Below are 57,071 nucleotides of genomic sequence, written 5' to 3'. Positions count from 1 at the left end.
CTTAAAGTTTTGATTACTCTCATATGACTTGGAGCATTTCTTGCCGTAACAATTGCAATTCGTAATGGAGTCAATTCAATAGTCATTGGAAGTTTTTCTTGAATTTTAGACAACTTTTTAAGTAATTCAGCAAAAGGACCACCGTTTAAAGGAACATCTTCATTTTCCTCTTCGTGTTTATGGAACGCTTGTAAATCTTGAGTTTTATAAATTAGTTCGGATTCTTCTGAAAAAACAACCGCATCAGCGTCAAATGCAAACTTGACACGTTCTGTTTCAGGATTGTAGTCCAAAGGAGCATCGTAAATTAAAGCTGTCGCACAATTCGAATTATCAATTACTTTTTGAACTTCTTTTTCATCTTTAGAAAGAAATAAGTCAACATCAAAAGCATCTAAAAAAGGTGATAAAGGTTCACCTCCAGAAAAAGCCCATCTTGTCAAAGGTAAATTATAGTGTTTAATAGCTTTTAATACTCTTACTCCCGTTTCAGGACTATTCCTTGACATTACAACAACTTCCACTATTGGTTTTTTCGGGTCAACGTAGTCATTTAATTTTAATAATGCTTGAATTAATGGAAAAGCTGTACCTTTTTCAAGTAATTCATCCTCGTGTTCTAATTGATATTTTCTAAAGCCTACAATATTTTCTTTTTTGAAAATTTCATTCTCTTTTTCAAGATTAAATAAGGCTCTTGAAGACACACCTACTACTAATATTTCTGAAAAGTCTAATGCCATAATTTTTACTTAATTTGTTAAGAGTATTTCTGTTTTGCAATGTCGCACAACGTTCCGGCGCTTGGCGAGGTTGCGAACTTCGGAACTGATTATTTTCTATCAAAGATAAAATTTCTTGCGAGAAATAAACGTGTATTTACTACAAAATTCGCAATCTTGCCAAACGCCTGTTAGCTGTGGTTTTTTTCTATTTCTGAAGGGTTTATTCCAAATTCTGCTTTGAAACTTCTTGAAAAATGAGAGAAATTTATAAAACCTACATCGTCATAAATTTCATTGGGCTTTTTGCCTTGTTTTGATATTAAAAAGTGGGCTAAATCTAATCGCTTTTTGATAAGCCATTTGTTAGGGGTTTGATTGAAAATTTCTTGGAAATCTCTTTTAAATGTTGAAATACTCCTACCTGTGAGTTTTGCAAATTGCGCCAACGGAATATTGTGCATATAATTTTTGTTCATATACGCTTCCAAGTCAATTTTAAAATCGTCTTCAAAATTGAAAAGTAAATTTTGAATTGTGGTATACCGAAGCAAAAGTTCAATAATCTCAAAAGTTTTAATAGTCGCTAAATTATTGGTGAGTGCCTCTTGATTTTCAAAATAAGGAAGCATAGAATCGAAAAACCCTTTTAAAAATGGGTCGGGTTGAAATATAAAATTAGGTTTTCCTAAATAATTTCCTTTTGGTAAAATATGGTGTTCTTTTGAATAATTATACAACGTTTCTTTGGGTAAAAAAATGCTGATACTCATAAAGGGTTTATTGTCTTGAGGGATTTTTTGGGTTTTTACTAATTGATTTTTTGATACAAAACCAATATCGCCTTTGTTATACTGAAAGGTTTCTATGCCGTCGTTAATTATCATTTTTCCATTTAGAACACAGACCAAAGCGTGGTCTTGAACAAAAGGTTCAAAATTTTTTTTCTCTTGCGATGTGCAAGAAAACAAAATATTAATTAGAGTTCTATCTTCAATCATTATTTCAGAATTATGATTTTAATTGTTCGTAATAAATTGTCGCTCTTTCTTTTGAAAAATAATCGATTACGGCAAAAGCCATTCCGAATAATATTAATGAAATGGCGATTGCTTTTAAATGGACATTTTGTGTAAGATAAAGCAGGGCAATGGCTATGAGAAAACAAGCCAAACTAATAGCGATAGACATTGGGTATAAATATTGAAAATCATCTACACGTTTAATTTCGGCATTTATAAATTCTTTTGGGTTTTGCTCATATTTTTTCGCAATTTCTTGCTTTTGTTTTCCGTTGGAACGAATCATATTTGCACCTGTTATAGAAAAAAATATACCTATAACCAACATTGGAATCAGCAATGCTTTTGCGGTTGGCGTATTCCCTAAAAAGTAAAATAGTAAAGCCGCTAAGATTAAGAAAAATCCAAATCCGAGGATAAATTTTCCCTCAAATATTTCTCCGTTATACCAATTTATAGTGTTTTGCATTATATCCATTTTTATTAATTTTTTAAATAGAAAAGGCTGTCTCTTTTTAGACAGCCAATTTAGGGATTTATTTATTTTGTTTATTTTGCATTATAGCCACCGTCAATACTCAATACAGTTCCCGTCATAAAAGGATTTTCGTCTGAAGCCAAAAAGAAAATTCCTTTTGCAATATCTTCCGGTTCACCTAAACGTTTCATTGGGTGCAATGCTTCAATTCCCGAAACATCATAAGTTCCCGAAGCAATTGCATTTTTCAAAATATCGGTTTTAATTGCTCCTGGTGCAACTGCATTTATACGAATATTTTTGGTAGCGTAATCCAATGCACCACCTTTGGTTAAACCAACAACGGCGTGTTTAGAAGCGTTGTATTGAGCCGTGCTTACTAATCCATTCAAACCTGCTATGGAAGCAAGGTTTACGATAGTTCCGCCACCTGTTTTCAACATTGCATTAATGGCGTGTTTCATTCCGTAATAAACACCCATTACATTAGTTTCCAGCATTTGTTTCAGTTCGTCCGATTCTGTATCAGCCAATAAAGCATTTCCTAAAGAAACTCCTGAATTGTTAACGATAGAATCTAATTTTCCAAATTTTTCAACCGTTTTGTCAATTACGTTTTTAACTTGTTCTTCACGCGTTACATCTAAAGGAAAGAAAGTTACCTCTGCACCTTCTTTTTTAAATTCTTCCAAAACTTCCGTTTCTTTGTTCGCATTTCTACTTGTAATAACAACATTGTATCCATTTTTTGCAAAATGTAGAGCTGTTGCTTTGCCAATACCTGTTGTTCCACCTGTGATAATTACTGTCTTTGCCATTTTTATTTTATTTTAAAGTTATTTGACAAAATTAAAACAGTTTTAATGATAATGTTTTTCTGTAAAGTTCAAATTGTTTTTCTGTGAGGTTTGGAACAGTGTTTCGGTAAAATCACAGCTAACTTATTTATATGCTCATTTTTATACTATTTAGTTGAACATAGCTAGCTGTTTTGGGGTAGATATGCTCAACTATTGTTGCGTATTATTTTTTATAAATCATTAAAATGGCTTTTAATCTGCTGAATATTTTTGCTACTCTATATGCTAAGTCAATTTACATCTTATTTTGTATCGCACTATAGCTAACAAACAACTACTTATCTTTTTCATCTCGAAAGATTTGTTCTGGATTCCGATTAATCATTGTCATAAAAAACTTACTTCCAAACATAAGAAAAAAAAAGGTGCTAAACAACCCGTAAAAATACCTGATTTTCAAACCAGGTATTTTTACGGGGGTACCTTCGGTAGCTAAAGTAAATAAAGGGTTTCAATAAATTTTACGGAAAACCGTAAACCATATTAATAAAAATAAATATTTTCAAAAATTAATTATTGAGCCAAATCAACAGACAACCAATAACTAAACTATCTATTTTTTGATCATTTATAGAATCAATTTACTTCATCTTTTTTTAAATAGCAAAATATATTCGTTTACAATTATGAGTGGATTATAAATAATTATTTACAAAACAACTTATTAACAATAATTACCATTAAATTGTTGATTACTATTTATTCAAACAAGACTAAAAAGTCTTTTTAATATCTAAATTTGCTCCATACCACAATAAAATTCTGCAATATGGACAAATTTGTAATCAAACGAAATGGCACGTATTTACCCTTTGAACCTTTCAAAATAGAAGAAGCCATTAGAAAAGCTTTTGCCAGTGTAAGCGAAACTTTAAACCTAAAAGTTATTGAAACGGTGTTCCAATTGTTGTCTCATCAAGACACTTGGGCAGTAGAAGACATTCAAGATAAAATTGAAAAAACACTTTACGAATATGGACATTATGAAGTAATGCGTTCTTTCATGTTGTTTCGTCATACTCGAAAACTTCAACGCGAACACGTATTAGGCTTGAATGATGACACCACTTATGTTGACAGTACCCAAACCATAGAAGAATACACCAACCAAACCGATTGGCGCATCAATGCCAACGCTAATACTTCGTATTCCAACGCAGGTTTAGTGAATAATGTCGCAGGAAAAATCATTGCGAATTATTGGTTAGACAAAGTCTATTCTAAAGAAGAAGGCTACGCACATCGTAATGGCGATATTCACATTCACGACTTAGATTGCTTAACGGGTTATTGTGCGGGTTGGAGTTTACGTGTTTTATTAAATGAAGGTTTTAATGGTGTTCGAGGCAGAGTGGAAAGCAGACCACCTAATCATTTTAGAGAAGCATTAGGGCAAATGGCCAATTTTTTAGGAATATTACAAAGCGAATGGGCAGGTGCTCAAGCGTTTAGTTCGTTTGACACCTATTTAGCTCCTTATGTTTTCAAAGATAATTTATCGTATGAAGATGTTTTAAAAGCGATTCGAAGTTTCGTCTACAACTTGAATGTTCCAGCACGTTGGGGACAATCGCCGTTCACGAATATTACTTTAGATTGGGTAGTTCCGGATGATTTGAAAGAGCAAATCCCAACACGAAACGAACAACACCTTTTCAAAGGAATCACTTCAGAAGATTTCATAAAAAGAGCCCAAGAAAGAGGCGCTTCAGACATAACCGAAATGCGTTACGAACATTTCCAAAAAGAAATGAATCTCATCAACAAAGCCTATTATACCGTTATGACCGAAGGCGATGCTCATGGACAACCGTTCACCTTCCCTATTCCAACGGTTAATATTACCGAAGAGTTTGATTGGTACGGAGAAAACACCGATATTCTTTTTGAAAATACCGCAAAAATTGGTTCGTCTTACTTCCAAAATTTCATTGGTAGTCAATATACATATGATGAAAACGGCAATAAAGTTGAAAATCCAAATGCCTACAAACCGAATGCCGTACGAAGTATGTGCTGCCGTTTACAACTCGATTTACGCGAATTATTAAAAAGAGGAAATGGCTTATTCGGAAGTGCGGAAATGACCGGAAGTATCGGTGTCGTAACTATTAATATGGCGCGATTAGGTTATTTGAACAAAGGCAATAAAGCCAAATTATATTCCGATTTAGATCGTTTGTTAGAAATTTCGAAAGCAACTTTAGAGAAAAAACGCGTTTTCATTCAGGAAATGTATGATAGAGGATTATTTCCATATACCAAACGTTATTTACCACACTTTAGAAACCACTTCTCTACAATTGGTGTGAACGGAATTAACGAAATGATTCAAAATTTCACCGACGGAAAAGAAGACATTGTTTCGGATTACGGAATGGCATTCGCAACTGAAATTTTGGAACACATCCGAACCAAAATGAGAGCTTATCAAGAAGAAACAGGCAATTTATACAACTTAGAAGCTACTCCGGCAGAAGGTACAACCTATCGTTTTGCCAAAGAAGATAAAAAACGGTATTCCGATATTATTCAAGCGGGTGAAGGCGAAAATATTTACTACACGAACAGTTCGCAATTGCCCGTAGATTACACCGAAGATCCGTTTGAAGCTTTGTTATTACAAGATAATTTACAATGTCAGTACACTGGAGGAACGGTTTTACACCTATACATGAACGAAAAATTGAGTTCGGTAGAAGCGTGTCGTAATTTCATTAAAAAAGTAATTACGAATTTTAAATTGCCATATATCACGGTGACTCCAGTTTTCAGCGTTTGTCCAAAACATGGCTATTTGAATGGCGAACACGAATATTGTCCTAAATGCGATGAAGAATTATTAGCAACCTTAAATACAACCTCTTATGCAAACACAAACCACTGAAGCTTTGCTTCAACACAATGAAAAAAGAACCAAATGTTTGGTTTATACACGAGTAATGGGCTATCACAGACCCGTAGAAAGTTTTAATATTGGAAAAAAAGGTGAACACAAACAACGAACCCACTTTAGAGAATGTAAATCTTAATTTTCTAAACAAAAAAGCCATTCATAGTTTTACACCCTTCACCCTATTAGATTATCCCGATAAATCGGCTTGTATCTTATGGTTTGCAGGGTGTAATATGAAATGTGATTATTGTTACAATCCCGAAATAGTTTTCGGAAAAGGTTCTTTTTACTTTTCCGAAATTGTTTCGTTTTTAAAATCGAGAAGAAATTTGTTGGATGCTGTAGTTTTTAGCGGTGGAGAATGTTTGATTCACAAAGACATTATTCTATTTATCAAATTAGTGAAAAGTTTAGGTTTTTTAATTAAAGTGGATACAAATGGAAGTCAGCCCAAAGTACTCGAAAAACTAATAGAAGAACAACTCATCGATTATGTGGCTTTGGATTTTAAAGGTCCGAAAGAAAAATTCTATACAATTACTAAATCTGATTTTTTTACTCAATTTATAAGTTGCTTCAAATTGCTTCAAGCGAGTTCCATTCCATTTGAAGTCCGAACTACTTATCATTCTTCGCTATTTAATCCAGAAGATATTGCAGCAATGCAAAACGTTTTATTGGAATTAGGGTACGATAAAAACTTTTACATTCAAAATTTTAGAAATTATCAAAATACGATTGTACCACTACCCGATTCGCAATCAATTTCGGAAAAGGATATCCATCAGAATATGACTAAAATCATATTTCGATGATTTAAAATCCCTAACTTTGTGTAAATTTTAAATATGTTTTCGAAAACCTGTGAATATGCCATACGAGCTACAATTTACATTGCCTCAGAATCGTCTGCAGGTAAACGTTGTGGTATTCGGGATATTGCTAGAAAAATTGAATCGCCAGAACCTTTTACAGCTAAAATATTACAGCGTTTAGTAAAAGCCGACATCATAAAATCGATTAAAGGAAATGGTGGTGGATTTGAAATTGAAAAAGCACAATTGAAACAAATAAAATTAGACCAGCTGGTAAAAGCTATCGACGGAAATGACTTATTTGACCGATGCAGTTTAGGACTTCATGATTGTTCCGACAAACAACCTTGTCCATTTCATCATAAATATAAGCCATTACGTGAAAATTTGAAAAAAACCCTTAGAGAGACTTCCCTTCTTGATTTAATTAGTGAATTCAATACTGGAGAGACTTTTCTTAAGCTTTAAAAAATTTACTTATATAGAAGATAAAAACATCCTTTAATGAAAACGATTACGTATTTAAAAGAAAAGATTCTTGCTCTAAAGAAAGAAAAAAATGCAGTTATTCTCGCCCATTATTATCAAGAAGAAGCTATTCAAGAAATAGCGGATTTTGTAGGTGATAGTCTTGAATTATCAAGAAAAGCATCTCAAGTTGATGCTGATATTATTGTTTTTGCAGGAGTGTATTTTATGGCAGAAACAGCTAAAATTGTCAATCCTAATAAAAAAGTAATCGTTCCTGATGTAAAAGCAGGATGTTCACTTGCCGATGGATGTACACACGATGAATTCAAAGCCTTTTTAGAAAAATATCCAAATCATACCGTTGTAACATACATCAATTGCACAGCCGAAGTGAAAACTTTAACCGATATAGTTTGTACTTCTTCCAATGCTAAAAAAGTGATTGCTTCCATTCCAGAAGACCAACCCATTGTGTTTGCTCCCGATAAAAATTTAGGCAAATATTTAATCGCACAAACTGGAAGAGATATGGTTTTATGGGAAGGCTCTTGCATTGTTCACGAAGCGTTTTCCTTAGAAAAATTAATCGACTTATATAAAAAACATCCAACCGCTACCATCATTGCTCATCCTGAATCGGAAACGCATATTTTAAAAGTAGCACACTACATTGGTTCCACTTCGGGAATGCTGAATCATGTAAAAACTAGTTCGAATGACACTTTTATCGTAGCCACAGAAGCGGGAATTTTACACCAAATGCAATTGGATAATCCAACCAAAACATTAATTCCAGCGCCTTCAAAAGAAGACAATACGTGTGCGTGCAGTGAGTGTGCGTTTATGAAAGTCAACACCTTAGAAAAACTCTATCAATGTTTACAAGATGAAAGTCCAGAAGTACATTTGGATAACGAAATCATCGAAAAAGCTTTACTTCCTATTCAAAGAATGTTAGCGCTAAACTAAAACATCATGCAAAATTTAGAAACAGATATATTAATAGTAGGCACAGGATTAGCAGGATTATCTCTAGCGAAATATCTCAGTGAACAAAATCCAAACCTACAAATCACCTTACTTAGCAAAACTTCCATTGACGAGTGCAATACCTATTACGCTCAAGGCGGAATTGCCGTAGTACACGACTTTATCAAAGACAGTTACCAACAACATATTCAAGACACCTTACTTGCAGGAAAAGGCATTTGCGATAAAAAAGTAGTCGAACATGTGATTACAGAAGCTCCTGCCCGATTGCAAGAATTGATTCAATGGGGCGTGGAATTAGATAAGAATAATTCAGGCGAATTGGATTTAGGATTAGAAGGCGGCCATTCTCAAAATCGTATTGTACATCACAAAGACAAAACAGGATTAGAAATTGAAACCAAGTTGATTCAAGTCGTTCAAAATTTGGCGAATGTTACCATAAGAACTTCTTTTTTTGCCACAGATGTTTTGCTAGATGATCAAAAATGCATCGGAATCATTGGATTTGATGAAAAAAGTGAAGTGACTTCCATCGTAGCAAAAGCAACTGTTTTAGCAACTGGTGGATCGGGACAAGTGTTTAGCGTTACTTCTAATCCGTTTGTTTCTACTGGAGATGGTGTGGCGATGGCATATCGAGCGGGCGCTAAATTGGAAAAAATGAAACATATTCAATTTCATCCCACAGCACTTTACGAACCTAATAAAAGTCAGGCGTTCTTAATCACCGAAGCGATTCGAGGATTTGGAGCTCATATTTTAAATCATAAAATGGAGCGTTTTGTTTTCGAATATCATCCTGATGGTGAATTAGCAACTCGAGATATTGTTTCGAAAGCCATTTCTGACGAAATGAAGAAAGAACATTCTAAACACGTTTGGCTCGACGTAAGACATTTACCGTTAGAAACGTTTAAAACAAAATTTCCAAAGGTTTACAACTATTGCTTTGAAAACGGAATTGATGTTTCCAAAGATTTAATTCCGATAACTCCTGCAGCGCATTATCAATGTGGCGGAATTGTGGTGAATGAAATGGGAGCTACTTCTATCAAACAATTGTTCGCCATTGGAGAATGTTCGCACACGGGACTTCATGGCTCGAACCGATTGGCTTCTAATTCACTATTGGAAGCGATTGTTTATGCGCATGATTCGGCTAATCATTTGATTTCTCTAATGGATACTATTAAAATGAATAAGGTTGAAATTATCCCTATTCGTTATAAAAACATTCATCATGACGAAGTTTTGCAATTTAAAAACCAACTGCAACATTTCATGAAATACGATTCTTTGTATGCCAATACCAAAAACACTGAAAAAGTATATGAAATGGTCACCGAGATGAGCAAACGCTTCAAAATGAAATTCAAAAATTATAATTCACATCCTTTTTTATGTGAAACTTATAATCTAATTCAAACCGCAGAAATCATTTTAAAAGATTGTTTACCCAAAAGATACCGCGTAAAATCGGTTAAAAAAGAAAAAACTATTTCGTAATGCTGAACCTATTTGCCCATCCAAAACGCATTTTTTTGGTGCTTTTCGTTTGTTTCATAGCGTTTAGTGTTTGGATTTATGCTATTCCACTTTTTAGTCCAAGTCCTTATTCTGAAAAAGAACTTAATTTAGTAGCCGAAGGTAGATTGGTTTGGCAGAAACACAACTGTCATACTTGTCATCAATTGTATGGTTTAGGCGGTTATTTGGGTCCCGATTTAACGAATGTATATTCCAGAAGTGGCAATAACGAATATTACATTAGAGCAATAGTAAAATCAGGTGTTAAGCAAATGCCAGCCTTTGAAATATCGGAAGAGGAAATGAACGCCCTTTTGCAATTTTTAAAAAATGTAGATCAATCGGGAACTTCAAATCCGCAGGATTATCAGCCTGAAATACTAGGAACTTTTAGCTTAGAAAAGAAATGAGAAATATTGGAATTTGGCTCATCAGAATCGCCTTGTTATTATTGTTAGCAGGACTTTTTTTTGGACATTTAGCTTCCGAAAGCTACAGAATAACCGAACCAAAATCGGGTGTAATGGGATTTTTATCGCTTCGACCACTTCATGTGAGTAGTGCCTATTTAGGCATCATAACAGCGGGCTTAGGTTTTTTAACTTTAATCATTCAGAAAAAAAGAACTTCACAGTTTGGTACCTTTCTACAATACATTCATTTTACGCTTTGGATAATTGCTTTAACTGGGATTTTCTACAGTTACTTTACAGGTGATTTTGGAGGAAGAGAATATTGGGAATTCAATCCAGTGTGGGCTTTGCCTATTTTTATCTCTTTCATTGTCTTCTTGGTGTTCTATATTCATCAAATTGGATTTAAAGTAAAATGGCCTGTATATTATTGGATGTGGCTAACCGGATTGGTATTCTTTATTTTTACTTTCATTGAAAATTATTTGTGGATTTTTCCTTATTTCAGAGAGCATTTTATTGCCGATATGACCATTCAGTGGAAAGTAAATGGTTCGCTCGTGGGTGCTATAAATCAAATCATTTATGGTGTTGCATTTTACTTGATGGAAAAAATTAGTGGCGACGAAAAATCGTCCTACCAAAAACTATCATTTGCGATGTATTTTTTAGGAATGCTTAATTTGATGTTCAATTGGGGACATCATATTTACTTGCTTCCAACCGAAAAATTCATTCATTACATTGCCTATGCCGTGAGTATGACTGAATGGATTATCTTGATTCGAATTTTTTATAAATGGAGCAAACAAATAAAGGAAAACAAGCAGTTTTATTATTTCTTTCCTTACCGATTTTTAATGGCTGCTGATTATTGGGTTACCATAAACTTATCACTTGCGCTATTTATGTCAATTCCCGCGATTAACTTGTTCACACACGGAACACACATTACAGTGGCTCATGCGATGGGAACCACCATTGGAATTAACACCATGATTATCATTGCTGCTGCCTTTTATTTCATAAAACCTACTTTTAATAACAGTAAATGGAAACAATTTGGTACCATTACCTTTTGGTTAGTACAAGGTACACTCTTCCTTTTTCTGAGTTCATTGATTGGGATGGGAATTCATCGTGCGATTTGGCAAGCAGGATTAACTTCGGAAAGCTTTAGTAAAATGAGTAGTTCAAGTGAAAATTGGGTTTTACTATTTATTATATTTGGAACTATTTTATTTTTAAGTATGGGGACTTTTATAGTGTATTTGTTTGTCAAATCTTGGAAAAAAAACAAATTCGATTTTCCTTATTAAAGAATGTTTAATTGAAAAAGTGATGATAAAAATCATCCTATTAATACTAATTACATTGTATATTTGGCACTTAATTTTATAATTAACAGCCGATTATGTTTTCAAAATCATGTAATTATGCTATAAGAGCTACCATATTTATTGCCAAACATTCCTTAGAAGAAAAAAAGGTAGGTTTTGTTGATATTGCTAAAGAAATCGATTCGCCACAAGCATTTACTGCCAAAATTTTACAAATACTAGTTAAAGCAGAAATTATTGAATCCGTAAAAGGTGTAAATGGTGGATTTTATATTCCTAAAAAAAGAATTAAAAAAACTTTTCTAGTAGAAATTGTTAATGCAATTGACGGAGACGCAGTATTTCATGGCTGTGGCTTAGGTTTATCACAATGTTCTGAAAATCATCCTTGTCCAGTACATGATAAATTTAAAAGTATTCGAGATGAATTAGCGCGCATGCTAGAAACTACGAATTTAGAAGAATTAGCTTTAGGAATTAAATCAGGAGAAACTTTCTTGAAATCACTATAAAACCAATTCTTCTAAGCAATAGTATTTTTTAAAACTGAAACATCAAATTCATAAAGACATTTCGTCCCATTCTAGGCAGGTTTTTCCAATCTGTATATGTAGTGTAGTAAGTGTCAAATATGTTTTCAATACCTGTATTTAGCATTAATTTTGACTTCTCGAAGATAAATTTATAACCACAATTAACATTTATAATCGCATAATTTGGCGTTTTATCTTCTCCATAAAAAGCATTGTATTCGGTTTGCTTTGCATTTCCTTTTACTTGCAATTCCAAACTGAATTTTCTAGGCCTAAATCCTAAAGAAGCCATATAATTAAATGGACTCATAAAAGGTAATCCGTTGAATTTATTGTCCTTTCCTAAGTTATATACGAATTGTCCTTTCCAAATCCATGCGTCTGAAATTTGATAACTTACGGTAAAATCGGAAGAAAAAATAGTAGCGTAATCTAAAGCCGTATACACTTTAATTCCATTGGCTCCAATTGTCATGGGTGCAACCGAAGCATCTGGAATTCCTATGATATAATCATAAATATGAAAATAAGAAGCCGATAATTTGGTATTCCATTTTTCGTTTTTGAATCCAATATTGGCATTTCCTTCCAATGATTTCTCATTTTTTAAATTAGGGTTACCAATGTAATCAAATCCGTCAAAACTGTTGTATAAGTAAAACCCATAACCTTCAGAAACCGATGGAGCACGTTCCCCATATCCCATTCCGAATCCATACGAAATTCCTTCTTTGTTATAGAAATAATTAGTCGAAATACTTTTTAGGAATCGAGAATTTGAAGCTTCCATTTCAGGATAAAAAATCTGTAAACTTTGTAAACCGAAATCACTCGCAACATTGTTATTATGAAACCCTAAATTTGTAGTCACTTTCAAATTAGAATGGCAATTGATTTCAAAATTATCTTCCATATAAATTCCAGAATACAACGTACGAACATCAGGCCAAGTGTACATGAACATTAAATTTTCGTTTGGATTGGACGGATACATCGTCATTTCGGCAACGGAACGATTGTAAAACGAATTCAAAGTGGCTAAAAAATGATGTTTTTTATATTTTCCATTTACTTTCGAATAAAAGCCATAGGTATCACTCCAACCTGGCATATCCATGTGAATAGGAACATCAGGACGTTTAGTGTCGTCCATAGTGTGCGTAATTGTATTGAAATAAAGTTTGGTTTCCCAATTATCAATTTGCTCCAAATTAGGTTTGTAATTGAATTTTACTGAAGCAATTAAAGCTTCCGCTAGAGAAACATCCATTGGCAACGCAGGATAACCGACATCCGTAGCTCTATCAAAAATTACTGAAGCTTCAATGTTTTTATTGGGTGCCAATCGATAGCCAGAAGTAGCGGATAAATTCAATTTTCTGAATTGTGAAAACTCAATTTCTTTATTGTTTCCCGCTCTATAATTTTCGGCATCTCGAAACATGACATCAGTATCAACATAAAATAAACTATCCGCATAATTGATGGCCGAACCAATGATTTTTTGACGGTTATTCGATTCATAACCTGAGTTGACAAAGAATTCCCAACCTGCATTAGTAAATTGGCGTTGGCTTCTTTTTAAATCAATCGAACCTCCAATCGTATTTCCATGACTACTGCCTTGTTGCCCTGATGAAATCGTAGCTTCTGATAAATTAGAAACTTCGACATAGGAAGTCACAGGGTCCATTTTATCGGTACAAGCGCCAAAGATCCGCATTCCATCAATGGTTATCACTGTACGTTCTGTAGCCATTCCATTGATAATAGGTTCCCAAGCATAAGCGCCTCTTTTGATTAAATCTACTTTGCTTGATTTTTGTAACAATTCGTCTAAAGTGGCTAGAATTTTGGTTTGCTTTTCATGCAAAGTCGATTTTGTTCCCACTACTAAAACTTCTTTGAGCTCTTTGATTTTAATAGAATCCACTTCTTGACTAAGAGCAAAACAAAACGAAAGTGATAGAAAAAATACAAATAATTTTTTCATGATATAAAGAATTTGAAAAAGGTCATTAATAAAAGATTTTAACAACCTTTTTTAGAGATAAAAATTAAAACTCAATTTCGAAGAAAATACTACTTGATGTTAATGTTTCAGTGATTTCTTCACCTTTCAAAACAGTTCCATCTGCATTAGCTAATTGTAGATTTATTTTCCAATAACCAGTCATTGTTAGCGATAATTTTCCATTATACAATCCACCAGAAATAGATTGTGTAGCGTGAATATTATTTGGAGAAGAATGATTTCCCATACTTGGCATTCTAGGATCTATTTTTACAGTATAACCATCTACAATAGGGAAAGTCATCATATTTTGCATTTTCCATACCCCTATTTTCATATCGTTGATTGCTACTTTTGGCGAATTTGGATCAATTAAAGCAACTAAATATTTAGTTCCATCTGAACCCGTGAATGTATTTACTTTACGCTTTACTGTAGCAGGGACATCAATTACATCAGTAGCTGTATAATCAATACCGTTAATGGTGTAATCTATTTTTAAATCCCAATATTCAGTTGTGTTTTGCGCCATTTGGAACATAATATATCCTTCGTACAATGTCCCGTTTTCAGTAACTTTTTCCACCGCAGAATACGGACAAGAATGCGTCATTGAAGTCATATGCATTAATGGTGTCCAACTCACTTCTGCATTGTTGATGTAAGTACTACTTGTGTTTTCTTTTATTCTTAAGCTAATTTCATTGTATCCTTGTTCTAAACTTCCCATTTGAGAATACAATTCTATTGTATGAGTATCGTTTGTAATTTCTTTAAATTTAGTGATTCCGTCTAATTCATTTACAATAGTTTCATCATCGTTTGAACAAGACACAAAAGTTATGGCCATAGCAAATAACGCTACAATATATTTTATTGAAGTTTTCATTTTTTTTAATTAAAGTGATTGTAATTATATCTGAAATCATTTTATTCAGATAAATTATGATATAAGTTGAGTGGGTTAATTCAGAAAATTGAACTAACAAAATCCAATATTTAATTAAGAAATAAATGTAGGCGGATGAAAGAAGGCACAATCATTCAAGTGAAAGTATAAGTTAGAATAATTGTTACCAATAGAAGTTTTATTTAAAAAATAAATTTGTCTAATATCAATAGGTTTAATTTCTTGAAAAAATACAATTTCGGTTTGTTCGAAATTTATTTTTTTATCAGAAGAATTTTTTAAATTACCTTCTGAAGCTTTGGCTAATTCTTTTGTTAAATGACACTTACCATTACATTTTAGTTCAGGTTTCAATTTATTTTCACAAAGTTCATTAACAATATAATCATAATTAACCAAGTATTCAAAAACCGGAAGTATTGGCTTTAAAAACATTAAAAGGGTTAGTATGACTAGTAATTGCTTCATAGTACAAATTTAAATGAAATAAATAAGCGTTTAATATGATTTCAGTCATATTTTGTTTAATTTTATTGAGATTAATTTGTGCTTTATCTAAAAGAATTAAAGCCTACAATATAACTACTTTATGCAGATAGATTTAGATTTATTATTTACTTGGGGTGCTATAGCCAAAGAGTATAAGAAAAATGAAATTATTTTCCATGAAGAGGAATCTGCTAATTTCTATTACCAAATCATTGAAGGTTGCGTAAGAATGTTTAATTCAAATGAAGAAGGAAAAGAATTTACTCAAGGGTATTTTAAAAATGGTCAAAGTTTTGGCGAACCACCTTTGTTTATTAATGAAGTCTATCCTTCTACTGCATTAGCTTTCAAAGATTCTAAAATAATAAAAATATCAAAGGAGAAGTTCTTAAAGATTTTAGAGGAGTATCCCTTTATTCAAAAACAATTCTTGAATTTAATGGCAACTAGAATACACACCAAAGCCAGAACTACAAAAGACATAGTAAACCAAAAACCTGAGTTTCGAATTTTAGCTTTCTTAAATGCGCATAAAAATCTCGATTGTTCAAATAAAGAATTGGTTGCTTTTACAAGACAGGAAATTGCTAATTTTACAGGTTTACGAGTGGAAACAGTAATTCGAGAACTTTCAAGAATGAGCAAAACGAATAAAGTGGAAATTATTAATCACAAATTATATTACTGATGCCGTTTAAAACAACTTTTTGGATTCGATTTTCGATTTTTAATCTGATGCTTGTTGCATTATTAGGACTTTTAATGCGTTACAAGATTCTCTTTGAATTTCCACTTCTTGATCAAAAAAGTTTACAACATTCGCATTCTCATTTTGCTTTTGCTGGTTGGGTTACACATACTTTAATGACCCTTCTGATTGCTTTTTTACAAAAAAACGATACACTGCAAAAAATTGCGTTTAAGAAATACAATCTTGTATTGATTGGAAATTTAATTTGCTCTTATGTTATGCTGATTTCCTTTATCATTCAGGGATATGGCGCTATTTCTATAGCTTTTTCAACTCTTTCAATTTTTGTTTCTTATTGGTTTGCCTATGTTTTCTTTAAAGATTGTAAACACCTCGAAACATCTTCTGTAGCGATAAAATGGTTCAAAGCTGCTTTGTTTTTTAATGTGATTTCGTCCTTAGGTACTTTTGCTTTGGCTTACATGATGGCAACTAAAAACATTCATCAGAATGAATATTTGGCTTCTATTTATTATTATTTACATTTTCAATATAACGGCTGGTTTTTCTTTGCTTGTATGGGATTATTATTGGATTATTTAAAAATAACAACTAGTTCAAATCGTATTTATTCTCAATCATTTATACTTTTCTTTTGGTCGTGTATTGCGGGTTATTTTTTATCAACGCTTTGGTTAGATTTACCTCTTTGGATTTATATTATAACTGCCATTTCTGCTGTTGTTCAAGTAATTATTTGGTATTTATTGTTTAAAACTATTATTAAAGAGAATAAATCCATCTTTGTTAATCTTCCGGGATATTTAAAATATTTGATTATTTTTATCAGTTTGGCTTTAAGTGTAAAATTTTTATTACAATTAGGTTCAACTGCCCCTGCTGTAAGTGAATTAGCTTTTGGCTTTCGACCAATTGTGATTGCCTATTTACATTTGATTTTATTAGCTATCATTTCGCTATTTCTTCTGTTTTACGTTTATACAAATGATTTTGTAGTAATAAATAAAAAAACCACTTTAGGACTTTTTCTATTTAGTCTTGGAGTTATTTTAAATGAAGTAGTTCTAGGAATTCAAGGGGTTGCATCATTAAGCTACACTTTAATCCCTTTTATAAACGAGAGTTTATTTGGGATTGCCATACTTCTTTTTGCAAGTATTTTATGGACAACTTTTTTTACAAAAAAAGGATAAAAAGTATTTTTTATGATTCTACGCATAAAATAATCATCAGATAATCAGGTACTTTGTATATATAAATTTATACAAATATGAAAAATTCCATTAAAACTTTATTGTTAGCTAGTTTACTGATCACCTTTGGATGCAAACAGGGTGAAGAAACGACATCAGAATCAACATCAGAGACTACTGAAATACCTTCCGGAGGACAAGAAAATGTAGTTGATGCGACATCAAATCCAAACATTGTACAAACCGCTGCCGGGAGTAAAGATCACACCACATTGGTCACAGCAGTAAAAGCTGCAGGATTAGCAACCTCTTTAAGTAATGCTGGACCTTTTACTGTATTTGCGCCAACTAACGCCGCATTTGATAAATTACCTGCTGGAACTGTAGAAGGTTTATTAAAACCAGATAAAAAAGGCGATTTAGAAAACATTTTAGGTTATCACACCTATGTAGGTTCGTTGAAAGTCGAATATATGCAAGATGGTCAAGAATTTGATATGGTATATGGTGGGAAAGTAAAAATTACCAAACAAGGAGAAAAAACGTTTGTTAATGGATCTGAAATTGTTGCTACAATTGAAACATCTAACGGAATAATCCATGTAATTGGAGACGTTTTGCTTCCAAAATAGAAAACAATTATAAATTCATCTTTTATAAAGGTAAAAAGCGTAGACTTTACTAGTTTACGCTTTTTGTTTATATGCTTGCTATGATAATTATTAATAAAGATATATTAACTTAATGATTTATACATGATAACGTTGGCAATATTGAGTGCTCTTTCTTTAATTTCAGTAGCTTTTTCACCTTCAAATAACTCATCAACTGTTTTGGTAAATAAGATTACCCAATGTTCAAAATGTTCAGGTTTCATTGGATATTTGTTGTGTAAATCTTTATGCACTTGCATTGGACTTCCGTTGTAATTTCCGGTGAAAAAAAGTATGTTTTCCCAAAAATCGTACATTCTTGGCAAATGGATTTCCCAATTCACTTTAGCAATTTCGGTAAACAGAAAACCTATAACTGCATCTGTTTTTATTTTATCGTAAAATGTATTGACTAAAAGTTCAATATCTTTTCTATTTCTAATATCTGTTTTCATTATTGCAATTTGATTTAGTAGAAAAGCAAATTTCTGTTATAAGTCTTTCTTGTTGAATTTTCGCAATGAAATGAAAAAGGGAATAATTGCCCACAAACTTAACAATACAAAAGAAACAATTAAACCAATGGATGTACCAAAAAAATCTTTAAATATAGCGCCAGTGTACCCCATCATTGCTGAAACATCTAAATGCAATAAAATTTGAATTCGAGCCAAATCTATCGGACTAAAAGCGGTAATACCTACCATCATATTTTCAATTGGATATTCGGCTAATTGAAACAATAAAAACAATACCATTCCGTCAAATAATAGTGCGAAATACAACCAAATCATTATCGCTAAACCAATTCCTTTTGCTTTATCTCGGGTTAAAATTGAACTCAAAAAAGCCAAAGCAACAAATATGACGGAAATTAGACATCCATTGAGCAACATCATAAAACCGATACTATCTGGAGAATTAATTAACAACGGAATCCCTGCTCCAATAAAAAAAGCAAAAACCATTGCCGATGAAAGTCCGAAAAACAAGCTCAACCAAATTTTTCTTCTTTTTATAGGTTGACTTAGCAAAAGCTCAATAAACTCAGCACTGTTGTACAAATAAATAGTCGCGAATAATATTGAAACCAATGGAACTGTAAATAAAATTACGTTTAAGATAGTCAATAATCCTTTTGCAGAATTATCTTCCAACGCAAAAGAACTCCAAGATAAAATTGACAAAATCAGCGTGTAAGCTAGAACAATCTTATTTCTGATGATATCTGATAAGATGATTTTAATTATTCGATTCATTTTTTTTGTCCTTTAAAATTTTAGCAATCGCTTTTGAGATTTTTTCTTCTCCAGTATTCGCTTTTAACTCGTCTACTTTTTGATGAAAATGCACTTTTCCTTCCTGCATGAAAATGATTTCAGTAATTAAATCGTCTAATTCACTTAGTAAATGCGAGGTAATCAAAATCAATTTGCCCTTTTCTTTCTCTTTGATAATTTTTTCTTTCAATACCTCAGCAGCTAGCGGATCTAAACCAGCGGTGGGTTCGTCTAAAATAAGCACCTCTGGATTAAAAAGAAACGCCAAAACCGCACTTACTTTTTGTGTGGTTCCACCAGATAAAGTTCGCATTTGCTTATCAAACATTTTCTCTAATTCGAAAGCATTGAATAAATCTTCGTCCAAATTGTTTGAAGAATTTCGAATTTTTTTTATCATTTCGATAATTTGACCAATAGTCATATTATCTGGATATCTTCCAATCTGTGGCATATAGCCAATTTTTTCTCTGTACTGATATTCTCCTAAAACAGAGTTTCCGTTAAAATGAATTGTTCCGGTATCAGGCAGAACCATTCCTAAAACCGCTTTTATTAAAGTGGTTTTTCCACATCCGTTTGGACCAATTAAAGCGATGCATTCTCCTTTTTTACAAGAAAGATTGATGTTCTTTAAAACTTCAAATTTTCCAAACTTTTTATTCAGGTCTTTTATCTCAATCATAGTGGCATTGACTTCATTAAGGGCTTATTATCAATAAAATTATCTGGTGTTATACTAGGTAATACTTTTTCAGATTTATCTAAAAGCGTTATCATAAAACTTCGATACAGCAACATGGCAGAAGGCGTGTTTTCGGTAAGTACAGCAAATAAACTGAGCGGATGATAAGGAACGTCGCCCATCCCATCTTTATTTAAATCATAACCTTCATATTTATCCCAATAATTAGCATTGAATGTGTTTAAAACCAAGCTACCATTGGTACTAATATCAAAAGTGTTTTTTAAAAAATTATTGTTTACAATTTCGTTATCCATACAACTAGCTTGGATTTTCATTCCCCAACCATTTGATTTAAAAACGTTTTTTTCTACTTTAATTCGGGAAGTTCCTTCCATGTAAATTCCGGAAGTATTTTGAGCGAATCGATTATTGAAAATATAACTATCTGAAATTTCTTTCAGCAATAACCCATAGGCCGAATCTCCCCAATTTTCCTCAAAATAGTTATTGAACATTTTTACATTTTTGGTAAACATAACAGCTACTCCAGCACCATTATTTTTAAAAACATTAGTAATATAAGCATCGTCATTTGAAAACATGAAATGTAATCCGTATCGTATGTTGTTATTAGCAATATTTCTCCAAATTACGGAACTCGTAACAAATTCGAAATATATTCCGTCTCGGTGACCTTCAATTCGATTAGCAATAATTAAAATATCTTTTGATTTCCAACAATGTATTCCGTTGCCTAATTTTTGCTCTTCTTTTCCATATGCCTTTAGTGTATTATTTTTAATAATACAGTTTTGAGAATTTTGTAAATATATTCCAAAAAAATTATCGTCTAAAACATTATTTTGAATTAAAACATGACTTTTATTGTAAACTTTGATGCCGCATGGATCTGTAATAGTTGCATAAGCGCTTCGTATTACCTTGAAACCATCAACTACAACACTATCAGCGTGTATTGATAAAACTTCATGCTTTTTTTCACCATCTAAAACAGGTAAATCTTTTCCTAAAAAAACAATTTTTTTATCAATTATTATATTTCCTTCTTTGTACCATCCACTATGTACAATAACTGTATCACCCACTTTAGCTAAACTAATCCCTCTTTTAACAGACTTAATCGCATATTTTTTACCTACGTGAATAGTGGTAGCTTTTAGAGAAAGTGAAAAAAAAAGGAAAATAATTAAAAAATATTTCATTTGATTTGATTTTATTTAATTATTTCACTCCAAGATGTTGGATTTGCTTTATATTTTTCCATTACTGTATTTGCTTCTTCCTCTGTCTTTACTGCAATTATATTGCCACGCATTGGGCTATTAATCTCCCCTCCTTTCGCATAAAAAGCAGTTTCAGCAGAAATCAATATATTATTTTCACTAAAATCATGAATATAAAAAGATTGAATATTTGTTGTTCGATTTTCTTTGTGATAACTAATCATACAATGCATATCATCAAACTTATAAATTCTTCCCTTATTAGTAATTAATTCTGCTCCGAATTTTCCGTCTGAAATTTTCATTTTACAAAACTCACATGCGTCTGAATTTAACTTAATTGGTTCTGCTTCTTTTGTTACACAAGAAACCGATACTAATAAAATTAAAAAATAAGATAACCATTTCATTATGTTGATTTTTTAAATTTGAATTCTTTTAAAACTATTGCAAATAATATCCCCCCAGCAACTATGAGCATCCAACCACCTGTATCTGGTATTGAATAAGCACCAAAATTTAACAATTGCTTATACCCAATTAATGGAGGTTGATAGGCCATGCCTGGCACTTTTATAGCGGCATTTGGATCAAGATTATGTCCATATTCGTAATTCCATCTATAAAAATCAAATCCTGCAAGAATTACAAAGAGTATAAATATTACAAGAAAGCCAAAAACAGCTTTTCTATTGTTAATGAATACTAAAATTAATGAAGTTAATGCAAAAGCACCAAAAATATAAGGAAGAACTGTAAATTCAAAAAAGTTTTCTGAATGTAAAGTTGCCATACCAATGTAGTGATTTAACCCATTTATTATTTCAACATCTCCACCAATTTTATTTGCATGAAGTTGTAACATTAATCCTTCTGGGTATTGTGGAGCATCTAATTCAATTCTCCACATGGGCACAAATAATGAACCAATAAATAATAATCCTATTAGTACTAACAAAACTTTAGAAAGTATTGTTAAATTGTTTTCTTTCATGATTTCTATTTTTATGTTAAAATCATAGATTGTTTCAAATAAATTATTGTAGTTTTTCTTACAATTAGAAAAACAATAATGACTTTTTAATTATAGTTTTAAGTGAAGATTTTTTGTTTTATTGGTTGAAAAAAATTAGGGAGCATTCCTGCTCCCTAAAAAATTATTTTGTTGAAGAAGCTGGTAAATTTGTACCTAAGCTATAACTTATTGGCACATTACTTCCTGCAGGAGAAACTCTAATGTATCCTGACATTTCTTGGTGTAATGCACTACAGAAATCTGTACAATAAAATGGAACAATACCAACCTTAGATGGTTTCCAATTTAAAGTTGCAGTCTCACCTGGCATAATTAGTAATTCAGCTGTTTGTGCTCTTCTAATTGAGAATCCATGAGGAACATCCCAATCTTGTTCAAGGTTTGTAATGTGGAAATATACATCATCTCCTACTTTAATTCCTTCAATATTATCTGGAGAAAAGTGTGAACGAATCATTGTCATGTAAACATGTACTTTATTTCCTTCTCTAACTACTTTTGTTTCCTTTTCACCTTTGGCAACTCTTGGATGTTTATTGTTTTTTAAATCATAAAATTTCAACTGTCCATTATTACGAATCAAATCAGCTGGAGCTGCTTGAGCATAATGTGGTTCTCCAATAGTTGGGAAATCTAATAATAGCTTCATTTTATCACCACTAATATCATATAATTGAGCAGATTGTGTTAATTCTGGGCCAGTTGGTAAATATCTGTCTTTCGTAATTTTGTTATACGCAATTAGATATTTTCCGAAAGGTTTTTTTGAATCACCACCTGGAATACATAAGTGACCTACCGAGTAATAAGTTGGAACTCTATCTAAAACTTTTAATGTTTTAATATCCCATTTCACTACTTCAGAAGATACGAAGAATGTAGTATAAGCATTTCCTTTCCCATCAAACTCAGTATGTAAAGGTCCTAATCCTGGTTTTTGAACTTCTCCATGAAGAACAGAGTTGTATTTTAAAACTGGAATTCCTTCATAATCACCTTCATAATCTTTTTTACCAATAGCTTTTACCATTTTATCAAAGCTAAATACTGGAATTAATGCTGCTAATTTACCAGAACCCACTATATATTCACCTGTTGGGTCAACATCACAACCATGAGGTGATTTCGGGCATGGCATTAAATAACAAATATCTTTCATTGCCATAGCGTCTAAAACTAAAACTTCATCTTTAATTACTGAAGTTCCTGTATGCGTTTCGTCATTCCATGTGTTATGTGCATATTTTGTTTTTTCAATTTTACCTTTACCAGCTTTGATATATTCTTCAGCTTTTTTCCAATTGACAGCCATGATAAAATCTTTATCATTTTGAGAAGCATTTACTTCTAAAAGGGTATTTGCTTGTTCAGAATTGTAGCAAGTGAAGAAAAACCATCCATGAGATTTTCCTTTACCAGCATGGGAAAGGTCAAAATTTACACCTGGTAAACGTAATTGGAAAGATAAATCCATTTTACCAGATTCTTTATCTACTTTAATAAAACTGATGTGAGCTTTAAAATTTTCTTTATACGTATTAATTGGCACATCTCCTTTATCGTAATCCCCAGGTACACCAAAACGTGTTCCAGCAACTACATATTCTGTGTTTTCAGTAATAAAAGGCGAAGAGTGGTTACCAGCAGAGTTTGGTAACTCAATAATTTCTGAAGTTTTAAAACGTTTTAAATCAACTCTTGCGATACGTGGTGTGTTGTTTGCATTAGCAAATATCCATCTACCATCAACTTCACCGTTAGTTTGAGATAACTCTAAGTGATGTTGATCATCCCAAGGAATAAAACCTTCTGAAGTGTTTAACATAGGTTTTGTTTCTTCACTAAACCCCCATCCACTTTCAGGATCAACAGAGAAAATAGGAACAACCTTCAACATTCTACCGCTTGGAAGCCCATAAACACTCATTTGACCACTAAAACCACCAGATACGAAATTATAAAATTCATCGTATTTACCAGGTGCCACATAGACACGTTGGGCAGCATCTCCACTCACGGCATCCCCTGAACTTTTTGGTTTACATGAAGTAACCAAAGCACTTCCTAATACAATTACTAGAATTGCTTGTACAAATTTATTTTTCATGATATATGTAATTAAAATTTGGGATGTTGAGTCACTTTCACCCGATCCAACATCCTTATTCATTTATTTCACACCATCGTTTTGACGCATGTATTCCAAAATTCCTCTGGCTTCATCATCAGAAACACCTTGGTTAGGCATACGAACCAAACAAATCTCAAGTTGAGCTTGCACTTCTGGATCTTTGTCAATCATAGGATCTGGATTGGTAATGAAATTCATAATCCATTGAGGCGTTCTTCTTTCAGTTACGCCTTTCCAACCTGGCCCCACTAATTTTTCATCCGTCATTTTATGACATGATGTACATTTTACACCTGCAACTTCTTCACCTTTTGTTGCCATCGCTTGGTCTAATGTTGCGCCTAATTCAACAGTGTCGAATTTTCCTTCACCACGTTTTGGATCATACGAAGCCGGATCAGCAGCTTCTGTTGTTGCTTCACCTCCACCTGGCTGATAATTGTCTTCAGCAGATGATTCTTTTTTACCACATGCTATAGCTAAAGCAAGAGATAAAACAAGTAAAATTGATTTGTTCATGATATTTTAATATTAAAATTATTACTACAAATTTCTGAAATTGAGCGCTTTAAAAGTATGATTACAATCATAAAAAAGGATGTTTTTATCTTTATTATTAACAATTGTTGAACAAAAAAAGCTGTTTTCAAAAAAATGAAAACAGCCTTTTACAAAAACCTACTTATAAAAATTAAATAACCCTCATTATTAAGTAATTATATTTTAAACCGGAATTGTATTGAATTCTATTTTCTTTAATTGTAATTCCAATTGTAAAATATCATTTTGAATTTTTGAGTTCTTTTCTTGAAAAATCGATTTGTAATATTCAATTCCATCTAAAAGATTTGCTTTAAATGTTTCCCATTTTTTAATTTGTTGAGATGTTATTTCAAACGATTCATTAATTTGGTTCGACAAATACGAAACGTATAAGCCTAATTCTTTTATAAACATATTTGGTCTGTCGGTGTGATTTTCTATTTCTTTTTTTCCGTAAATGTGTTGAATCATCTCTTTTAAAGAAAATTCTCTTGAAAAATATGCCATATTTGGTCCAGGACAAACCACTACTCCTTGTGCTTGACCCTTAATTGGGATACCTAATTCGATATGACTAGCATTTGCTAATCCCACACACAAACAAGATTTTTCAGTGATTGAATTGTATTCTTTTGTGTAAGCTTCGAAGGAAATACTATTGCGTTTTGCTTCTAGTTCTTCTATTTTCTTGTCTTGATGTTTTTTTGATGCCGAACAAGTGCCTTCTTTTTTATATTCTTTACTTAACGCTAAATATTTTTTCGGACACGAACTTCCTGCTTTTCCTGAAGTGATGCGTTGACTTTTATAAAAATCATTTGTCATACCTTTAATCGTATTGAACGGAACACCTAAAGGCGAAATGTTACTCAAATACAAATCTTTTTCTTTGGCGTCGGCTAACAATTTTCTGGTTTCTATATCAACTGAAGTGGCTTCTGGAACTAAAAGAAATGGTGAACCCCAACCCACAGCATCCACTTGATAATGATCTAATAAAAACTGGTGTTCTTCCGCTGTTCCAACTCCTCCTTGAACTGTGATTTTTAAAATAGGTGGTTCGTTTGGAACTGTTTTATTCTTTGATGCTAGAGCATTAATAAATAGTTTATATGCCGATTGAATCAATTCGTCTTTCTTGTTTTTAAATTCTTCTAGAATTGGACCTAATAAAAATCCATCTGTTGCGAATGCGTGTCCGCCACAGTTTAGTCCTGATTCTATTCGATACTCAGAAACCCAAAGTCCTTTTTTAGCTAAAAAATTTCCTTGAATCATCGCCGAACGAAAATCACTCACTTTTAGAATAATTTTCTTCTGAAATTGTCCGTTTGTATTCGGATAAAAGGCATTAAAAGTTTCCATATAACTGTACAATCTCGGATTCATTCCAGCAGAAAAAACTACAGATGAATTTGTAATACTGTTTACAAATCCTCTTAAAGCCGCATGTGCATCGTTATAGATTACAGGCAATTGTTCGTCATCAATAAAATTATCCTTGTCGATTTTCGTCATGATATTCACATCAATACTTCCTGGATTAAAATGATTGTCAAGAATCGTTTTTAATTCAATTATGTTGTTTTTTCCTGAATCGATTAAATGATCTAACTTGATTTTCAATTCAGAAGTTGTTGGCAAAATGGCCATAAAATCTTCTAATTGCGTTCTTTTCTCTACCAATTCCGATTTGAATGCTTCGAACTTTTGAGTAACAACTGTATCGAGTAAATTCAAGTAATTTGTTATTCTTTTAGCTCTAAAATCATCTACTTTTTGTGAAATTTCTTCATAAGGTTGCTTGAATTTTTCGGCATAAAAAGCGGTCATTTTTTCAATCAAATCGTCATCCATAATAGAAATTACAGAATCGATTCCGTATTGCGCCACTCGCACTGGGCTATCAATAGTGAAAGCTAATCCCATAACTGGAATATGAAATGTGTGTATGTTTTTTTGTAATGTCATATTGTTTTCTTTGTTAATTTTTTGGATTCTATATATTTCTTAACAAAATAAATAGTGATAAATAAAATACTATCCATCAGATTAATATATGATTATAATCATGCTTTAAAAATTGGAAATTTTAAAGTAAAATAACTAAAATGATTCCCATCAAACCGCCAAAACTTAAAATCAAATATTTCCAAAAAGGATGTGCTTTTTTTAATTCCATAAATTGAAAAGCTACCAACCAAAACTTGATTAAAGCTAAAGTCACAACCGTTGTTACCATAATTTCTGCACTTACATTAAATGCAAAAAAAGCAGTAATTAAAGTCAGTGTCAACAACAAAATAAACGTAGAAGAAATCGCATCTTTCATAATCTAACATTTAAAAAAGTAAATAAAGTACAGGAAATAAAAGCAACCAAATTAAATCACACATATGCCAAAAAGTAGTACTGGCTTCAATATCTTCAAAGGATGCTTCGGTTTGTTTTTTTCTGATAGAAAAAGTAATTACTAATAAAATTACCAATCCCACCAAAACATGTATAAAATGAAAACCTGTTAACAACCAATAAAATCTAAAAAACGAATTGTAATCCATGTGTAATCCGGCTTCTAATTTTTCGTAATATTCAAATGATTTTAAAACTAAAAAACCAAGACCTCCAATCATTGCACAAATAAAATAAAACAAAGTTTTTTTTATGTTAGCGGTTTTAAAAAAGTGAATTCCTTTAGCCACAAAAAAACCACTAGTTAACAACAGAATCGTATTTATAGTTCCAATTGTTTTATTTAGTTTTAAGCTACTACTGTGAAACAATTCACGCTCTTCCGAACCGTAATATGCTAATGCTAAAATTGCCATTCCGAAAGTGATGAGTTCTAAGTAAATGATTATCCATATTAAAATCCCTCCTGGTGGATAGTATATTGATTTTGTGTTTATTTCCATTCTAACAATCGTTTTTCGCCATCAATTTGCTTGATTTCGGTGATGTCTTGTGACATTTCGATTACGCCTTTGTATTTTTTTTGTTCATCTCTAACTGCGAAATAGCGAATGTAAATCAGACGTTCTTTATAATTTATCCAGAAGGATGCTTCATTTTTTTCTCCTTTTCTAAAGGCTTCTAAAATTTGTAAAACGGTATCTACACTTTTCGGTGGATGACAAAAACGAACTTCTCTTCCAATAATTCCGGCACTTCTAGGAAACACACGTTCTTCACCTCGATTGTAGAAAATCACTTTATCGTTTTCATCTACATAAGTTAAATCAATAGGTAACGTTTTGAACATTAAGTTTACTTGTTCTACTGTCATATATCCTTCATCGTAATGCGCTGCTTTTTCGTCAAAAACAACATCCGTTCTTCGTTCCATATCTTGTGATGGATGAATGTATTCCGATTCTTTTGGGAATTTTGGCAGCGCTTCGGCTAACATCCAACCAATTTCTTCTTCTCCTTTTCGCATTTTAATCCAATCATTTTCTGATAACATATCTAAAGCATTCGGAAACAAAACATTTTCTTCTACTTCCAGTAAACGATATAAATTTTGAGATATTAAATTGGTATTATGTTTGGCTGAAGTATAATCTTGGTCTTCCAAATTTTTTCTAACAATGCGAAACATTTCTCTTATGGTATCATGAAACGACCACATATTATGAGATGGTCCTGTCCAACCTTTTTGTTCTAAAAACGGAAATAATTGATTTTCTTTTCTTTCAAAACGTTTTTCTACTGTTGCTAAATGATTAAAAACATTATAGAATTTCTGAAATTCTTCTTTTGGATTAATCCCGTTTAATTCTTCCAATAATTGATGTATTAAATCGGTTTCCACGAAATAAGTATGAATGGGATGTCCTTCAATCACGTTTGTATGTGTTTCTGATGTTGACATTTTATTGATGTTTGATTTTCTCATAAAGTTTTACCAATGATTTCAGCAAAGCGTCAGGAGATGTTAATATTTGATAATGATTTTGACCGAACATTTGCGGTAAATAATATTTGGCTTGCGCTTCGATGGCTAAGGCGTACGAATTAATTTTTCGTTCGTTTAGTTCTCGTAATGCTTGTTTGATGTCTTGAATACCGTGTTGACCTTCGTATTTATCGTAATCGTTTGGTTTTCCATCGGAAAGAACGATAATCCATTTATTTTTGGCATCCAATTGATCCATTCGTGCTCCTGCATGACGTAAAGCAGGACCAATTCGAGTGTAGCCATTAGGTTCTATCGCTCCGATTTTATGTTTAGCTTTGTTCCAACTTTCATTGAAATCTTTCAAAGTGAGATAGGTCGTGAAATTTCTGGTTTTGGAATAAAATCCGTCAATCGCAAAATCAATGTCGAACTCATGTAGAATTTCTCCAAATAAAATAGATACTTCTTTTTCTACATCAATCACCCGATTTCCTGCGGCATAACCATCGCTTGAAAGACTAATGTCTAGCAAAACCAAAATTGCAATGTCCTTGTTTTTCTTTCTTTGTGATAAATAAATACGTTCGTCTGGCGATTTTCCAGAATGAATATCGGTATATAAATCGGTTAACGCGTCTAAATCAAAAGCATCACCTTGTAATTGTCTTCGTTGTTGTTGCATTTTATTATTCACGCTAGTAAGCATCTTTCGTAAACCATTCAAAGTGGTTTTATACTTTGCCATCGTGTTTTTATAATAATTTGCGTGTGTTTTAAGTTGGGTTTTCGGATATACTTTACAGAAATCGGTTAAGTAATTTCGTTTTTTAAAATCCCACTCATTGTATTTTAAATGAAAGCCTTTTTCATCTACCTCAGCACTTTCGGTTATAGAAGTATTTTCGACAAAATCAGCTTGATATACGGAATGTACCATATCATCCACACGAACGGTGAATCGCATGTTCATTTCTTCTAACGCTTCTTGATGTTGTTCTAAATCATCGGCACCATCAAAATCGCGCCAATTTCCGTTGAATTCTTCCGCAGTTTCAATTTTCTCAAAACTGTGCATTAACACGTAATCTTCTTGTTGTTTTTTGTCAATCGTAAGCGATTCAATTTCTTCTACAGCTTTAGCATGAAGTGTGGTTTCGGCTACAACGTTATTTTGGATTTTTTTTGTGGCGTCATCAAAGTTTTTCAACACATTTTCGTCTTCCACTTCGGGTGTGTTTTTCATCCATTTTCCGTACAACCAAAAATAATCAACGGTATGGTCTTTTTTATTAACTGGCAATTTTGGCACTGCATCATAATAAAACTCTTGCATGGATGGATAATCTTCAAACATTTTTCCAATAACTAATGGGGCAGTTTCAAAGGCTTTTTCTAAAGAAAGTTCAGTTGAAATGTCTTGATTATCCCAATTCAAATTCAACTGTTTTTGAACACTCAAATACACGGTTCTAAAAAAATAGAATTTTAGGTTTTCCTCTTTTGTTGGAAATAATGAGCAATTAATTGGAAGGAAAAAGTTTTGGTTTTTATAGCCTCCTTCACGTTCGGCAGGAAAAATTTCGATTGGGGTACCAGAAATGGCTCTCGCAAAAATTGTTAATCGGGGTTTAATTTCGGACAAGCTGATTTGACGGCTAAGGATTTCAACATCATTTAGTCGTTTATTTTTAAAGTATTTAAGTACTTTTTTATAAATAATCTCATCTAATTCAAAGCCCATTTTTTCAATTCTTTTAAATCATTAAGTCACATAAATCTTTTAAGGCTTCAATGGTTTCAGACTCGTCTGTTAAAGGTTCTACCACTGCTACGTGAACGGCTAATCTTTTTGACAAACCGTTATGTATCAATTTGGCAGCGTCAACTAATAATCGGGTGGAAACGGTTTCGGTTAAACCTAATTCGGTAAGATTTCTAATTTTTGTCCCGATAGCGACTAACTTTTGAGCAATATCGGCTTCAATTCCTGTTTCGTTAGTTAAAATTTCCATCTCAACTTTCGGATTTGGATAATCGAACGAAATCGCAACAAATCGTTGACGGGTTGACGGTTTCAGTTCTTTAAATCCTTTTTGATATCCTGGATTAAATGAAGCAACTAATAGAAAATCGGGATGTGCTTTGATGGTTTCTCCTAATTTATCAATAAAAAGTTCTCTTCTATGATCGGTTAAAGAGTGAATGGCTACGATGACATCAGGACGTGCTTCGGCAACTTCATCTAAATATAAAATGAATCCGTTTTTTACGGCTATCGATAACGGTCCATCAATCCAAATGGTTTCTGCTCCTTTAATGATGAAACGTCCAATTAAATCGGTTGCTGAAGTTTCTTCGTGGCAACTTACGGTGACTAATGTTTTGTTTAATTCATTCGCCATATATTCGATAAAACGTGACTTTCCTGAACCTGTCGGCCCTTTCAATAATAAAGGCAATTGCAATTGGTTAATCTGATTGAAAACTTCAATTTCTGAACCTACTGCTTTATAAAATATAGTTTTTTCTGCTACTATCATGACAATCTATTTTAAAAAAACCGAAACCAAATGCTGGCAGCGACAACTCTGGGCACTTGGTCTCGGTTAGCTATTAATTTTAAATTTCTAACCAAAATAATTAATAACTATTCTTCTTTTACAAGTGCTTCATCTGTGGGTTTACCATACTTGATAAACTCAATAATGAATAATGTAATTCCTGTTGTAAAAAGTGTTGCACAAAGCAGTAACACTACGAAGTGAATTGCAATTTCATTTTGAACATCCATGAAATCTAATTTCATTTTGCGTTCTAAATATACTTGAGCTACACCTGCAACTCCAAAAGCTACTGTCATTCCTAACATTCCCACATTTGACAACCAAAAAGCCATATGACCACTTGTATTGTTGTAGCGTTTTCTTCCTGTTAAATTAGGCAACGCATAGCTAATTATTGCTAAAACAATCATAGCATACGCACCCCAGAATGCATAGTGTCCGTGCATTGCTGTTACTAATGTTCCGTGTGTGTAAAGATTCGTTTGTGGTAATGTATGTGCAAATCCTAATAGCCCAGCTCCTACAAAAGATACAATAGAAGCACCGATAGTCCAAAACAAAGCAATTTTGTTTGGATGTGATTTTTCACCTTTTCGGTACATATAAACTGCAAACAATGCCATCGCTAAGAACGCTAAAGGCTCTAATGCTGAGAAAATTCCACCTACAATTAACCAAATTTTATTCACTCCTATGTAATAGTAATGGTGACCTGTCCCTAATAAACCTGAAAGAAACGTTAATCCTACAATTACATATAACCATTTTTCAATAACTTCTCTATCAACACCAGTAAGTTTAATTAATAAGTATGATAAAATACCTCCCATGATTAGTTCCCAAACTCCTTCAACCCATAAATGCACTACCCACCAACGGAAGAATGAATCAGTTACTTGGCTATCGAACCAAATCATACCTGGTAAGTATAATAAAGCGGCAAAAACCAATCCCATCGTCAAAACTAAAGAAGTTGTTGTTCGTCTTTCTGCTTTGTATAAAGTGGTAAGGATTAATCCCAAAAACAACAAAACATTAATAACAACCAAAATATCTAATTCTCTTGGAATTTCAAGGAATTTTCTACCTTCCCAAATATTAAAGTGATACCCAACGATAGCTAAAACTCCTACAACTGCAAGGGAAATCAACTGTACATAAGCCAATTTCACATTGACTAATTCTCGTTGCGCTTCTTCAGGAATAATATAATATGCAGCTCCCATGAAACCGGTTAACAACCAAACTACTAATAAATTAGTATGAACTGCTCTCGCTGTATTGAACGGAATAAAATCGTGAAGACCATCCATTCCGATTCGGGAAAAGCCCATAATAAAACCATAGATAATTTGTAATGCAAATAATAACATGCATAATCCAAAGAACCAATACGCTACTTTTTGTGATTTATATTTCATAACTCTATATTTTGGATTATTTTTTGTCTTTAGCTAAAGGAGAAACCACTCGATCAAAACCATTCAAATCAATGTTGCCAATCCATTTAAAGTAAGCAACCATTGCTTCTGCATCGGCATCATTCATTTCGTATTTAACCATTTTTCTGCCTTTTGGCCCCCAAGGAACAGGAGATTGTAAAACGGCTTTTACATAGCCTTCTCCTCTTCTTTCTATAACTTTTGTTAATTCAGGAGCATAATACGCACCTTCACCAAGTATGGTATGACAACCCATACAATTATTCGATTCCCAAATTTCTTTACCCCGAATAACTTTTGCATCAATCTTATCATGATAAGTTTGATCATTTTTAGGCATAAACGAATAGATAGTTAAACCAATAAAAACTAAAAAAGTAACTACTGTTCCACCTAAAAAAAATGTTCGTGCTTGTGATTTTGATAACATATTTTAGATATTAGTTAAAAATAATTTATAATAAAAGATGTTTTTATCCTTTAATGTATGGCAAAATAACCAACAATAAAAAACATAAAATATGATTAGAATCATATAATAAAATATTAATTAAGGATAATTTTGTCTCTTATTAATTAAATACTGTATTATGGTTATAGATTCAAACAAAACAATAGGAACAATAGTGGCAGACGATTATAGAACTGCAAGTGTTTTTAGTCAACGAGGTATCGATTTTTGTTGTAAAGGAAACCGAACTATTGACGAGGTATGTACGAAAAAAGGAATTGATAAATTTTTACTTTTAGAAGAATTAGAAAGGGCTACTTTAAACAATAACAATCAAATTATAGATTTTAAATCTTGGGAATTGGATTTACTAATTGATTATATTGAGAAAAAGCACCACCGTTATGTAGAAGAGAAAATCCCACAATTACTTTCGTTCTTAATCAAGCTAGAGCAAGTACATGGTGAAAAACATCCAGAGCTTTTCGAGATTAAAAAATTATTCAAAAGAAGCGCAGATGAGTTAACACAACATATGAAAAAAGAAGAATTAATTTTGTTTCCATTTGTTAAAAAGATGGTAGAAGCCAATAGAAATAATCAGGCAATAAGCAATCCAGGATTTGGTTCGGTAACTAACCCAATTGCTATGATGATGGAGGAACATGAAAATGAAGGTGAACGATTTGAAAAAATTGTGGAATTATCAAACAATTACACTCCCCCTGCTGAAGCATGCAACACTTACAAAGTAACATTTCAAATGTTACAAGAATTTGAAGCGGATTTACATACGCACATTCATTTAGAAAATAATATTTTATTTCCGAGTGCCATTGTTTTACAAAATAAGTTTTATTAGTTAATTAGGTTCTTTAAACGGAGTCGTTTTGCCAAACAGAGCGACTCTTTTTAAAGTAAAAGGACTGCTAATGTATTTTAGCAGTCCTTTTTTAATTAAAAATAACCCATTTATAATTAATCAACCTATTTTTTATATGTAAACAATTGTGGATTAAATGATACGATTACCCATGCCCAATTGTTGCAATTACTGTTATTCCCTCTTTTTAAGACTTCCATAGTATTACTAGCATACATTTCAGAAACGCCACCTGTAATCACAAAGTTTTTATCCACTTTATAAGATACTGTTACATCAATTTCAGTTCCTAAATAATTGTCTTGTTTTTCTAAAGTTGTCATGTTGTAAACTGATGCCGTACTATAAAATAAGTGAGGAGATAACGTTACTTGCCATCTGTTCTTGTCGTAAATGAATTTGGTATAAAAATCTTGTAATCCAACGGAATTTTTATGATTTCCGACGTAGAAATAATCCATTAAACCATTGAAGCCGTGATTGGTTCCAAATAATGGTGTAAATGATTTTACTCTAATATCGGTATCATTTTGATCTTTACCTGATAAATATTCGAAGCCTAATTCGCCTTTAAATAGAGCTGTGAATTTGTATCCTAAATTAAATCCCGCATAATACGCACAAATATCTACCTTATCATTAGTTACAGCAGCTTCACCTGTTTGAGCATACAAACCGAAATCACCATAGAATTTTGAAACATTCCATTTTCCATAAGTTCCAAGAGTTTGCAAATAGGCTACTTGAAATCTATTTTTAGTCAAATTTTCATATTGATAGCCGTTATTCAGTGCTAAAAAGCTTAAACTAAGTTTTGAAAATTTTTGGTTGAACCAAATAAACTGCATGTTTTTATAATTCGTAACATAAGCGGATTCATAAAAAGCTTCGTTGTTGTTATTCAACGCTACACCGAAATCCAATTGATAGTTATTTTTCTTATTGGTAACTAAAACTGCATCATGACTTTGACCTTGTTGTAACCAGTCGATTCCTCCCATGATTCTTTGATTGTCATATGAAAGAACTTGCCGACCAAATTTAGCTGTCCAATTCGTATTGAAATCATACGAAATCCAAGATTCAAATAATGCTACTCCGTTTTTATCTGATGAAGAAGTTGTAGCCACATCCCCCCAAACTCTAACGTTTTGAAAGGATAAATTGGCTTTAAATTTCTCTTGTTTGTAGAAAAAATTCACACGCGAACGTTGGGAAACAAACGAAGTTGGATATAACTCATCTTTCATTAATTCTTTGAATCCGTTTCGGTATTCAAATCGAGGTCTAATTTGTAGGTTGACATCTAACTGTTGAGCAAAAGAGCCTACTGTCGAAATTGCAAAAGCAAGTGCAACTAGAATTTTATTTTGAAGTTTCATGTTTTATTGGATTTTGCGGAAAGCTACTGCTACTCTATTTTAGCTGCTTCATCTTTGATTTTTGAAACCGTTTTATCGTAACTGACTCCCAAGCCTTCTTGTTGGAATGCCAATTCCCCTTCCGCATTAAATACACTTATGATATTGGAATGTGAAAAATCTATTGGAGATATTTTTTTATAATTTACTGCCAAAACTGCAGCGAATTCTCTGGTATTTTCTTCATTTGAACGCAAGAAAACCCATTGATTTCCTGTCATTTTATTTTCGATAGAGAATTCTTTCAAACGTTTTGGAGTGTCAACTATTGGGTCAATACTTACTAAAACCAATTGAACTTTATCTTTGTATTCTTTTGGAATTTTAGATTCAATATTTCGCATATCAGCTACTAATCTTGGGCAAGCTGATTTGCATGAAGTATAAATCATCACCATAACTAATACTTTTCCTCTTAATTCTTTGAGTTCAATATCTTTTCCGTCTTGATTTGTCCATTTTTCAGGCAAATTATAAATTGACAAATCGGTTATAGGTTTATCTTTTATATCTTGTTTTTCTTCTTTTGAATTGCATCCTAAAATAAAAAGAGAGGCAATTACTAGTAAAATCATTTTTTTCATAACTTATTTTTTTAATTGAAAACTCAATCAGAAATGTTTTTGGCACATCTGAAGCCTAAATTTTTTGTAGTATAATTCGCTTTTATACTGGCTCTAAAAGCATAGCGCATAAAAGCGGCATAATTCATTAAATCGGTTGCATTGACAGAACCGCTTCCACAGAATAAATCTTTATCAGTATCTTTATCTTTTCTAGATTCGCCTGATAAAAAAATACTGTTAAAATCGAAAGTCCATTCCCAAACTAATCCATGTATATCGTAAACACCCCAATAATTTTTGAATGTTTTTCCTACTGAATTATTATACGTTTTATTTTTCTCGTACCAACTCAAAATATACTTATTGAACTCTTCTTTAGTTCTGGCATCTTTTCTTCTTTCGTCAGCCATGGCAACATATTCCCATTCGTCTAATGTTGGTAGTCTTTTACCTTGACATTCACAATATTCTTTTGCTGCAAACCAAGACACATTTGTAACTGGTGCATTTGAATTTAAATTCCCAAAACTCAAATCTCCACTCCATTCATATAAATAAGTAGTATTAGCAAATAATCGTTTAATTTTAGACTTTCTATAATTTGGATTTAATTTAGTAAACTCTAAATAATCTTGATTTGTAACAGGATAAACATCTAAGAAGAAAGATTGAATTTTAACTGGTTTTTTATCTGCTGTTCCATATAAAGGAACGTAACTTCCAGCACCTATAGTTACCATATCTTCAGGCGCCTGAGAAAAAGAAATGGAAACCCAAAATAATAAAATTAGGCAGTGGTGAAATCGTTTAATAAATTGAGTTTCCATTATTTAATTTTTGTATTAATGTATGTCATTATTAGTCTTTGGAGCTGGTTTTGCTCTCTGTGTCTTAACCATTTCTGGAGAAACTTTCATTTTGTTATTTCCCCAACTGTTGTATACATAAGTTAAAACATCTGAAATTTCTTGATCCGTAAGGTTTTGACTTGTCATTACGGAATTAAATTTTTTACCATTAACTGTAATTTCGCCACTTAACCCATGAAGTACTGCATTTATCGCTCTATTTGAGTCAGCATTTAAGAAATCAGATTTAGCTAAAGGAGGGAAAGCAGATGGGATACCTTGACCTTCTGATTGGTGACATGCAAAACAAGTTCTTGAATAAATGTTTTTACCATCTGTCATTTGTTGTGCAAGTGTTTTATTCATCACAACGTCATTTCCTTTTCCGGATTTTGGCATATTTTGAATAGTACCTCCTTCTGGATGATAAATTCCCTCTTGAGTTGTTCCTGAATAAATTTTAGAATTTTCGGCACCTTCAACTTTTAACATTCCTAAGGCTCCTTTATTGAATGCTCTAAAAATAGAGTGGTCTACTAAAATAAATGTTCCAGGAACATCCACTTTAAACTCTACAATAGCTGAACCACCAGCAGGAATTAAAGTAGTTTGCACATTTTTGTTGATCATGTCACCACCTTCTATATGTACTTTATCAAAAATTTCACCAATAACATGAAAGGATGAAACTAAGTTTGGACCACCATTACCCATGTAAATTCTAACTGTTTCTCCTACTTTAGCGGTTAAAGCTTTATCACCTGTTAAAGCACCTACTTTTCCGTTAAAGACTACGTAATCTGCATGCTCATCTACTGCTTTTGTCATGTCAAAAGGTTGCATTCCTGGTTCTCCATATTTACCTTTCGTATAAAAATCACCTTGCATTACGTAGTATTCTTTGTCAACTGGAGGTAGACCACCTTCCGGTTCCACCAAAATTAAACCATACATTCCGTTAGCAATGTGCATTCCCACTGGAGCTGTTGCACAATGGTACACATACAATCCAGGATTAATACATTTAAAGTTAAATGTTTTTTCATGGCCTGGTGCTACTAATGAAGAAGCAGCTCCTCCGCCAGGTCCTGTAACCGCATGTAAATCGATGTTGTGAGGCAATTTGTTGTCTGGGTGATTTTTTAATGTAAATTCTACTTCGTCACCCACCCTTGTTCTAATGAAACTTCCTGGTACGCTGCCTCCAAAAGTCCAGTAAACATATTTTACACCGTCAGCCATTTCACCTTCGATTTCTTTAATTTCCATGTTTACTATTAATTTTTTTGCAGAACGATCTCCAACTGGCTTGGGTACAAATGGAGGAGCTGTTAATTCTGCAATCATTTCATCACCAACTGAAATATCAGCATAGTTAGAATTTTTGTCGTTGTTCTGTTTACATGCAATAATTGTGATACAAGCTACAAATACAACAATAGATTTTTTAATAAGATTACTCATGATAAAAGTTTTAGTTTTTTTTTGGTTATAAACAGTTTTTTATTACTGTTTTATGAAACAAATTTAAAAGACAAAAACATCCTTTAATATGACAAAAGTCATGTTTGACAAAAAGTTAAAAAAAAACTAAAAAAGATTATTCTAAAAATAAATAATTACATTTGTTAACCAAATGGTTAAACTATATAATTAAACAATATGGATAAAATTAAAACTGAAAATACAGAAACTGAAATATTAATAGCTGCAAAAGAAATATTTCAGCAAAAAGGGATGTCAGGTGCAAGAATGCAAGAAATAGCAGATAAAGCAAAAATTAATAAAGCATTGTTGCATTATTATTATAGAAGCAAACAATTATTATTTGAAGCCGTTTTCAAAAGTGCTTTTTCACTTTTAGCACCGCAATTAAATAAAGTGCTAAATGATGATAGTGACTTATTTGAAAAAATACGAAAGTTCACTGAAAATTATGTTTCGTTTGTGATCAAACATCCCTATTTGCCAAATTTTGTAATACAAGAATTAAATAAAAATCCCGAATTTGTCCAAAAACTACGCTCTGAAAAAAATTTTCCTTCCATTGAAAAATTTAAACTTCAAGTAAGTGATGCCATAAATCAAGGAATCATTAAACCAATCGAAGCCGAACAGTTATTTATTAATATTATCTCTTTAAACATTTTTCCTTTCATCGGAGAACCTCTATTAATGGCGCTTGTTAATGTAGATAAAGAAAGCTACAATATACTACTAGAAAATAGAAAAACGGAAGTGGCAGAGTTTATCATTAATTCAATAAAAATATAAATTATGAAAGCTAAGTTAATCATACTGATAGTATTGTTTATATCAATATATACAAATGCACAACAGACTTTAACCTTGGAAGATTGTTACACATTAGCTACAAAAAATTATCCTTTATCAAAACAAACAGGATTAATAGAACAAAAATCAAGTTATGAAATTGAAGCATTAAGCAAAGGAAAATTACCAAAAATCGATATAAACGCACAAGCAACTTATCAATCTGAAGTGATAGGATTACCTTCTTCTCTGCAAGGAGTTCAATCTTTGAATAAAGATCAATATAGAGCAACTTTAGATGTAAATCAATTAGTATACAATGGTGGAATAATTGATGCAAATACTAAATTAAAAGAAGCACAAACCAAAACACAACAGCAACTAATTGAAGTTAACTTATATCAAATAAAAACTCGAATTAATCAATATTTCTTTTCTGTTCTATTACTTCAAGAAAAAAAGGCACTACTATCTTCAAAAAAAGAGTTATTAACTTCAAAAGTTAAGGAAGTGAAATCAGGAGTCAAATTTGGAGCAATTCTTCCATCATCAGAACAGGTTTTAGAAGCAGAAATTATTAAAATAAACCAGCAGTTAACAGAAATTAAATTTGAAAACATCAAATTATTAAATAACCTTTCAGAATTAACTTTTTCAGATATTGATACCGAAACAATTTTAATACAACCAGTTTCATATTCAAATAGCACTAATATAACAAGACCTGAAATTGCTTTTTATGATTTACAACATCAGCAATTAGAGTTCTCGAAAAGTGTACTATCTAAATCAAATCTTCCAAAAATAAATGCTTTTGGTCAAGCTGGTTATGGTAATCCCGGATTAAACATGTTAGACAATTCTTTTCAAACATTTTATGTTGTTGGCTTAAAAGCGAATTGGAATATTTTTGATTGGGGCAAAACCAAAACAGATAAAAAAGCATTAGATATATCTAAAGAAATAGTAACATCTGAGAAAGAAACATTTGAATTAAATAACAAAATACAATTAGAAGAGCAAGATTTTGAAATTAAAAAATTAGAACAACTGCTCCTTTCTGATACTGAAATAATTCAAATACGTGAAAAAATTATTAAATCCTCGGATACTCAATTAAAAAATGGTGTGATAACATCGTCTGAATATCTTATAGAATTAACCAATTTATTTGAAGCAAAAAATATTTTGAAAACGCATGAAGTTCAATTAGCAGCAGCTAAATCAAATTACGAAATAATTAAAGGAAAATAAAATAGTATCCGAAAAAATTAAAAAATGAAAAAAATAAGCATAATAATTTTAGCAACGATAGGGTTAATTTCTTGTAACAAAAATAACGACAAAGCTGACGGTTATGGGAATTTTGAAGCAACTGAAATAACTATTTCTTCAGAAGCTAACGGTAAAATAGAGTTTTTAAAAGTCGAAGAAGGAGATGAATTAAAATCTCAATTACAAGTAGGATTAGTTGATACATTACAATTACATTTTGCGAAACAACAATTAATTGCCTCTAAAAACACCGTATCGTCAAAATCCGCAAATGTAATATCTCAAAAAAGCGTCTTACATGAACAATTAAAAACAGCTAATTTAGAGAAAAACCGAATCCGTAATATGTATGCTGAAAATGCTGCAACTAAACGACAAGTAGATGAAATTGATGGAAAGGTAAAAGTTATCAAAGAGCAAATAAAAAGTGTCGGAACTCAAAATGCACCTATTTTAAATGACTTAAAATCGATAGATGTACAAATTGCTAAAATCAATGACCAAATAGCAAAAAGTAAAATTATTAATCCTATTAATGGAACTGTTTTGACTAAGTATGCTGAACCAGGCGAAATAACAGCATTTGGAAAACCACTATACAAGATAGCTGATATTTCTGAAATGACTTTGCGAATCTATGTAAGCGAAACACAGTTGTCAAAAATAAAAGTTGGACAAAATGTATTGGTAAAAATTGATGCTGAAAAAGATATGAAATCATACCAAGGAAACATTTCATGGATTGCATCTTCGGCAGAGTTTACTCCTAAAATTATTCAAACAAAAGAAGAACGAGTAAATCTCGTTTATGCAGTAAAGGTAAAAGTAAAAAATGATGGCAGTCTAAAAATCGGAATGCCAGCAGAAATGTGGATAAAATAACAACTTAATAGTTAGTTTTAAGTTTATATCATTAACAATTAATTTTTTAAAAACACCTAATTTTAAAAATTATATAGAAAAAATATGAAAGCAAATCTTATAATAATCGTAATTACATATTTTTTTATTTCAAGTTGTAATAACAAAACGTCATCAATTCAAATAAACGAAAGCAATTTAACTACTGACAATAAAGCATTTGAATTATTTCAGCAAAAATGTTACGCTTGTCATAGTGTTACAACAAAATCTCATGATGAAATTATTGCTCCTCCAATGGTAGCTGTAAAACGTAGATATATGAAAGAGTATGATTCTAAAGAAGATTTTGTAAAAGCTATTGTTGCTTATGCCATTGATCCGAAAACAGAAAATGCTTTGATGATTGGAGCTGTTGATAAGTTTACAGCTATGCCAAAACAAGATTTTAAAGAAGATGATTTAACAAAAATTGCATCTTACATTTATGATAATGAAATTGAAACTCCAGAATGGTTTGAAGACAATTTTCAACAAAAGCATAAAAATGTACAAGGGATAGGAAATGGTAGAAATAAATAAACAATGAAAAATTTAATATCATATAGCATAGCAATTCTGTTAGCTGCTTTTGGTTTGCTAACCTTGTTTTTGAGTGCTTCAGTAATTTTTGACTTATTTGGAATTAGAGCCAAAGAAGGAAATTATGTTTTGTTCATAGTTTGGGCAAATTTCATCAGTAGCATAATCTATTTAGTAGCAAGTTATGGCTTTCTTAAAAACAAAAATTGGACATCAACTATTTTAGGAATTTCGGCACTAATTCTCATAAATGCATTTATTTGCTTTATTATTTATATCTACACAGACGGAGTGCATGAAACCAAAACAATTGGAGCAATGATTTTTAGAATTGTTGTAACCATAATCTTTGTTGCATTTGCTTATTTCACTATCAATAAAAAAACAAATTAATATTAATTAAAAAATCATAGAACATGTTAAAAATAAAAATTGCCCTTTTAGCTACATTTAGTTTACTTCTTTTCTCTTGTAATACGAAATTAAGGGCTATAAAATAAATTGTACATAAATAAATAATATAAAAAAGGTCGAAAAGTCTAATAAAATAAGGCTATCAGACCAAAAAAGGTCAAAATGTGCAATAAAATAAAACGTGCATTAGTACTCTATCTACTACTATTTTAGTTCCATTCACAAAAGCATTTTAAACGCATTTAAACGCTTTACTACTACTCTACGGTACAAACATACAAAAAAGCCTTATTTTATTGATAAATAAGGCTCTTTTTTTGCTGTTTAAACACCAATTAACAACTATTTAATTGGCTTTTAAAAGTTGGAATCAAAAGAACAACAAAAACAATTCATTTTATTAAATTTTTGATTTGCGGTTACAGTTGGGGTTACAGTTGCAGTTACAAAACAATAAAAAAAATTAACTTTTAAAAGATATGTATTACAAAAAAACAAGATGAAAGTATTCAAAAACAAGTTTAAAGTAATACTTATTGCCTTTATTAAAACATATAAAAACAACAAAAACCGCTAATTATCAGAGGTTTAAGTGTTATTTGAGTAAATTTTATATAAAAATCAGCTCATTGAGTTGATTCTAATAGATGCCTTTATTAGCGCAAGTGCCTTTATTGAGTTTAAATGCACGTCTTTTGGCTGATGATGTGAGTTCTGAGAAACAATCTTAATATACTCTTCTCCCTTTTCTGATTTATGGATCCATTTTACGGTTACATATTCCTCACCTTCTAAATTTATTGAAAGCAAATACATTTCTCCAAAAAATATGCTTTCTATACTATTATTGAGCTCTTTATACATAATGATGTCACCACTTTTTAAAAGCGGATACATACTATCTCCAGTTACATAAATAGCGCCATCACATTTTGGAAGATTAGGTATTGAAATAAAATCGATAGGCTTTTTATTTCCATTATCGTTTTTAAATAGTCCAACCACTCCTGCAGTTGCCTCAATATCATACAATGGTACCTTCTGGGAATCAATTGTTTTGTCGGTCTTTAATTTATAAACGGCTTTAGGCTCTAAAAGAACATTATTAGGCACGTGATCATCTTGTAACAAATAGTCGAAACTTATTTCGAGGACTTCTTTAATTTTCAATATAAAATCAAGTTTAGGGGTTGTTGATTTCCTGTAATTTCTAATGTTTGCCTCACTTGTTCCCATAGCATCAGCGAACAAAGAGTTGTTTCCTTTGTAGTACTGGATGGCTATCTGGTTAATTTTATCATTTATTATACTCATAAATAGGCAATTAGAAAAAAATATCGAAAAAATATTCGAATTTATTTTTTTAATTCGAAAGAACTTTCGATATTTGTTTCAGATTTCAAAACAAAGCTACTAAATATTATGACAGAATTTACATCAAAGCAAAGAAAATTAATAAATAAATCTGCATTAGCCTCTAAGTATCAATGCACAGATGCTTATGTAAGACTTGTTTTAAAAGGAGAAAGAGAACAAAATACGGACATAGCTAAGTCAATAGTTGAAGACGCAAAAAAAATGTTGGAAATTTTAGAACAAAAAGGATAAACCATGTTTGAATATTTTGAAAATAGAGTTTTATGTGTGCAAGCCAGTTGGCTTACATCCTCTGGAATAGTCAGCGAGCCAAATTATAAGCAGCTCTGTTCAAGAGGTCACATTATAAAACTACAAACAGGCGGAAACGGAAGAAAAGCATTAATCGAATTTAACACAATGAGAACAGATATAAAAAATAAAGTAATTGAAATAGCGGGCGACCCTTACGCAAAGGTTACCACGATTTCATTTATTGATTATATCGAGCAAGACCAAAAAGCCTACGAGTTCTTTAAAAATTACACGTTAGATTCTGGCGAGGCACTTCCTGAAAAGAATATCAAAGAGTATTGCACTAATGCGAACATCTTAAACGCAATCAACACTATTTATCAAAACAAAGCAATGCAACGCAAAGCATTAGCTGGAGCAAAATTAAACGTTTGGCAAAAAATTGCAGAGGTTGTTTCTGAACTTCCAAAGCACACTTATCCGCATACGTTACCAACTAACCATAGAAGACTTAAAGACAAGCTTAATCAGTATTTAAACGATGGTTACACAGTTTTAATACACAAAAACTTTTGCTCTAAAAACGCCGAGAAAATTAATGAGGAGGCAGGTCGTTGGATATTTGCACGTTGGTGCGATAGAGTGCAAAAGTGTACGAGCTTCAATCAATTACTACGTGAGTATAACCAAGAGGCACAAGAGCGTGGATGGAAGGAACTGAAAACGGAACAGTCACTGATCAATTACTTATCGCCTTTAGAATACTTGTGGTATGGTTACCGTTACGGAGAGCTAAAAGCAAAAGAAAAGTTTACGTATCACCACAAAACGGCTCTTCCATCAATGAGAGATTCACTTTGGTATTCAGATGGTACAAAACTAAACTTCTACTACCAAGACGAAAACGGCAAAACGGCTACAATGCAAGTGTATGAAGTTATGGATGCTTACTCTGAGGTTTTCTTGGGTTACCATATTTCAAAAACGGAAGATTACCAAGCACAATACCACGCTTATAAAATGGCAATGAAAACGGCGGGAGTTAAACCTTACCAAATTTCATTTGATAACCAGGGCGGACACAAAAAATTAGAAAGTGGTAATTTCTTAAATAAGATTTCACATTTAGCAATCAAAACGCAACCATATAACGGTAAGTCTAAAACAATTGAAAGTGCATTTGGTAGATTCCAACAACAATATTTAGCGCAGTACTGGTTCTTTACAGGACAAAACATTACAGCGAAAAAAGTTTCGAGCCGTCAAAACTCGGAAATGATTGGAGCCAACATTCACAACTTACCAACGCTAAGCGAAATAATGTCAATTTATACAAAGTGTCGTGAGCAATGGAACTCGGCACCAAATCCAAAAACAGGAGTGTCAAGATTGGAAATGTACTATAACTCTGAAAACCCTGACACACCTCAAGTATCGCCACTTCAAATGGTAGACTTCTTTTGGATTGAAAGAGAAAAACAAGTTACCTGTACATCTGGAGGCATAACCTTCAAAGAGAAAAATGTACAATTTGACTATATGGTGTACAACGGAGATAGAACGCCAGACTTACAGTGGTTAAATGAGAACATCAATAAAAAGTTCACAATCAAGTTTGATCCAGACGACATGAGTTTGATTATGCTTTACGAAAAAACGCCTCTAGGTTTAAGACTGGTTAAAGAAGCCGAAACCAAAGTTGTGCTACATAGAGCGAAACAAGAACAGGAAGAGTTTGAAGCGGGTTACTTTAAAACAGTTGGCGATAAGCTAAAAGAAATTAGAATAGCTAACCGAGATAAAGTCGAAGAGATTTTAGAGCAAGAAGGCAGACGAAATGCAGACTACGGATTGAATGAGCCAGCACTTGCAGGAATTGAAAGCTCTAGAGCTAAAAAGCAAAAAACCGCAATCGGTACCTATCAAAAGAAAGTGAGCGAAGCGGTTTTACTAGACGAAAACGGAGACGTAGACATCTACAACATTATGTAAAAAACACGGATTGCAGTCCGAATTAATAACTAAACTAAAACAAAAGTATGACAACAGATTTTAAAAAACAAGTTCAGGAAAGTCTTAGAACTTTCATCGCGCAGAAAGGAAGCCAAAACAAAGCGGCAAACTCTTTAGCTGGAGTATCATCTGCATTGCTTTCACAAATTATGAACGATAACTGGGACAACATCTCTGAGGCAATGTGGAGAAATATCGCAAGCCAAATAGGTGCCAGTGCAAAAACTTGGTCTTTTGTTGAAACTACAGACTACAAACTAATCACAAAGCTTTTAACAGATGCTCAAGAAAACGCCAACGTTTTTGCAATGACTGGCGATGCTGGTTCTGGTAAGTCTAAGTCCTTTGACCTTTACATACAAGACCACAAAAACGCCTATTTATTGAGCTGTGCAGAATATTGGAACCGTAAAGAGTTCTTAGTGCAATTATTAACGGCGATGGGTGTTGACTATACAGGGTACACAGTTGCCGAGATGATGAATGAAATTGTTAAGAAATTAAAATCTTCTGAAAATCCGCTTATCATTTTAGACGAGGCGGACAAATTACCAGATACAGTGCTTTACTTCTTTATCACACTTTACAACCGATTAGAAGACCACTGCGGAATCATTCTTTGTGCAACGGATCATTTATCTAAACGAATCCAAAAAGGCATCAAGTTAAACCGAAAAGGATACAAAGAAATTAACTCACGTATAGGTAGAAAGTTCATCGAGTTAAGAGGTGTTAATGCCACAGACGTTGCGCAAATATGTATGGCAAACGGAGTGGAAGAAACAAAAGCAATAAAACAAATCTTTAACGAGTGCGACGGAGATTTAAGAAGAGTTAAACGTTCTATTCACGCTTACAAAAATCGAAAGGTAAATGAGCAAGATTAAAAGAGCCATTTCGGTTGACGAAATAGAGAAAATGAAGTTCAAAGAATTACAATTGTCGCCTTTTTTTGGCAAGTTATTAGGCAGCCCCGAATGCTCAGGCGTTTGGATTGTTTGGGGCGAATCCTTTAACGGAAAAACAGCCTTTTCGCTTCAACTTGCTAAAGAGCTAACAATGTCAGGAAAAGTATTTTATAACACACTGGAAGAGGGAGCTCGTAAATCATTTCAAACGGCAGTTATAAATAACAACATGAAAGAAGTAGCTCGAAAGTTCGTAATTGGAAATCGAGAAAACATTGACAACTTAAAAGAAAGGCTACGCAAAAAGAAATCACCTGATATAATTTTTATTGACTCCATCCAGTACACTGGAATGACAAAAAAAGAATATCAAAGTTTAAAAGAGGAGTTCCCAAACAAGTTATTCATTTTCATTAGCCACGCTGACGGAAAAAACCCAAAGGGAGCATTGGCAAACTTCGTAAAATATGATGCTGACATCAAAATACGAGTAGAAGGTTACAAGGCGATGTGTTTAAGTCGACTTGGAGGAGATAAAGAACCATACATTATCTGGGCGGAAGGTGCTGCTCAATACGATTTCAATTTAAAACAATAACAACATCATGACAACCTTAGCAAAATTAAATTTAGACCAGGACCAATACGAATTAATGATTTTTGGGATTTACTCTCGTTGGTGCGAAAGCGTTACCATAAATCACAAACAATATCAAACCGTACTCGCAAATGCAATGGTAAACAAATGGTTTATCATCGAGTTATTAAAGTGCGAAGAGGAGTTTCACAACTTAACAGATAGATATGTTGGCTCTCCTACAATATCAACACAAGACCTAAAAAATTGCTACAAAGAAACAACATATCGATTGTTTAGTATTAAGCCAACAGCTTTACTGGATAGTTTAAAATGTTCTGGTTCTAAAAGCATAAGAAGCAACGGAGTTCCAGTTTTCACAGCATTAAATCAAAACTAGTATGCCACAGAAAATAAAAACACTCAGCGAACGAATAACGGAGTTAGAGGAATGGCTAAAGCACAACCACGATAACCCGTTTAGAACATGCGTAGAAAGCGACCTTAGAGAATTAAAGGAACAACAAAAAAAACAATAAGATGCATTTAGAAGAAATCAGCCAACGTATTGAGGAACTACAGGATGCCCTTGTAATAGATACAGAACTAAAGAAAACAATTTTTACTCCAGGAGAGCGAATTTGTATCAATCAGGAAATTGCATCGCTTCTAGATAGAAGAAAGTACTTGTTTTCTGAAAAAAAACTTAAGGAAGTTTTCGTATACAATGTTCCAGAAAGCATAGAGAACAAACTAAAAAAATTAAAGTAATGAATTTAATTAATAACATCGAAGTAATCGAACCACAAATTTTAACAGAAATGAGCACAGAAACATTAGAAAAACCAATCGACGTAAGCCAATTAACAGAGCAGGAACTATTAGACGCATTGGCAAAAAAGAAAAACCACAAAAACGAACAACGTGAGGCTTACAAAGCTTTAGTTGCAGAGACTGTTCCAAAAGCAATTTTTAGATTGTGCCACGCTTCCGAAATTCTATCAGTTGCCAAAAAGGAAACCTTTGAATTTTTTGAAAACATTCTTTCACTTAAAAATGAGGTGTACGAATTAAAAGAAAAACAACGCTCGCACACCTTTTCAACGGATACATCTCAAATTACTATTGGTTACCGAGTGAACGATGGTTGGGACGACACGGCACACGCAGGAGTTGAAAAAGTTAAAAACTTTATCACATCGTTAGCAAAGGACACAGACACTGCAGCACTTGTAGAAATGGTTTTTGATTTATTGAAAAAAGATGCCAACGGAAACTTAAAAAGTAACCGAGTGCTGGAGCTTCAAAAGTTAACCCAAAAATTTAACAACCCTGAGTTCTCAGATGGAGTGGAAATCATATCAAAAGCATTTAAGCCTGTTCGCTCATCGTGGTATATTGAGGCTTGCCTTATAGAAGAGGGTAAAAAGACACCAATTCCTTTGAATATTTCAAGTGTTGATTTTGCAGAGGGTTATAAGTTCGATTTTTTCAGTAAAGAAGATAAAGAAGATGGCAGTTCAAATTAGAGAAATAAGAAAGGGCGAGGAATATGAAGTAAACGGCAAAAACGTGTACAAAGATTCCAATAACAACTGGATTTCCCGTGAAGAGTTAACCGAAGAGGAATTCGTAACCTTCAGAAGACACAATAAGCTCGCAGAAGACAACCAGCGCTTCTACGGCAATAAGAAAGTTTAGTTGGTTAATTGGTCTCCCGAGTGGCGAAATTGGTAGACGCTAGCCCACTGGTAGGGCGAGATAGTGGAAGGTTCAATTCCTTGCAATCGTGGAATACGACTATCGTACAGGTTCGAATCCTGTCTCGGGAACAAAACTTTAAAAATCAAACAACAATGAGAACTCAAAAAATAATACCTAGAAAGTATTACAGCATTAAATTGCCTCTTACTCCAACTATGTTACACGCTTTCCTATTGTACTATTTCAATGCACCAAGTTGGCTAATTGGTATTTATGGAACTTTATGTGTAATAGTTTGGATTATAGTTTTTATAGGAATCTATAATCAGGAGCAAGATGAATCACTTGTTAATTCAACTAAAGAGTAAAATAATAACCAACGGCGGAGCTTGCAAATGATAAAAAAACAAACATCATAAAAATTGGGAACCGCAACACTCCGCCGTTTAAAAACAAACAACTATGAACGCAACGCATTACTTTGTTTACACTGGGCACGCCACCCAAACAAAAAACAAACTCCAAGAGGAATTTATGGCTTACTTAAAAAGCCTTCAGGGAACTTTAGTAAAGGCAAAAGAGTTAATCAAATTACAAAACGAAATCAGAGCCAAAGCACAAGAGCTGAACGAAAAATACAAACGATGTCAACCTTTAGTGCTGTCCTTTTCTAATTTGTACACTAAAAACGGTTATATGATTAATGGCTTTCACTTTTTAACCTTTCAAGTAATACAGGCTTATGAACGCAACTAAAGAACAAAAGCGAGCCATTGCCATAAATACGGCAAACAAGGACATCAAAGAAGAGTTTGTGCAATGGGCAACAAAAGACGTAAAAAAAACCTCCACAAACGACTTAACTTTTGAAGAGGCAAACAAAATTCTCGTTCAAATAGGACAAAAGCCACACAAGGCAGAAAACTGGGCAATTTTTGACAATAACAACCCAAAGCACAGAACAGTTCTTTCATTAATGAGACAGGCGCAGTGGGTAAAGCCACACGAACGCCACGGAGAGGTTCCAGACTTGGAACGCTTAGATGCCTTTTTAAAGAGTAATAAATCGCCAGTTAAAAAGCCTTTAAAGACTATGGAACCCGAAGAGCTAGAAAAGATTATCAAAGCATTTAAAGGAATCGTTAAATCAGTATATAAGTAGTATGGAAAAGTTTTTTATAATAATATTCATTTTATTGGCACTATTCGGGATATTCACTTTTATAATGGGATGTTTATTCATTTCGGCTGCAAATGACCCCGATAAATGCGATTGCACAGATCCAAACCAATGCGAGAAATGGTGCAGCGCAAAGGAACTTTTTACACGGGCAACTTCCTATAAAATTACTGAAGAGTGTAAACATCCAAATACATTAACTCAGGTTTTAGAATCCTTCGCCACTTGCGAAACCACTATCGAAGTTTGTGCCGATTGTAACGAACCACTAACAGAACCTAAACAGAATGCAGATGAAAATGCACCTTTTATCAATTATGAAAATCGTTGAGTTAGGATTTAAAGAACTCAAAGGAGATAAGTTAGACAACAACGAATATTACCGATGGTGGCAAATTAAAAAAAACGACTGCGAGTTAGACATTACCTACGAGTTTGACAATAATAATAAAGTAAAAACGCCTACTTGGAGTTTAACGGAGAGCAACTAAAAGGCAAAATTATCACACTTGCCGATATTGAAACACTAATAAAACTAATGTAATGATAAGAACCATTTTTTTAATAACCGCAATAATCATTTTTACACTTGGAGTTGCACTCCAGTTTATTTGCACGCTTCAACACATAAGCCTTTTATGCTTTGGCGTTTCAAGTTTAATGTTTTTACTCTTAAAAGACAAACCAATTAAAAAGGCAACCAACAATTGCAAAGGAAACTGTAAAAATTGTGCATGTAAAATCAATTATGATGAACAACATAACCAAACGTAACCGACTACTGGAGCAATACAAATCCTACGAGGATTATTTGCCCTTTTGCCCTTCAGAAACAAACCAAAGTTAATGGAGGAAATGCTAAGAATTAACGACCAAATAAAAAAGATTCACACAATGACACTTTCACAGCTACAAACCCAAGTTGATGAATATGTCGACACCAAAAAAAGCAAACTAAATGAAAGTAGAACTATCCCTATTGGCAGAAACATATATAATAATTGCGGGAGCCTTACAGCCAGTTTATAACAGTAAATCTCACACAAGAAGAGAAAAGTCTACTTTATCAATTGCCCTTGATGTTGTTGCAAAAGTTGATAGTAAAGTATGTAGCTTAAAAGGTAAAACATCTTTGTTTTCACAAAAAAGAAAGTCAAACTTTCACTTAAACATCATGAAGCGGATATGTTAGAATTATTATTAATTGACCAAATTCAGTATGCGACTGAGCCATACATCAAAGGTCAAATTCAAAAAACAATTGATCAACTAAATCAAAAGCTAGCGTAATGGAACTGCAAACCACATACAGAGCAAAAGGCAAAACAATAGGTCTCGAGTTCTTGTTTAAATACGACTTAAACGGCAATTTAAAGGTTTTTGAAATTGTGGAAGGAGAGCTAAACACGGAGCAAATGATTTGGTTATTTAGTAGCAACTTTCCAGCAACTGAAGAAATAATAAAAACCAAGTGGATTAAGCTAGATAAGTACAAGAAAGTATTTGAAATAACCACATCGCCCGCCGTTATAACCTTTGATGCTCTCTGGAACCTATACGACTATAAAGTAAAACGTTTTGACGCTGAGAAGTCATTTAAAAGCTAAAAGAACATGAAATAATAAAGTGCTTTACATCGATACCAGGATACAACAAATACCTATACCGAAAACAAATAGCAAAAGCGCATTTATCAACATTTATCAACCGCAGATATTTTGAGGACGATTATAACAAGTACAATAACTATGGAACAGGAAGATTTAAGAGCCAAAGTAAATAGAATTAATGCTATTCTATTTCAAACAGGATTAACGAGCGTGCAAGTTTGATACATTTTGGAAAAAAATGAGAGCAGAATACTTTAAAAGAAAGAAAATGCAAGCCATTTGTAACGCAATTGGAGAACTCAAAAAAGGTGCAACGGCAATTAAGGATTTCGGAAACTCATTAGATGAATTAAATCCAGCTATTAAAGAGCTAACGGGAAGTTGTTACGCAATTAAAAACTATCAGAGCCAAACAAGAAACGTAGTGCCAACAAATTTTTATAAAAGATGCCACAAGTAACCAAAGTAATGCACATTGAAATTACAACCAGAGCAGTTCCTGGACAACTGCTCTGATAACGAACTAAAAGAAATTGATTTATTAATACAATCCCAACGCTTCCAGAACCGAATAAACGGGTTAAAATAAGCGGATTTAAACAAGCTAAAAAGAAGATGACAAAACAAAGTAAAAAACACAGCATTTTAGAAAGCGTTGCCAATACGATAATTGGCTTAGTGGTAAGTTACCTAGTACAGCTATTCAGTATTTCCACTAATACGGCATACAAATAAGCCACAGGCACGAATATTCAAATAACCTTGATATTCTTTATTATTTCATTCACTCGCTCTTATGTAGTTCCGTAGAGCATTTAACAAATTAAAATAAATCAACATGCAAAAAGAAATTTAGCTTCAGAATTATTGAATTAGAAAATCATCAAGTTTTATTACAAAAATCATGGAATGAAGATGACGACAAACCTAGTTTAATTTTTACATTTAACTTGAAAAGTTGTTGTATAAAACAAAACCCATAGTTTTACCAATGAAATTTCCAGAGATAAAGTATTTGATACTTTTACTGATGAACAGGCTCAAAATATGATTGATTCAACGTCTAAACTTTTTGATTAATGATTCTACCATTTAGCCAACAATTAAACGGAAAGCCTACCTACTTTGTAGAGAAAGTATTAAACGGTCTTTTAAGAAAAGAAATAGATCCATCAGGCGACCTTCTGACAAGCGTAGTTGAATTTGCTAGAAAAAGCGATGCAACTTATGGTTGGACACTTGAAAATATTTACCAAGTAAAGCCAAAATTCCACACCATCAGAGAAGACAAAAAAAACCGATGGAAGGTTGGTACTAAAATTGATTTCTTTATCAATTGCCGTCAAAAAGATATGTTTCGCTTTGCTCCAGTTCTGCCTGTAGTGAGTATTCAAAGGGTTTTTATGACATATTTACCACAATGTGGTAATGGGTTTGAGCTTTCAATTAACGGAAGAAAGCTAGCACCAAACGAAATAGAAATACTTGCAATTAATGATGGCTTTGACTCTATAGAGGAATTTGAAAATTATTTTATTTCGGTAATGAAAGATGACGAGTTTTCGGGTAAAATTATTCACTGGACAGATTTTAAATACTAATTATGATAACATCGCAACAAATAGAGGCAACAAAAAGCCTTTCAGGAACTAGAAAAAGTAACGCAAAGCATCTACAGACGTAAGCAAATGATGGATCAAGTAAAGCAAGAACTTCAAATTGCTAAAAACGTTGGCTTTGAACAATACGAATCTGTATATCATCCCAGACCGTATGTGTGGAAAAGTAATTAAAGAGTTATTAGAAATTTAATATATTTGTCAAAAGCAAAAAAAATGGAATTAACTAAAGAAGAATACCAAAAAAAAAGAGAAGAAATAATAAACAATTTCACTCAAGGATTTATTGATAAAACATATAATAATAATGCCTATACTATGGCAATTATTGAAAGTTTAATTAGAAATGAAAATCCATATAATATTATTGAAAAACTTGTTATTAATCAAGACATTCTAATTAAAAAATTAAATGAAGTGATTTACTAATTCTCCTATGCCTCCAATAATAATATACAAAATCAAAAATAAAACAACCATGAAAAAATTATTTTCCCTTTTATTGCTCTATAAACCTTTGGAGGCATTTGGCACAAGATAGAAGGCAACCATTAACGCAATGGTGCAATCTAATACAGTTGAAGAGATTAAAAGCTTACCTCCTGACAAAAATTTTCAGTTCTTGCAGCGGGGATAAATTTAACTTTTACAAAGTAACTGATTAGAACTTTACGAGAGGACAAATTTAAAGTTGTGGTTTATACTCCCGCATCAATGACCGAAGAGGAAAAGAACAAGAGTTTACACCCTGAGAAAAAGCAAAGTGGAGGCTTATTGGTAGTTTGGAAAGGCTACTGAAAGCGGATATACATTTTATGATGTAAGCAAGTACGGGAGCAAACCTTAAACCTTTCTGGAACCCAAACATTTACCAGCAACCGACACACAATACCGAGTGAATAAAGAGGCTCAAGTATAAAATAGGTCCGAAATGAAGAAACCTACAGTATTTTAAAAATCTTATTAAATGGAGCTCTAAAACGGCTAACATATAAGCAGATAGAAATGGCTGTGAGGTTTGATATTGATTTTTCAAAAAGTACAGAAGAAATGAGAAAAATTTATAGTGGATTAATTTAATTTAAGAGTTGACTTTTAGAAAAGAATCAGTAAAAAGATGGCCCACAACTTACTGAAAAGAAAAAAGACCAGACAAACCTATGTTTAGAAGTATTATAATTTAAAGAATTAAAACAAAACATTGAGACTTTTATTTTTAATAAATTATAAAACCCGACTGATTGTCGTCGGGTTTTTTGTGTGATAATATTTTCTTACTTTTGCTATATGTCATGTAGGGAACAACAATAGAGCAATTGGTATTCAAAAGAATAAGCTTACTCCGATAGCAAAAAAATTAAAGAATTGTATCAGGATTCAGTTAAGGGACTCATCCGCGTACGTGCCTACGACTAAAATTCTTAGTGAAGTACATTTACCTGTTTACGCCCAATTTCCGCGCACTACTTTATACGAGGTTCTTTGGTGACGCCCAATAAATAAGCTACTTAGAGAACTGGAAGAAATGGAAACCAACAACTTGCCATTCAAAAGCACAAGTAAGACTATTTCGCCGACTATAATATTTGCCGAGCTTATGCTCGTAAAGCAATTTGATACTCCTGTATATTCCATCATCACGGCGCACTCGTTTGTGGCTTTTTCTCATTATGCCCCAGTATGTTGCCGTAGGTTTTCCATCCGTGCACTTTTTTATGCACATCATCAAGAAGACCAAAAACCGACCACGCATTATCCTTTTGACCTTGCGGTGCTCTACTACTTAGTGTTTGATAATTTTAGGTTTGGTTCGCAATTGTAATGGTTATACTATCCTGCAGCGTTTTGTCTATTAACGGGGTAGTAGCACTATTATCACGACTTATGTTTTTTCAAAAACTAAACTAGCATATCAATAAGCGCACAAGGAAAACTGTGCGGGCGGGTTTGGACTGTAGTCGTCTAATTGTCCCGGATCCTCGTCTACATATTTAAAGCGCCGTTACTTCGGCAACTTTGTTCTGTATAGCTTTGTATAATATCTTTGCATTATTTTTTCATGTGGTTAAAAATTATAATCTTTAATAATTCTTGTACATTAGAGTCACACAATATCGACCTTCAACTCATTTGCCTAACGATTGGATGGTCGCCAATAAACTGTCGTTGCTCTATTTTCATTTAGCACCAACTTTCTGAAGTGCTAAGTTTTTTCCATTGTTGCGCTCTGCAGACAAAACGTTGCGCACGTTCTCCTTTTCCTTTTGGACGCTCCTGAAGCTTTGTAATACATTGCCCAAAAAAAGCGTTTCATTTTTTCAGTTACTTCAATTTCTCCGCCGTCGTTATTTATAGATGCATAAGCAAAGAACTACTCCAGTTTATATCGTTTGAACTTTGCTACTTCTAATTGAGCGACGCAGTTCCCAGAGCGAACCATTAAAGAGCCACGTCTATTAGGTTAAAGTTTTGTACCTCGCCATTTGTTTGTAAAAAATCCTTTCGCGTTCAAAGTTTCGGTCAAACTCTTCCGTTAAGTCCACTCGAATATCAGAGAGAATATTTTTAGTAAAGTCGTTATTTTCCATCTTTCAATTTACTTGCTCCAGCTACTTTATGTGTATGGATGTTTTGGCGGCATTAACTTTTGTTCTTTTGCCCGGGTTAAATCTAAAAAATCTCAAGTCGGTTTTTGCCGTCCTTTCCAATTTGCGGTTGTCGCTTCTCTCCCGCTTTAATTGAGCTTATCCGATTCGCTCGCCTCGTACTTTATCTTTTAGAACCTCCACAGCTGTGCATCGACAACGCCAACCATTTGGTAGGATAAAAGCTATTCCAAAAGCGTCTTCTTTGGGTAAACGTAATATCGTGCAATGCTTTGTGGCTATCACGCACACGGTCATCGCTCGCTGTTCTATACTGTAATGTTGTAACGCTCCGAAGTTCCTACTCAGACCATTTGGCAGCCATTTCCGACGATGTTAATTGCAAACTGGTATTCTGCCTCCAAGTACGTTTGATTATACAACACGTTTAATCTGTCGAACTCGCTCGCTAATTCTTTGTACGGCTTAATTGTTCCGTCCTCATTTTAATAGCAACTGCGAAGCTTCAAAAAGTTGCGGCATTGGGCTTTTAAACCTCCAAACAAAAAAGCATCGCTTTGTAAAGCCTTTTTCATTTGCTCGGGCATATCGTTGTCCTTGATTCCTAAATGTTAAAATATCATACTGTTCCCTTGATTAGGTTTTGGTATGCTTTTTTCGTTTTTCAGGTCTTCAGGTTTGTAGCCTTTGTTCTTGTGCAACTGTTTAAAAGCCTTTAACGAGGGTTGTTTAAAAAGCGTTTAAAAAACGTATCGTTAAGAAAAGATTTATAACGCTTTTTTTCCCGGCTTGACAGTC

64 protein-coding genes and 1 tRNA gene (1 of these 65 running past the window's edge) are annotated in these 57,071 nt (G+C 32.7%); 37 read left to right on the top strand and 28 right to left on the bottom strand.

Translation table 11 applies throughout. The features are described from left to right. The 4 genes from OLM52_RS00325 to OLM52_RS00310 form a co-directional block, all read right to left on the bottom strand. A protein-coding gene (locus tag OLM52_RS00325) for a 5'-nucleotidase (protein WP_264549174.1) crosses the window boundary here: on the bottom strand, nt 1–743 show its 5' portion. Its footprint begins 259 nt before the window's first position; the window shows 743 of its 1,002 coding nt (coding positions 1–743); it begins with the start codon at nt 741–743; its stop codon lies off the left edge, out of view. Between the two features lie 170 nt (nt 744–913). Continuing rightward, nucleotides 914–1,723 carry a helix-turn-helix domain-containing protein gene (locus OLM52_RS00320; protein WP_264549173.1) on the bottom strand — a complete coding sequence of 270 codons (810 nt, stop codon included), beginning with the start codon at nt 1,721–1,723 and terminating at the stop codon, nt 914–916. 10 nt (nt 1,724–1,733) lie between these two features. After that, nucleotides 1,734–2,213, bottom strand: a complete 480-nt coding sequence (locus tag OLM52_RS00315) for a manganese efflux pump (protein WP_264549172.1) — start codon at nt 2,211–2,213, stop codon at nt 1,734–1,736. Between the two features lie 80 nt (nt 2,214–2,293). Beyond that, nucleotides 2,294–3,040 (bottom strand): SDR family NAD(P)-dependent oxidoreductase, encoded by a 747-nt coding sequence (locus OLM52_RS00310; protein WP_111409092.1) that lies wholly within the window; start codon nt 3,038–3,040, stop codon nt 2,294–2,296. 811 nt (nt 3,041–3,851) lie between these two features. On the opposite strand from OLM52_RS00310, the gene OLM52_RS00305 reads away from it, so the two are divergent. From OLM52_RS00305 to OLM52_RS00265, 9 genes are all read left to right on the top strand, one after another. After that, nucleotides 3,852–5,969: a ribonucleoside triphosphate reductase gene (locus tag OLM52_RS00305; protein WP_264549171.1), complete on the top strand. Its 2,118-nt coding sequence runs from the start codon at nt 3,852–3,854 to the stop codon at nt 5,967–5,969. Then, nucleotides 5,950–6,114, top strand: a complete 165-nt coding sequence (nrdD, locus tag OLM52_RS00300; protein ID WP_111567273.1) for an anaerobic ribonucleoside-triphosphate reductase — start codon at nt 5,950–5,952, stop codon at nt 6,112–6,114. The genes OLM52_RS00305 and nrdD overlap by 20 nt, the downstream gene beginning before the upstream one ends. After that, complete coding sequence (locus OLM52_RS00295) at nt 6,071–6,793, top strand: anaerobic ribonucleoside-triphosphate reductase activating protein (RefSeq protein WP_264549170.1); 723 nt, start codon at nt 6,071–6,073, stop codon at nt 6,791–6,793. The genes nrdD and OLM52_RS00295 overlap by 44 nt, the downstream gene beginning before the upstream one ends. Nucleotides 6,794–6,826: 33 nt before the next feature. Continuing rightward, nucleotides 6,827–7,261: an RrF2 family transcriptional regulator gene (locus OLM52_RS00290; protein ID WP_264549169.1), complete on the top strand. Its 435-nt coding sequence runs from the start codon at nt 6,827–6,829 to the stop codon at nt 7,259–7,261. A gap of 36 nt (nt 7,262–7,297) precedes the next feature. Next, nucleotides 7,298–8,233: a quinolinate synthase NadA gene (gene nadA / locus OLM52_RS00285; protein WP_264549168.1), complete on the top strand. Its 936-nt coding sequence runs from the start codon at nt 7,298–7,300 to the stop codon at nt 8,231–8,233. A gap of 6 nt (nt 8,234–8,239) precedes the next feature. Further along, entirely contained in the window at nt 8,240–9,763 is a 1,524-nt protein-coding gene (gene nadB, locus OLM52_RS00280) for an L-aspartate oxidase (protein ID WP_264549167.1), read from the top strand. Further along, nucleotides 9,763–10,194, top strand: coding sequence for a c-type cytochrome (locus tag OLM52_RS00275; RefSeq protein ID WP_264369703.1), 432 nt, complete (start codon nt 9,763–9,765; stop codon nt 10,192–10,194). Before nadB ends, OLM52_RS00275 begins: the two co-directional genes overlap by 1 nt. Further along, nucleotides 10,191–11,516 carry a cbb3-type cytochrome c oxidase subunit I gene (locus OLM52_RS00270; RefSeq protein WP_264549166.1) on the top strand — a complete coding sequence of 442 codons (1,326 nt, stop codon included), beginning with the start codon at nt 10,191–10,193 and terminating at the stop codon, nt 11,514–11,516. The genes OLM52_RS00275 and OLM52_RS00270 overlap by 4 nt, the downstream gene beginning before the upstream one ends. Nucleotides 11,517–11,611: 95 nt before the next feature. Further along, a complete protein-coding gene (locus OLM52_RS00265; protein WP_264549165.1) occupies nt 11,612–12,049 on the top strand; it encodes an RrF2 family transcriptional regulator in 438 nt (145 codons plus the stop codon). Between the two features lie 28 nt (nt 12,050–12,077). Here OLM52_RS00265 and OLM52_RS00260 read toward each other — a convergent pair whose 3' ends face one another. From OLM52_RS00260 to OLM52_RS00250, 3 genes are all read right to left on the bottom strand, one after another. Then, the gene (locus tag OLM52_RS00260) at nt 12,078–14,063 is read right to left on the bottom strand and encodes a TonB-dependent receptor (protein WP_264549164.1); all 1,986 of its coding nucleotides are present in this window, start codon (nt 14,061–14,063) and stop codon (nt 12,078–12,080) included. A gap of 64 nt (nt 14,064–14,127) precedes the next feature. Next, the gene (locus tag OLM52_RS00255) at nt 14,128–14,973 is read right to left on the bottom strand and encodes a hypothetical protein (protein WP_264549163.1); all 846 of its coding nucleotides are present in this window, start codon (nt 14,971–14,973) and stop codon (nt 14,128–14,130) included. Nucleotides 14,974–15,087: 114 nt separating this feature from the next. Then, nucleotides 15,088–15,462: a hypothetical protein gene (locus OLM52_RS00250; RefSeq protein ID WP_264549162.1), complete on the bottom strand. Its 375-nt coding sequence runs from the start codon at nt 15,460–15,462 to the stop codon at nt 15,088–15,090. A gap of 121 nt (nt 15,463–15,583) precedes the next feature. On the opposite strand from OLM52_RS00250, the gene OLM52_RS00245 reads away from it, so the two are divergent. From OLM52_RS00245 to OLM52_RS00235, 3 genes are all read left to right on the top strand, one after another. Continuing rightward, nucleotides 15,584–16,171: a Crp/Fnr family transcriptional regulator gene (locus OLM52_RS00245; protein ID WP_264549161.1), complete on the top strand. Its 588-nt coding sequence runs from the start codon at nt 15,584–15,586 to the stop codon at nt 16,169–16,171. Further along, nucleotides 16,171–17,388 carry a hypothetical protein gene (locus OLM52_RS00240; protein ID WP_264549160.1) on the top strand — a complete coding sequence of 406 codons (1,218 nt, stop codon included), beginning with the start codon at nt 16,171–16,173 and terminating at the stop codon, nt 17,386–17,388. Before OLM52_RS00245 ends, OLM52_RS00240 begins: the two co-directional genes overlap by 1 nt. A gap of 77 nt (nt 17,389–17,465) precedes the next feature. Continuing rightward, entirely contained in the window at nt 17,466–18,020 is a 555-nt protein-coding gene (locus tag OLM52_RS00235; protein WP_264549159.1) for a fasciclin domain-containing protein, read from the top strand. A gap of 104 nt (nt 18,021–18,124) precedes the next feature. Here the strand turns inward: OLM52_RS00235 and OLM52_RS00230 are convergent, their stop codons facing one another. The 16 genes from OLM52_RS00230 to OLM52_RS00155 form a co-directional block, all read right to left on the bottom strand. Beyond that, nucleotides 18,125–18,496 (bottom strand): group III truncated hemoglobin, encoded by a 372-nt coding sequence (locus OLM52_RS00230; protein WP_264549158.1) that lies wholly within the window; start codon nt 18,494–18,496, stop codon nt 18,125–18,127. Nucleotides 18,497–18,532: 36 nt separating this feature from the next. After that, the gene (locus OLM52_RS00225; RefSeq protein WP_264549157.1) at nt 18,533–19,300 is read right to left on the bottom strand and encodes an ABC transporter permease; all 768 of its coding nucleotides are present in this window, start codon (nt 19,298–19,300) and stop codon (nt 18,533–18,535) included. Beyond that, entirely contained in the window at nt 19,284–20,006 is a 723-nt protein-coding gene (locus OLM52_RS00220; RefSeq protein ID WP_264549156.1) for an ABC transporter ATP-binding protein, read from the bottom strand. The genes OLM52_RS00225 and OLM52_RS00220 overlap by 17 nt, the downstream gene beginning before the upstream one ends. Next, nucleotides 20,003–21,232 (bottom strand): nitrous oxide reductase family maturation protein NosD, encoded by a 1,230-nt coding sequence (locus OLM52_RS00215; RefSeq protein WP_264549155.1) that lies wholly within the window; start codon nt 21,230–21,232, stop codon nt 20,003–20,005. The genes OLM52_RS00220 and OLM52_RS00215 overlap by 4 nt, the downstream gene beginning before the upstream one ends. A gap of 11 nt (nt 21,233–21,243) precedes the next feature. Next, nucleotides 21,244–21,663, bottom strand: coding sequence for a nitrous oxide reductase accessory protein NosL (locus tag OLM52_RS00210; protein ID WP_264549154.1), 420 nt, complete (start codon nt 21,661–21,663; stop codon nt 21,244–21,246). Beyond that, on the bottom strand, nt 21,663–22,247 hold the full coding sequence (locus OLM52_RS00205; protein WP_264549153.1) for a hypothetical protein: 585 nt from the start codon (nt 22,245–22,247) through the stop codon (nt 21,663–21,665). Before OLM52_RS00205 ends, OLM52_RS00210 begins: the two co-directional genes overlap by 1 nt. A gap of 163 nt (nt 22,248–22,410) precedes the next feature. Beyond that, nucleotides 22,411–24,396 (bottom strand): Sec-dependent nitrous-oxide reductase, encoded by a 1,986-nt coding sequence (gene nosZ / locus OLM52_RS00200; protein WP_264549152.1) that lies wholly within the window; start codon nt 24,394–24,396, stop codon nt 22,411–22,413. Between the two features lie 63 nt (nt 24,397–24,459). Beyond that, on the bottom strand, nt 24,460–24,939 hold the full coding sequence (locus tag OLM52_RS00195) for a c-type cytochrome (RefSeq protein WP_264549151.1): 480 nt from the start codon (nt 24,937–24,939) through the stop codon (nt 24,460–24,462). Nucleotides 24,940–25,143: 204 nt separating this feature from the next. Continuing rightward, nucleotides 25,144–26,934: a hypothetical protein gene (locus OLM52_RS00190; RefSeq protein ID WP_264549150.1), complete on the bottom strand. Its 1,791-nt coding sequence runs from the start codon at nt 26,932–26,934 to the stop codon at nt 25,144–25,146. 121 nt (nt 26,935–27,055) lie between these two features. Further along, nucleotides 27,056–27,295, bottom strand: a complete 240-nt coding sequence (locus OLM52_RS00185) for a cytochrome C oxidase subunit IV family protein (protein ID WP_264549149.1) — start codon at nt 27,293–27,295, stop codon at nt 27,056–27,058. Nucleotides 27,296–27,305: 10 nt separating this feature from the next. Beyond that, complete coding sequence (locus OLM52_RS00180) at nt 27,306–27,878, bottom strand: cytochrome c oxidase subunit 3 (protein WP_264549148.1); 573 nt, start codon at nt 27,876–27,878, stop codon at nt 27,306–27,308. Beyond that, nucleotides 27,869–28,837, bottom strand: a complete 969-nt coding sequence (locus tag OLM52_RS00175) for a DUF438 domain-containing protein (RefSeq protein ID WP_264549147.1) — start codon at nt 28,835–28,837, stop codon at nt 27,869–27,871. Before OLM52_RS00175 ends, OLM52_RS00180 begins: the two co-directional genes overlap by 10 nt. Before the next feature lies 1 nt (nt 28,838). Further along, nucleotides 28,839–30,605 (bottom strand): nitric oxide reductase activation protein NorD, encoded by a 1,767-nt coding sequence (locus tag OLM52_RS00170; RefSeq protein WP_264549146.1) that lies wholly within the window; start codon nt 30,603–30,605, stop codon nt 28,839–28,841. Between the two features lie 13 nt (nt 30,606–30,618). Further along, the gene (locus OLM52_RS00165) at nt 30,619–31,404 is read right to left on the bottom strand and encodes a CbbQ/NirQ/NorQ/GpvN family protein (RefSeq protein ID WP_264549145.1); all 786 of its coding nucleotides are present in this window, start codon (nt 31,402–31,404) and stop codon (nt 30,619–30,621) included. A 107-nt stretch (nt 31,405–31,511) separates the two neighbouring features. Next, entirely contained in the window at nt 31,512–32,849 is a 1,338-nt protein-coding gene (locus OLM52_RS00160) for a cbb3-type cytochrome c oxidase subunit I (RefSeq protein WP_264549144.1), read from the bottom strand. A 16-nt stretch (nt 32,850–32,865) separates the two neighbouring features. Beyond that, nucleotides 32,866–33,300 (bottom strand): c-type cytochrome, encoded by a 435-nt coding sequence (locus OLM52_RS00155; RefSeq protein ID WP_264549143.1) that lies wholly within the window; start codon nt 33,298–33,300, stop codon nt 32,866–32,868. Between the two features lie 160 nt (nt 33,301–33,460). On the opposite strand from OLM52_RS00155, the gene ric reads away from it, so the two are divergent. Continuing rightward, complete coding sequence (gene ric / locus OLM52_RS00150; RefSeq protein ID WP_264549142.1) at nt 33,461–34,183, top strand: iron-sulfur cluster repair di-iron protein; 723 nt, start codon at nt 33,461–33,463, stop codon at nt 34,181–34,183. 125 nt (nt 34,184–34,308) lie between these two features. On the opposite strand, the gene OLM52_RS00145 is transcribed toward ric, so the two are convergent. From OLM52_RS00145 to nirK, 4 genes are read right to left on the bottom strand one after another with little or no spacing between them, the layout of a single operon-like run. Then, nucleotides 34,309–35,586, bottom strand: a complete 1,278-nt coding sequence (locus OLM52_RS00145) for an alginate export family protein (protein ID WP_264549141.1) — start codon at nt 35,584–35,586, stop codon at nt 34,309–34,311. Between the two features lie 29 nt (nt 35,587–35,615). Then, the gene (locus OLM52_RS00140; RefSeq protein ID WP_264549140.1) at nt 35,616–36,209 is read right to left on the bottom strand and encodes an SCO family protein; all 594 of its coding nucleotides are present in this window, start codon (nt 36,207–36,209) and stop codon (nt 35,616–35,618) included. Nucleotides 36,210–36,232: 23 nt separating this feature from the next. After that, nucleotides 36,233–37,018: a formylglycine-generating enzyme family protein gene (locus OLM52_RS00135; RefSeq protein ID WP_319800213.1), complete on the bottom strand. Its 786-nt coding sequence runs from the start codon at nt 37,016–37,018 to the stop codon at nt 36,233–36,235. Between the two features lie 15 nt (nt 37,019–37,033). Continuing rightward, complete coding sequence (nirK, locus tag OLM52_RS00130; RefSeq protein WP_264549139.1) at nt 37,034–38,503, bottom strand: copper-containing nitrite reductase; 1,470 nt, start codon at nt 38,501–38,503, stop codon at nt 37,034–37,036. Nucleotides 38,504–38,701: 198 nt separating this feature from the next. Here nirK and OLM52_RS00125 point away from each other — a divergent pair, with 198 nt between their 5' ends. The 5 genes from OLM52_RS00125 to OLM52_RS00105 all read left to right on the top strand — a co-directional run bounded on the left by OLM52_RS00125 (nt 38,702) and on the right by OLM52_RS00105 (nt 42,424). Next, complete coding sequence (locus OLM52_RS00125; RefSeq protein ID WP_264549138.1) at nt 38,702–39,313, top strand: TetR/AcrR family transcriptional regulator; 612 nt, start codon at nt 38,702–38,704, stop codon at nt 39,311–39,313. A gap of 3 nt (nt 39,314–39,316) precedes the next feature. Then, a complete protein-coding gene (locus OLM52_RS00120; protein WP_264549137.1) occupies nt 39,317–40,567 on the top strand; it encodes a TolC family protein in 1,251 nt (416 codons plus the stop codon). A gap of 24 nt (nt 40,568–40,591) precedes the next feature. Next, complete coding sequence (locus tag OLM52_RS00115) at nt 40,592–41,470, top strand: HlyD family secretion protein (RefSeq protein WP_264549136.1); 879 nt, start codon at nt 40,592–40,594, stop codon at nt 41,468–41,470. A gap of 84 nt (nt 41,471–41,554) precedes the next feature. After that, complete coding sequence (locus tag OLM52_RS00110; protein ID WP_264549135.1) at nt 41,555–42,031, top strand: cytochrome c; 477 nt, start codon at nt 41,555–41,557, stop codon at nt 42,029–42,031. Between the two features lie 3 nt (nt 42,032–42,034). Further along, entirely contained in the window at nt 42,035–42,424 is a 390-nt protein-coding gene (locus OLM52_RS00105) for a hypothetical protein (RefSeq protein ID WP_264549134.1), read from the top strand. Between the two features lie 642 nt (nt 42,425–43,066). On the opposite strand, the gene OLM52_RS00100 is transcribed toward OLM52_RS00105, so the two are convergent. Continuing rightward, nucleotides 43,067–43,759 carry a helix-turn-helix transcriptional regulator gene (locus OLM52_RS00100; protein WP_264547986.1) on the bottom strand — a complete coding sequence of 231 codons (693 nt, stop codon included), beginning with the start codon at nt 43,757–43,759 and terminating at the stop codon, nt 43,067–43,069. 108 nt (nt 43,760–43,867) lie between these two features. Between OLM52_RS00100 and OLM52_RS00095 the strand changes: the two genes are divergently transcribed. The 19 genes from OLM52_RS00095 (at nt 43,868) to OLM52_RS00005 (ending at nt 54,096) form a co-directional block, all read left to right on the top strand. Further along, the gene (locus OLM52_RS00095; protein WP_264547987.1) at nt 43,868–44,053 is read left to right on the top strand and encodes a hypothetical protein; all 186 of its coding nucleotides are present in this window, start codon (nt 43,868–43,870) and stop codon (nt 44,051–44,053) included. 3 nt (nt 44,054–44,056) lie between these two features. Continuing rightward, nucleotides 44,057–46,048, top strand: a complete 1,992-nt coding sequence (locus OLM52_RS00090) for a hypothetical protein (protein ID WP_264547988.1) — start codon at nt 44,057–44,059, stop codon at nt 46,046–46,048. Nucleotides 46,049–46,095: 47 nt separating this feature from the next. Beyond that, a complete protein-coding gene (locus OLM52_RS00085) occupies nt 46,096–46,956 on the top strand; it encodes an ATP-binding protein (RefSeq protein ID WP_264547989.1) in 861 nt (286 codons plus the stop codon). Then, on the top strand, nt 46,943–47,575 hold the full coding sequence (locus tag OLM52_RS00080) for an ATP-binding protein (RefSeq protein ID WP_264547990.1): 633 nt from the start codon (nt 46,943–46,945) through the stop codon (nt 47,573–47,575). Before OLM52_RS00085 ends, OLM52_RS00080 begins: the two co-directional genes overlap by 14 nt. Before the next feature lie 7 nt (nt 47,576–47,582). Further along, the gene (locus OLM52_RS00075) at nt 47,583–47,954 is read left to right on the top strand and encodes a hypothetical protein (RefSeq protein WP_264547991.1); all 372 of its coding nucleotides are present in this window, start codon (nt 47,583–47,585) and stop codon (nt 47,952–47,954) included. A 140-nt stretch (nt 47,955–48,094) separates the two neighbouring features. Next, nucleotides 48,095–48,325: a hypothetical protein gene (locus OLM52_RS00070; RefSeq protein ID WP_264547992.1), complete on the top strand. Its 231-nt coding sequence runs from the start codon at nt 48,095–48,097 to the stop codon at nt 48,323–48,325. After that, a complete protein-coding gene (locus OLM52_RS00065) occupies nt 48,325–49,083 on the top strand; it encodes a DUF3164 family protein (RefSeq protein WP_264547993.1) in 759 nt (252 codons plus the stop codon). Before OLM52_RS00070 ends, OLM52_RS00065 begins: the two co-directional genes overlap by 1 nt. Further along, entirely contained in the window at nt 49,067–49,255 is a 189-nt protein-coding gene (locus OLM52_RS00060; RefSeq protein ID WP_264547994.1) for a hypothetical protein, read from the top strand. Before OLM52_RS00065 ends, OLM52_RS00060 begins: the two co-directional genes overlap by 17 nt. 14 nt (nt 49,256–49,269) lie before the next feature. Continuing rightward, nucleotides 49,270–49,386, top strand: a tRNA-OTHER gene (locus OLM52_RS00055). 24 nt (nt 49,387–49,410) lie between these two features. Next, nucleotides 49,411–49,626: a hypothetical protein gene (locus OLM52_RS00050; protein WP_264547995.1), complete on the top strand. Its 216-nt coding sequence runs from the start codon at nt 49,411–49,413 to the stop codon at nt 49,624–49,626. A 94-nt stretch (nt 49,627–49,720) separates the two neighbouring features. Next, nucleotides 49,721–50,014, top strand: coding sequence for a hypothetical protein (locus tag OLM52_RS00045; protein ID WP_264547996.1), 294 nt, complete (start codon nt 49,721–49,723; stop codon nt 50,012–50,014). Then, nucleotides 50,001–50,420: a hypothetical protein gene (locus OLM52_RS00040; protein ID WP_264547997.1), complete on the top strand. Its 420-nt coding sequence runs from the start codon at nt 50,001–50,003 to the stop codon at nt 50,418–50,420. The genes OLM52_RS00045 and OLM52_RS00040 overlap by 14 nt, the downstream gene beginning before the upstream one ends. 64 nt (nt 50,421–50,484) lie before the next feature. Further along, on the top strand, nt 50,485–50,769 hold the full coding sequence (locus OLM52_RS00035; protein ID WP_264549133.1) for a hypothetical protein: 285 nt from the start codon (nt 50,485–50,487) through the stop codon (nt 50,767–50,769). Beyond that, a complete protein-coding gene (locus OLM52_RS00030) occupies nt 50,756–50,929 on the top strand; it encodes a hypothetical protein (protein ID WP_264549132.1) in 174 nt (57 codons plus the stop codon). Before OLM52_RS00035 ends, OLM52_RS00030 begins: the two co-directional genes overlap by 14 nt. Nucleotides 50,930–51,396: 467 nt before the next feature. Then, nucleotides 51,397–51,630: a hypothetical protein gene (locus OLM52_RS00025; RefSeq protein ID WP_264549131.1), complete on the top strand. Its 234-nt coding sequence runs from the start codon at nt 51,397–51,399 to the stop codon at nt 51,628–51,630. Nucleotides 51,631–51,727: 97 nt separating this feature from the next. Next, a complete protein-coding gene (locus OLM52_RS00020; RefSeq protein WP_264549130.1) occupies nt 51,728–52,045 on the top strand; it encodes a hypothetical protein in 318 nt (105 codons plus the stop codon). Between the two features lie 241 nt (nt 52,046–52,286). Beyond that, a complete protein-coding gene (locus OLM52_RS00015) occupies nt 52,287–52,508 on the top strand; it encodes a hypothetical protein (RefSeq protein WP_264549129.1) in 222 nt (73 codons plus the stop codon). A gap of 619 nt (nt 52,509–53,127) precedes the next feature. After that, complete coding sequence (locus OLM52_RS00010; RefSeq protein WP_264548005.1) at nt 53,128–53,649, top strand: hypothetical protein; 522 nt, start codon at nt 53,128–53,130, stop codon at nt 53,647–53,649. Between the two features lie 234 nt (nt 53,650–53,883). Continuing rightward, a complete protein-coding gene (locus tag OLM52_RS00005; protein ID WP_264549128.1) occupies nt 53,884–54,096 on the top strand; it encodes a hypothetical protein in 213 nt (70 codons plus the stop codon). Nucleotides 54,097–57,071: the final 2,975 nt, after the last annotated feature.

This window comes from Flavobacterium sp. N2820 (assembly GCF_025947285.1).
Taxonomy (GTDB): domain Bacteria; phylum Bacteroidota; class Bacteroidia; order Flavobacteriales; family Flavobacteriaceae; genus Flavobacterium.
This window is presented reverse-complemented; position numbering and strand designations above follow the sequence as displayed.

Bases quoted from the DNA above. Each gene is read 5' to 3' on its own strand.
- OLM52_RS00320 (WP_264549173.1), bottom strand. From the start codon at position 1,723: ATGATTGAAGATAGAACTCTAATTAATATTTTGTTTTCTTGCACATCG.
- OLM52_RS00315 (WP_264549172.1), bottom strand. From the start codon at position 2,213: ATGCAAAACACTATAAATTGGTATAACGGAGAAATATTTGAGGGAAAA.
- OLM52_RS00310 (WP_111409092.1), bottom strand. From the start codon at position 3,040: ATGGCAAAGACAGTAATTATCACAGGTGGAACAACAGGTATTGGCAAA.
- OLM52_RS00305 (WP_264549171.1), top strand. From the start codon at position 3,852: ATGGACAAATTTGTAATCAAACGAAATGGCACGTATTTACCCTTTGAA.
- nrdD (WP_111567273.1), top strand. From the start codon at position 5,950: ATGCAAACACAAACCACTGAAGCTTTGCTTCAACACAATGAAAAAAGA.
- OLM52_RS00290 (WP_264549169.1), top strand. From the start codon at position 6,827: ATGTTTTCGAAAACCTGTGAATATGCCATACGAGCTACAATTTACATT.
- nadA (WP_264549168.1), top strand. From the start codon at position 7,298: ATGAAAACGATTACGTATTTAAAAGAAAAGATTCTTGCTCTAAAGAAA.
- nadB (WP_264549167.1), top strand. From the start codon at position 8,240: ATGCAAAATTTAGAAACAGATATATTAATAGTAGGCACAGGATTAGCA.
- OLM52_RS00275 (WP_264369703.1), top strand. From the start codon at position 9,763: ATGCTGAACCTATTTGCCCATCCAAAACGCATTTTTTTGGTGCTTTTC.
- OLM52_RS00270 (WP_264549166.1), top strand. From the start codon at position 10,191: ATGAGAAATATTGGAATTTGGCTCATCAGAATCGCCTTGTTATTATTG.
- OLM52_RS00265 (WP_264549165.1), top strand. From the start codon at position 11,612: ATGTTTTCAAAATCATGTAATTATGCTATAAGAGCTACCATATTTATT.
- OLM52_RS00260 (WP_264549164.1), bottom strand. From the start codon at position 14,063: ATGAAAAAATTATTTGTATTTTTTCTATCACTTTCGTTTTGTTTTGCT.
- OLM52_RS00255 (WP_264549163.1), bottom strand. From the start codon at position 14,973: ATGAAAACTTCAATAAAATATATTGTAGCGTTATTTGCTATGGCCATA.
- OLM52_RS00250 (WP_264549162.1), bottom strand. From the start codon at position 15,462: ATGAAGCAATTACTAGTCATACTAACCCTTTTAATGTTTTTAAAGCCA.
- OLM52_RS00245 (WP_264549161.1), top strand. From the start codon at position 15,584: ATGCAGATAGATTTAGATTTATTATTTACTTGGGGTGCTATAGCCAAA.
- OLM52_RS00240 (WP_264549160.1), top strand. From the start codon at position 16,171: ATGCCGTTTAAAACAACTTTTTGGATTCGATTTTCGATTTTTAATCTG.
- OLM52_RS00235 (WP_264549159.1), top strand. From the start codon at position 17,466: ATGAAAAATTCCATTAAAACTTTATTGTTAGCTAGTTTACTGATCACC.
- OLM52_RS00230 (WP_264549158.1), bottom strand. From the start codon at position 18,496: ATGAAAACAGATATTAGAAATAGAAAAGATATTGAACTTTTAGTCAAT.
- OLM52_RS00225 (WP_264549157.1), bottom strand. From the start codon at position 19,300: ATGAATCGAATAATTAAAATCATCTTATCAGATATCATCAGAAATAAG.
- OLM52_RS00220 (WP_264549156.1), bottom strand. From the start codon at position 20,006: ATGATTGAGATAAAAGACCTGAATAAAAAGTTTGGAAAATTTGAAGTT.
- OLM52_RS00215 (WP_264549155.1), bottom strand. From the start codon at position 21,232: ATGAAATATTTTTTAATTATTTTCCTTTTTTTTTCACTTTCTCTAAAA.
- OLM52_RS00210 (WP_264549154.1), bottom strand. From the start codon at position 21,663: ATGAAATGGTTATCTTATTTTTTAATTTTATTAGTATCGGTTTCTTGT.
- OLM52_RS00205 (WP_264549153.1), bottom strand. From the start codon at position 22,247: ATGAAAGAAAACAATTTAACAATACTTTCTAAAGTTTTGTTAGTACTA.
- nosZ (WP_264549152.1), bottom strand. From the start codon at position 24,396: ATGAAAAATAAATTTGTACAAGCAATTCTAGTAATTGTATTAGGAAGT.
- OLM52_RS00195 (WP_264549151.1), bottom strand. From the start codon at position 24,939: ATGAACAAATCAATTTTACTTGTTTTATCTCTTGCTTTAGCTATAGCA.
- OLM52_RS00190 (WP_264549150.1), bottom strand. From the start codon at position 26,934: ATGACATTACAAAAAAACATACACACATTTCATATTCCAGTTATGGGA.
- OLM52_RS00185 (WP_264549149.1), bottom strand. From the start codon at position 27,295: ATGAAAGATGCGATTTCTTCTACGTTTATTTTGTTGTTGACACTGACT.
- OLM52_RS00180 (WP_264549148.1), bottom strand. From the start codon at position 27,878: ATGGAAATAAACACAAAATCAATATACTATCCACCAGGAGGGATTTTA.
- OLM52_RS00175 (WP_264549147.1), bottom strand. From the start codon at position 28,837: ATGTCAACATCAGAAACACATACAAACGTGATTGAAGGACATCCCATT.
- OLM52_RS00170 (WP_264549146.1), bottom strand. From the start codon at position 30,605: ATGGGCTTTGAATTAGATGAGATTATTTATAAAAAAGTACTTAAATAC.
- OLM52_RS00165 (WP_264549145.1), bottom strand. From the start codon at position 31,404: ATGATAGTAGCAGAAAAAACTATATTTTATAAAGCAGTAGGTTCAGAA.
- OLM52_RS00160 (WP_264549144.1), bottom strand. From the start codon at position 32,849: ATGAAATATAAATCACAAAAAGTAGCGTATTGGTTCTTTGGATTATGC.
- OLM52_RS00155 (WP_264549143.1), bottom strand. From the start codon at position 33,300: ATGTTATCAAAATCACAAGCACGAACATTTTTTTTAGGTGGAACAGTA.
- ric (WP_264549142.1), top strand. From the start codon at position 33,461: ATGGTTATAGATTCAAACAAAACAATAGGAACAATAGTGGCAGACGAT.
- OLM52_RS00145 (WP_264549141.1), bottom strand. From the start codon at position 35,586: ATGAAACTTCAAAATAAAATTCTAGTTGCACTTGCTTTTGCAATTTCG.
- OLM52_RS00140 (WP_264549140.1), bottom strand. From the start codon at position 36,209: ATGAAAAAAATGATTTTACTAGTAATTGCCTCTCTTTTTATTTTAGGA.
- OLM52_RS00135 (WP_319800213.1), bottom strand. From the start codon at position 37,018: ATGGAAACTCAATTTATTAAACGATTTCACCACTGCCTAATTTTATTA.
- nirK (WP_264549139.1), bottom strand. From the start codon at position 38,503: ATGAGTAATCTTATTAAAAAATCTATTGTTGTATTTGTAGCTTGTATC.
- OLM52_RS00125 (WP_264549138.1), top strand. From the start codon at position 38,702: ATGGATAAAATTAAAACTGAAAATACAGAAACTGAAATATTAATAGCT.
- OLM52_RS00120 (WP_264549137.1), top strand. From the start codon at position 39,317: ATGAAAGCTAAGTTAATCATACTGATAGTATTGTTTATATCAATATAT.
- OLM52_RS00115 (WP_264549136.1), top strand. From the start codon at position 40,592: ATGAAAAAAATAAGCATAATAATTTTAGCAACGATAGGGTTAATTTCT.
- OLM52_RS00110 (WP_264549135.1), top strand. From the start codon at position 41,555: ATGAAAGCAAATCTTATAATAATCGTAATTACATATTTTTTTATTTCA.
- OLM52_RS00105 (WP_264549134.1), top strand. From the start codon at position 42,035: ATGAAAAATTTAATATCATATAGCATAGCAATTCTGTTAGCTGCTTTT.
- OLM52_RS00100 (WP_264547986.1), bottom strand. From the start codon at position 43,759: ATGAGTATAATAAATGATAAAATTAACCAGATAGCCATCCAGTACTAC.
- OLM52_RS00095 (WP_264547987.1), top strand. From the start codon at position 43,868: ATGACAGAATTTACATCAAAGCAAAGAAAATTAATAAATAAATCTGCA.
- OLM52_RS00090 (WP_264547988.1), top strand. From the start codon at position 44,057: ATGTTTGAATATTTTGAAAATAGAGTTTTATGTGTGCAAGCCAGTTGG.
- OLM52_RS00085 (WP_264547989.1), top strand. From the start codon at position 46,096: ATGACAACAGATTTTAAAAAACAAGTTCAGGAAAGTCTTAGAACTTTC.
- OLM52_RS00080 (WP_264547990.1), top strand. From the start codon at position 46,943: ATGAGCAAGATTAAAAGAGCCATTTCGGTTGACGAAATAGAGAAAATG.
- OLM52_RS00075 (WP_264547991.1), top strand. From the start codon at position 47,583: ATGACAACCTTAGCAAAATTAAATTTAGACCAGGACCAATACGAATTA.
- OLM52_RS00070 (WP_264547992.1), top strand. From the start codon at position 48,095: ATGCATTTAGAAGAAATCAGCCAACGTATTGAGGAACTACAGGATGCC.
- OLM52_RS00065 (WP_264547993.1), top strand. From the start codon at position 48,325: ATGAATTTAATTAATAACATCGAAGTAATCGAACCACAAATTTTAACA.
- OLM52_RS00060 (WP_264547994.1), top strand. From the start codon at position 49,067: ATGGCAGTTCAAATTAGAGAAATAAGAAAGGGCGAGGAATATGAAGTA.
- OLM52_RS00050 (WP_264547995.1), top strand. From the start codon at position 49,411: ATGAGAACTCAAAAAATAATACCTAGAAAGTATTACAGCATTAAATTG.
- OLM52_RS00045 (WP_264547996.1), top strand. From the start codon at position 49,721: ATGAACGCAACGCATTACTTTGTTTACACTGGGCACGCCACCCAAACA.
- OLM52_RS00040 (WP_264547997.1), top strand. From the start codon at position 50,001: ATGAACGCAACTAAAGAACAAAAGCGAGCCATTGCCATAAATACGGCA.
- OLM52_RS00035 (WP_264549133.1), top strand. From the start codon at position 50,485: ATGGGATGTTTATTCATTTCGGCTGCAAATGACCCCGATAAATGCGAT.
- OLM52_RS00030 (WP_264549132.1), top strand. From the start codon at position 50,756: ATGAAAATCGTTGAGTTAGGATTTAAAGAACTCAAAGGAGATAAGTTA.
- OLM52_RS00025 (WP_264549131.1), top strand. From the start codon at position 51,397: ATGAAAGTAGAACTATCCCTATTGGCAGAAACATATATAATAATTGCG.
- OLM52_RS00020 (WP_264549130.1), top strand. From the start codon at position 51,728: ATGGAACTGCAAACCACATACAGAGCAAAAGGCAAAACAATAGGTCTC.
- OLM52_RS00015 (WP_264549129.1), top strand. From the start codon at position 52,287: ATGAGAGCAGAATACTTTAAAAGAAAGAAAATGCAAGCCATTTGTAAC.
- OLM52_RS00010 (WP_264548005.1), top strand. From the start codon at position 53,128: ATGATTCTACCATTTAGCCAACAATTAAACGGAAAGCCTACCTACTTT.
- OLM52_RS00005 (WP_264549128.1), top strand. From the start codon at position 53,884: ATGGAATTAACTAAAGAAGAATACCAAAAAAAAAGAGAAGAAATAATA.